A 57,671-nucleotide genomic window follows, 5' to 3' on the forward strand; every position below is an offset into this window, starting at 1 on the left:
GACTCGATAGCTCAGTTGGTAGAGCACATCACTTTTAATGATGGGGTCCTGGGTTCGAGCCCCAGTCGGGTCACAAATTTAGTGATCAACACTTACTTTCCTTGAAGCATTGACTCGATAGCTCAGTTGGTAGAGCACATCACTTTTAATGATGGGGTCCTGGGTTCGAGCCCCAGTCGGGTCACAAAAGGTCGAGTAATTTATTACTTGGCCTTTTTTAATTTAAGGCCACGTGGAGAAACGGTAGACTTGCCAGCTTGAGGGGCTGGTGCTCGCAAGGGCGTGCGGGTTCAAATCCCGCCGTGGTCACTTTATGGGACAAGGAAGAAAGATTCTTCCTTGTCCCATTTTTATTTAAGGCTACTCGATCGTTAATCATAGTAAAAAGGACTACCCTATTCCATAAATGTACTATTGCAAGAACACATTCAAGGCAGACTGAAGCTTTAATAATCAAATAGTACCTTTAGCGTAAATTATCTTGATAAATCGTGGTCTTCAATCCGATAAAAGTAGAATAGAAATTTAAATCTAGTCTTCGCTTCTTTTAAGCATAAAAAACCCGCCTTTTTTTTAGAAAAGACGAGTTTTTTATGCTTAAAAGAAACTATATCATAGTTCTGCTATGGTTCGATAATTACTTTCATTGCTTTTTCTTCAGAAGCATTTCCAAAGACTTCGTACGCTTTCTCAATTTCTTCCAATTTAAAATGATGCGTGATCAACTTTTTGGGATTTATTTTTTTTGAGGTAACCGTTTTTAATAACATCGGAGTGGTATTAGTATTAACCAAACCTGTTGTCAAGGTAATATTTTGAATCCACAGATCTTGTAATTGTAAATCCACACTTTTACCATGAACCCCAACGACAGCAATGTTACCTCCCGGTCTGATAATTTTCTGGCAGAGATCAAAAGTAGCTGGCATCCCAACGGCCTCAATAGCCACATCTACGCCATCTTTGGTTTCCGAAAGAATTTTTTTAAGCGCATCTTCTTTACCAGAATTAATGGTATCGGTGGCGCCAAATTCTTTAGCTAACTTAAGTCTATTTTCATCTAAATCAATCATATAAATCTTAGCTGGAGAATAAAACAACGAAGTTAATAATGCAGCCATACCAACAGGACCTGCACCCACAATGGCAATAGTGTCGCCTGGCTTTACCTGGCCGTTTATCACTCCTATTTCATGTCCAGTAGGTAAAATATCGCTCAACATCACTAAAGCCTCCTCATCTGATCCAGCAGGTATCAGATGCAAACTGTTATCAGCATGCGGAATACGAACATATTCGGCCTGCGTTCCATTAATAAGATGTCCTAAAATCCAGCCACCGTCTTCACAATGAGAATACATTTGCTTTTTGCAATATTCGCAAGTCCCATCTGAAGTAATGCAGGAAATAATCACATGATCCCCTTTTTTAAAATTTCGAACTCCATCCCCTACCGTTTCAATAACACCAACGCCTTCATGTCCGAGAGTGGTTCCAGGTTTGCAAGTGGGGGTTTTTCCATGCAAAATACCTAAGTCTGTTCCACAAATCGTCGTCTTTAATACACGAACTAAAGCATCTGTTGGTTTTTCAATGCTGGGTACAGCTATTTCTTTTAATTCAATTTTTCCGGGACCACCATAAACAAGGCCTTTCATAGTTTTTTTCATTTCTTTTTTTTTAAAAGATTAATACATTAGTACGTGTTTTTATTTCCAAATGCACTCAAACTATTTTTGCTAATTTGAGCTGTTTATACTGTTTTGCAAATACCATTTTGTTACTACCACTAACGATTGCTACTTAATAAAAAACAATCACTTTGTACGTAAACATCCTTATAAAGATAGTGAAATAAGACCAGAATATTGACAAATAGGAGGCTTTTAACACCCTAAATAAATTCTGAACCGCATCTTAATGGCAGGATTCAAGTTATAAAAACCTACTTCTTTATATTAAAGTACTTTTGATATTGCTTTAAAATCGAAATCAAATTCAACAATTCAAAAACCGGTACTATTCTTTCAGTTCTTTCAGTTCTTTCAGTAGAAGATTAGTTTCTGCAACATCAATTTCTAATTACAATAAGAGAGTAGCTGTAATTTCATTTGCTACATTTTTTAACCATTTAGATTCAAATGGTAAGTGTAACATTTAAAGGTTGCGGTCTGCTTCCATTTTTTTAGTAAGATCGTTTGACTTTTTCTAAACACAGCCAACGGATTACAGAGAGGCAAACGGTACAAATTTTCTTTTTTTTACTGTTAAAAAACCTTCCCTAACGCATTTAAAAAAAAACATAATAATGAAAATCCTTACTGACAAACTAGCGGTTGCTACTAGAAAGACACTTATGTAAAAAAAATATGTGGTTACTTGTTTCACTTGCTATTGTATCGAGTCTTTCTTGTGTTTTTTTTATCTAAATATTCTCACTACTTAAAATAAACCATGTTTGTTTTCGTTATCTAACTATCAAAAAATATTTTTTGCCAAACTACCAATCGTTTACGTCCCAACAAATCGAAGTTATTTATGAGAAAATTAATTCTACTCGCAGTATTACTAAGCTCCTTTGCAAGTTGGAGTCAGAATCCTATCGCTTATGATTTATTTGATCAAGCATTAAAAAAAGCAGAAGTAGGAAATCTAAAAGGAGCCATCGCTGACTACACCAAAGCCATCCGCGTTGATCCATTATTTGCCGAGGCATACTTAAACAGAGCGCTGTTGAAACAAAAATCAGGCGATATAAAAGGCGCTCTAGAGGATGTCAACAAAACCATAATTATAGAACCAAAAAAAGGGGATGCTTACACGACACGAGCTGATATAAATTATAAATCCAAAAATTACACGCAAGCTATTGAAGATTGTACCTCTTCTATCGCTTTGAATCCAAAAGATTATATTGCTTATAATTTGAGGGGATTGTCGAATGTTCACATTCAAAACAAAAAAAACGCATGTGCTGATTTCATCAAAGCAATTAAATTTGGAAGTCAAAGCGCTATTAAAAACAAAAAAATGTTTTGTAAATAAGAGCCCTGATTAGAAACAAAAAAGCGCCTTGACATTAATCAAGACGCTTTTTATTTTTGTAAAAACCGTTTATTTCAGTAATTGCTGTATCGGTTTGAATTGTTCTAAATCTATATCGGATTGTTGCAATACGCTGATCATATCCATTACACTAGTTGGGTTCATATCCTCCCCTAAAATTCGGACCACTGCAAAACCCTTTTCTTTTTTATTTGCATAAAAAATAAATTCTTTGATATGCTCATCCGTTCCAATAAAACTAACCGAAACACCTTCTTTGCCAGAACTAAATTTCATTAATTTCTGGTATTTCTTATCTTTCAAGATCAAGTCAACTTTTGCGCGTTCGATTTCAAACTCTGCCTTATTGGTCTCCGTTAATTTAAAAGCCAGAATATTCATTTTATCAAAAGATTTCAACGCATCATTTTGAGCCACCGATAATTTGGTTTGATCCACATTCAAAATACTAGAGGACACATCGAGCGCCACAAAATTTTTGTTTTCAGTATTTTCCACAAAATACTTCTGTAAGGTAGGCTCTGAATTGCAGCTGATCAGTGATAAACTAGCCCATAGCATGATTATATAAATTACTTTCATCTTATTTTCTTCCTTTAGTCGCTTTTTTTAAATCTTCTCCACCAGGAATACGCATCTTGTCCGTAAGAATCGAAATCTCATTTAAGTCGAAATTACCCGTTAATGACATAAGCACTGTGTCCTCATTTTTTGCTCCTTCAATAAACATTAGCAACTCTCTTATTTGAGTATCCGTCGTCCCTGATTTTACCAGAATTTTAATGTTTCTGCCGTTTTCATTAACGCGCATCAACTCTTCTAAACCAGCTGTTTTTATGTACTTTTCTGCACTAGCCTTCATTTCTCCTTCTACTCTGGTGCTTTTTGTTGTAAAAACTTTAAGATTGTCTAGTTTTTTTATCAAGTTGAGATACTGCTGTGTTTCTTTATCAGAAGCATCGACTTTTACTTTACTCATTAAATCAAACATTTTTCTGTTGACCACAATGGAGGTTACATCATCTTGTCCGTCAAATTTATCAAAGGCTGCTTGCGCAAAAAATGGACTTGAAATAAACACGAGCATTAAAGTGATTAGAATTTTTCCCCCAAAACTTCTGTTATTCCTTTTTTGAATAGTTGCTTTCATTTTTATTAATTATTTTAAATTAGTTTTGTTTTTAGTTTGATATTTTAAATTCTTTCTTTCTCTATTTGAAGTAACAAAAACCCTATTCTTTACGTTTTGGTATTCTTCGATGTAGTATACACTTTTTATGCCAATGTTTATATTATTGGACACCAATGATAATACTTTTTGTGTAGCTCTAAACGCATCTTCAGGATTTTCATAGGTTCCCAAATTTTTATTTTTGTTAGTGTTATCTACATTATAAAAAACATACGTACCTACACTGATCAAAACAACAACAGCTGCAGCAATTGAAAATCCTGCAAAATTTCGTTTTTTATACCCCTTTCTTAATCTTAGAGTGTCAAAAACTGGAATTTCCTGTTTGTTTTGCTGCTCTTTGGCAACAGCCAAGTACTTAAAAAAGGATATGTATTGTTTCAAATGTGGAGCAACATTCTGAGATAAAAAATAGTCCCTCAATTCTTTTTCTTGATCAATGCTGGTTTCTCCTTGCAAATATTTTTTTACTAAGCCCTCCGCTTTATCTAATTCCATAATTATGCGTTTTTGTCATAGATTCCTTGATCGTTCTTCGTGCTCGGGAAAGTGACACCCGGATTGCTGCCTCTTTCATATCAAGTATTACAGCGATTTCTTCAAACTCATACTGCTCAATGTCTCGCATTTGAATAATTAATCGTTGTTGAACAGGTAGTTGATTTATTATTTTTGCAACCCAATTCAAACTATCAAGGTCTTCCATTTTTTTTTCTAGTCCAGTAGTTTTGTCAATATACACTGTACTGCCAATTCTACTATTTTCAGTTCTTTTTGATTTTAACTGGTCTAAGCAATAATTTTTTGTTAGTGTCATGGCAAAAGCTTCTACACTTTTATAAGTAGACAAGCTACCGTTTTTGTTCCACAATTTAACCCAAACTTCTTGTGTCGCATCTTCGGCTTCTTCCGTACTGATAAGCAACCGCTTAGCCAATCGAAAGACTTTATTTTTGAATGGAGCCACCAGTAACACAAAATCATTTTGATTCATACCCATTAAAATCATACAAGTTATACAGTAAAGACGATTCTTGTTTATATTTGCAACAAAAAATTTAAAATAAAACTAAAGTTGGTATTTTTACGTTAATAAAGTATTAAAACATAATTATGAGAACAGCATTCAAATTTACGCTTTTATTTTTCATAGCCACATTGACATTACAAAGTTGTCAGGACAATGATGATATTGCACCGCCAGCCAGTTTAGAAATCCAAGATTTTATCTGGAAAGGAATGAACCAATACTATAGATGGCAAGCTGATGTTCCAAATTTAGCTGACGATCGTTTTGCAGATCAAACCGCATTAAATACTTTTCTGAGAGGTTATCCGGTTCCTGAGGAATTATTTGAAGCTTTAAGAGTGAGTCCTTCCATTGACCGATTCAGTTGGATTGTTAGTGATTATTTAGAACTTGAGGGAGCACTTCAGGGGACTACTAAAAACAATGGTATCGATTTTGGCCTAAGTTACAAACCAGGAAGTAGTACTGAATTATTTGGTTACGTGCGTTATATTATTGCAAACTCAGATGCATCTACTAAAAACATCAAGCGTGGTGATTTCTTCACTGCCGTAAATGGAACGCAACTGACCTTAAGTAACTATGCCTCATTGCTATATGGTGCTAACGAAAGTTACACTTTAGGTCTGGCAGAATTCAACGGAACTACGATTGTTAGCAATGGAAAATCAGTTGCTTTGACAAAAACAGTACTATCAGAAAACCCGATATTAATCAACACAGTCATTACATCTGGAACCCACAAAATAGGATATCTAATGTATAATGGTTTTTATGCTGATTATGACGACGAATTGAATGATGCGTTTGGTCAATTAAAAGCACAAGGAATCACGGACCTGGTTCTAGATTTACGATACAATGGCGGTGGGTCAGTTCAAACTGCTACACGGTTAGCGAGTATGATAACCGGACAATTTACAGGACAAGTTTTTGCTAAACAAGAATGGAATGCAAAAATCAACGCTTATTTCGAAGCTGAAAATCCCGAAGCTTTATTTAATTATTTTACGGATAAAATTGAAACTACAGCTATCAATAGTTTGAAATTGACTAAGGTATACGTCTTAACCAGTGCAAGCACCGCATCAGCGAGTGAATTAGTAATCAATGGATTAGAACCACACATCAACGTAGTGCAAATTGGTGATGTAACAGTTGGGAAAAATGTTGGATCAGTTACTCTTTATGACTCCCCTACTTTTGGATCTGAGAACAGAAATCCAAACCACAAATATGCCATGCAGCCTATTGTTTTAAATATTGTCAACTCAGTTGGGTTTGGGGATTATTACAACGGATTGCAACCTGATGTACTAGTAACAGAAACATTGAGTACGCTAGGTGTTCTTGGCGATCCGGCTGAACCTTTATTAAGTTCCGCTATTGGAAAAATAACAGGAACTTCCAGAATGTTGCGACAAAGTCCTGGACAAGAATTTAAATTTTTCAAGGATACCAAATCAATAAAAGGAATCCAAAATCAAATGTATCTCGAGAAAGCACCAGAAGGACTTTTGAAAGCATTAGAATAAAAACATAGCTATAAACAAAAAAGAGGCTTTCAGTGATGAAAGCCGCTTTCTGTTTATAGAAATTCCGAATTATAGTTTGATATTCAAACCTACTTTAAAATTTCTTCCTAATGTATTATACCCTACATTTTCAACAAAATCAGCATTCAAAATATTGCTAACCGCACCAAAAATCGACAATCTGTTTTTTACCAATTCATAGCGAACAGACGAGTTTACTAACTGATAAGAACCTAAAACAATCTTTGTTGTAGCAAAAGTATTTCCATCAAAAAAAGCATCATTTCTATTGTCTACATATTGATAATCTAAGTTCAAAAACAACCTACTGTTAATTTGAAAACCCAAAGCTGAATTGACTTTATGTTTTGGAATTAATCGGTCCAGAGCGCTATCCACTTGCGTAAAAGTATAATTAGAATTCCAGTTTATTTTTTCGCTCAAGGCAAAAGAGAATTCGGTTTCTACTCCCTTTGCTTTATTCATTCCCTCTATATTAATGTAGTTAGAATCAAAAGTTATCGGATTGAAATAAAATCCGATGAAATTAGTTTGCTCACGGTAAAAAGCAACAGCATTCAGTTTGATTTTTTCATCTAGCAAATATGTTTCAAAACCTGCTTCTACAGTCCGATTTTTCTCTGGTGTCAAATCAGCATTTCCATATTCAGAATACAATTGATACAAACTTGGCGTTACAAAAGCAGTGCTATAAGAGGCTAAAAGCTTCAATGGAATCGATTTAAAATCATACGAAGGATTTACATTGTAAACCAATTGATTTCCATATTGACTGTGAATATTTAATCGCGCACCAGCATTCAAATTCAATCCAAAATCCGTACTAAAAACTCCTGTAATATAGGGATCGATCATATTGAATTTAGTAACTTCTTTCAAATTTCCGCCAAATGGAGTACTGCTATTCATATCATGAAACTGATATTGCGCACCGGCAACAAGAAAGAAAGATTCTGAAAATTCATATTTATTAAAACCATCAACGTTGACGCTTCGGGATTCGTACTGCGAAAATCCGGGCGTATTAGAATAAAAATCAAAATCGTTATACGTACGTACAATTTTGTTAAAGCTTGAATTTAAGACAAATTCCCCTTTAGAATATTTGTATTTTGGTAAAAAACCAAAACGAAATTGTTCTGATTCGGTTGAAAACAAATCGCTATCATTTATCCCAGTATTATCAAAGGAGGCATCATAATCAGAGCTTATCTTATCATAATTACCAAAGAAATCCAATGTTAATTTTTCCGAAGCTTTATATCCTAGTTTTGCCAGATAATTGATTCTGGAAAAGCGATCTTCCTCATAATTATCAGATGGGTTTACGGGAGCAATCTGTGACATTCCGCTAATTTCAGTGCTATTTAAAGAAGCAAAATAATTCACCTTATCAACATTTCCGTTCACCGAGAAACCCTGGTTATAACTATGAGCACTAGTTTTATCCGTATTTGCAGTATTATTAGTTCCTACATTTGCGTACGCATTTCCTTCAATAGATTTCTTTCCTGATTTTTTTAAAGTAATACTAATGACGCCAGTTGCAGCACCAGAGCCGTAAAGCGTGCTCGCTGCTCCTTTCATAATTTCAACACTTTCTACCTGTTCCACTGGAAGCAAACGCAAATCATATTCAAAACTAATTCCTGAGGCATCATTAACCGGAATTCCATCAATGAGAATCAACACTTGATTGTTTTTTCCACCCCGAACGTAATACCCTAAATTTTTACCTGCAGCACTTTGATTTCCGTTAATTTCTAATCCTGCAACAGAACTTAGAATGTTTGCTAAGCTCTGTCCTGCTTTGTTTTTTAAATCCTCAGCAGTAATTTTAGTGATTACTTTTCCTGATTTTTCTTTTGCCAAAGCAAATTTAGAATCGGAAACCACGACTTCTTTCAATTCATCTTCAGAAGAGAAAGTTTGATTTTGTTGCGCAAAAGCACACGAAGTCATTAGTACGCACAACGCACTAATACGAACGATTTTTTTGTTCATTTTATTAAACATTTAGTAACAGCTATTTTCTGTTACATGACTAAAAGTGGGGAGAAAAGCATAGAATAACCCATACCCAAACCTTTTTTCCCGAAAGTTTGATACTCGATGTAAAAGGCAGGTCTCCTGGCTTGCGTCTTGTTGTTTACCTTCTCATTCTTGATTTAGAATTATAGGTTTTTGGTTGAGGTTTTTTTAATCCTAATTCCCAAATCACTACTTATTAAATTTTCGAACAATGGTTTTGTAGATAACAACAAGCTTGATAGCTTACAGTTGCGGGTACAGCGCGAGATTTTCGAATTTAGATTTGTGAAAATTGATTACAGATTTTAAATCTGAAATCAAAAATCGTTAATCAACAATCTTCAATCACTCTCTTCCCTTTTAATGCTGGTTTGAAAAACAAAACAACAACCTTAATACGGGTCAAAGATAAAATTAAGATTGGAATAAAAAATAAAATTTGATTTTTAAAACAGATTAAATATACCTTTGCAGTTCTTAAAAATCGTTTTATGAAATCATTTTTATTAAAATTTTCGCTCTTTTTATTAGCTATTACTTTTAGCGGATGTAAGCAAAATAACAAGAAATCCTCTATTGCAATTACAACCGCTACGAACAAAATTCAATATGCTGAAGGTTTAGAAATTTACAAATATCAGGGCTATTCAATTCTAAAAGTTACCCGTCCTTGGCCTAAAGCCAAAAAAAACTTTACTTATATTTTACAAGAAAAAAACGGTATTATACCGGACAGTTTGAAGCAGTTTTCTATAATTTCAGTTCCAATAGAATCGATTGTTGTTACCTCAACCACCCACATTCCAGCTCTCGAAATGTTAGGTGTTGAAAACACTTTAGTTGGTTTTCCAAACACTGATTATATTTCATCGGAAAAAACCAGAAAGCGCATTGATTCCGGGAATATTAGAGAAGTAGGAACTAACGAAACGCTAAATACCGAGATCTTAATTGATATGGCTCCAAATGTCATCATAAGTTTTGGTTTAAATGACAGTAACCCAACGCTCGATAACCTTCAAAAAAGTGGTTTAAAAGTACTTTTAAATGGCGATTGGGCAGAACAATCTCCACTTGGAAAAGCAGAATGGATTAAATTTTTCGGTGCCTTGTATGGATTGGATTCTAAAGCAAATACCCTCTTTTCCGAAATCGAAAAGGAATATACAAACACTTTGGCTTTAGCCAAAAAAGCAAGAGTAAAACCTACCGTGCTGAGTGGCGCAATGTTTCAAAATCAATGGTATGTGCCGCAAGGTGACAGTTGGGCCGCATTATTTCTAAGAGATGCTCAATCCAATTATTTGTGGGCTGACTCAAAAGGAACGGGTAGTTTATCACTGTCTTTTGAAAAAATTTTAGAAAAAGCTAAAAACGCCGACTACTGGATCGCTCCTGGAGATTTCTCGTCTTTAAAACAAATGAGTGACAGCAATCCGCATTACGGTGAATTTACTTCCTTTAAAAATAAAAAAGTATATTCGTACGGCATAAATAAGGGGGCTAAAGGCGGGATTTTATATTTTGAATGGTCTCCTACCCGACCGGATTGGGTCTTGAAAGACTTGATTAAAATATTTCATCCGGAGCTGTTACCAAACCATAAACTTTTTTTCTTTCAGCAATTACAATAGTTTGACTAAATTAAATCGAAATACAGTACTTTTTATCTTCCTGACTATCGGGATGATTTCTTTGTTTGTCATAAACATCAGTTTAGGCTCCGTTTCTATTCCTGTAAAAGAGGTTTTCAGAAGTCTGACCGGAGGAATCGCGAGCAAAGAAACTTGGGAATATATCCTTATCAATTACCGTTTACCCAAAGCTATTGCTGCTATTCTTGTTGGAATGGGATTGTCCATAAGCGGTTTATTAATGCAAACATTATTTAGAAATCCATTAGCCGGACCCTATGTGCTTGGATTGAGTTCTGGTGCCAGTTTAGGTGTTGCAACCGTGATTTTGGGCGCAACGCTGCTACCACCTTTTTTAAAATCATTTTTACTTTCGTCTTACGGAATTATATTGGCCTCTAGTTTGGGGAGTTTCACCGTTTTACTAGCAGTTTTAGTAATTTCTCATCGGTTACGAGATACGATGGCTATTTTAATAGTTGGGTTGATGTTTGGAAGTTTGACCAGTGCCATTGTTGGAACGCTGACCTATTTCAGCACTGCAGAACAATTACAGAAATTTACATTTTGGTCACTTGGAAATCTTGGTAATTTGTCTTGGACCTCCATTTCTCTTTTATCAGTCTGCGTAACGATTGGATTATTGCTCAGTTTACTTAGTATCAAGCCGCTGAATTCATTACTTCTAGGAGAAAATTATGCTAAAAGTCTGGGGCTTAATTATAAAAAATCACGCTTTATTATCATTTTTGCCACCAGTATTCTAGCGGGAAGTATCACTGCTTTTGCAGGCCCAATTGCTTTTATTGGATTAGCGGTTCCGCATATTGCAAAACTGGTTTTTCAAACGAGCAATCACACAATTTTATTTTGGAGTACTATACTTTTTGGAGCCATTATCATGCTCATTTGCGACAGTATTTCGCAACTTCCCGGCAGTGATTTAACGTTACCAATCAATGCAGTTACTTCTATTTTTGGCGCACCGATCGTCATTTGGTTATTAATTAGGAAAAAAACATTTATTTAAAACACTAACACCTTCTCTTTTTTAAACGCATAGATTCTGTGTTTACATTTCATGACGGAACTACCAACTATTATGAAAAATAAAATCATCTTACAGGCTTTACAAATCAGCATTGGTTATTCTCGTAAAAAAGAGAATGCCCTGGTTGCTTCAAACATTGATTTGTGTTTAGAAAAAGGGAAACTCATCGCTTTAATTGGCGCTAACGGTATTGGTAAATCCACACTTTTACGAACAATAACCGGTATTCAGAAATCGTTATCTGGAATGGTCTTGCTCAATGGGACAAATATTCATGAAATAGATGCTTTGACCTTGGCACAAAATTTAAGTGTAGTTCTCACTGAAAAATTACCCCCTAGCAATCTTACTGTTTTTGAACTCATTGCTTTAGGAAGGCAACCCTACACGAACTGGATTGGTAAATTGACCGCTGAAGATATCGCAAAAGTGAATGAAGCAATGGACTTGACACAAATCAGTCATTTAGCCGCTAAAAAACATTACGAAATTAGTGATGGACAGCTACAAATAGTATTGATTGCGCGGGCTTTGGCGCAAGATACTCCGTTAATTATTCTGGATGAACCCACAACCCATTTGGATTTATTGCATAAGGTGGTTTTGTTTAAACTCTTGAAAAAACTTACAGCGGAAACTCAAAAATGCATCCTTTTTTCGACTCATGACATTGATATGGCCATACAATTGAGTGATGAAATGATTATCATGACTCCAGAAAACACAATCCAAGATCAACCTTGTAATTTGATTCTGAAAGGTACTTTTAATACGCTTTTCAAAGATGAACATATCATCTTTGATGCTGAAAAAGGAAAATTCGTAATTTCCTAAATCTTCAAACTAATTTGTCTTTTTGCTTCGCCAATTATAAAAGCGACCGAATTAGCTATATTAAAACTTCGGATTAGTGGTGACATTGGAATCGTAAGATGATTTGGAAATTCATTTAAAACTGCTTCGCTCAAACCTTTACTTTCTTTTCCAAAAACCAACCAATCTCCATCCTGAAAATCAGTCTCCAAATACGATTTCTCAGCATGAGAACTCATTAAAAAAACTCGTGAAAAATCAGGGATATTTGCTTTCCATTCGGTTATATTCTGATATTCAGTTACATCCAGATGCACCCAATAATCGAGTCCGGAACGCTTTAGATTTTTATCATTAATAACAAAACCAAAAGGATGAATAAGATGCAAACGGCTTTCGGTTCCTACGCACAATCGGCCAATATTTCCGGTGTTATTTGGAATTTCAGGTTCTACTAAAACAATGTTTAACATAGTGTTCTTTATTAAAAGATTGAAAAATTAAAAGATTGAAAAATTCATACTAATCTTTTAATTTTCTATTTGAAAATTTTCTACTTCCTTAACTTCTCCCGCTTGCAAATCATTAAGATGTACATTTCCTATTCGTACCCGAACCAATCGCAAGGTAGGAAAACCAACGGCTGCAGTCATTTTTCGTACTTGGCGAAACTTTCCTTCATTGACTGTAATCGAGGCCCAAGAAGTTGGCCCATGGCGTTCATCCCGTATTTTTTTTCCTCTGACTCCAAAAGCAGGAATTTCAGATATCAAGGAAGCTTTGCACGGTTTAGTAATGTATTTAGTACCATTAAAACCAATTTCAACTCCTTTTTGAAGTCGTTCAATGGCGTCCTGATTGATAACACCATCTACTTGAACATAGTATTCCTTATCGACTTTTTTGCTTCTAATGATTTCGCTCATCATTCCGTCCGTGGTCAACAGCAATAATCCTTCTGAATCTTCATCAAGACGGCCTATTGCCATAGTTCCTTTTGGAAAATCATACAACGCGCCTAGTAGTTTCTTTTTTCTTTTGAGTTCATAAATAAATTGACTCAGATAGCCGTACGGTTTGTGTATGATGAAATGCGAATGAGACATGATATTCTTTTCTTTTTTGGCACAAAGATAGCTTTGTTTTTAATGGGTTAAAAAAAGTAAAACCGAAAACATTTATTGGTGTAAACCAAAACTTTTAGTAAAGGATGGAATTACTACAGATTAAAAATGAACTGCTATTGGAGTAAAGGGTGTTATCTTTAAAAATAAAACAGGGAATAGCAAGGAGTACTATTCAATAAAAATCCCTTATGAATAAAATACAAACGAAGCTTTTATCTAAAAAATCTACGCAAAAATACAAATCCTGAAGTACAGCTTTTGAAATCAAAGAAAATATAAAACTAGAAAAAATAAGAATTCATTTTATTGAAAAAAAAGCAAATAATTGGGTTTTATTGAAGCTCTTATCTTTTAGAATAAAGTTCTTTTAAATTATTTGGTGATTAAAATGGCGATAATTCAGAAAAAAAATGTTCCATATAATCCTATTTTGCCCCAAAACTATGCGTCGAAAAACTTAGAGAGTATTTTGATTTCTCAAAGGAAACCATCAAACTTTTGTCTATTTTTACCGATTAACAAAAAGAACTTCTATGTCAAATATACTTCCATTTTTATTGATTTTCATCGTAGCGCTCGTCGTTGGAATTTTTATTGGAAAACTTATATTTTCTGCCCGATTCCAATCGGAAAAAATCAGTTTAGAAGAAAAACTAATCGCTCACACATCCCAATTTAACCAACTAAAGGAACAGATAACCATTGAAAAAACTACTTTCGAAAAGCAATTAGAAAATACTAACACTGAAAAAGAAAGTATTCGGAATGAAAAAGACAGCTTAGCGATCCAACTTTCGAAAAAAGAAGTTGATTTTGAGAATCTTTGGGAACGCAACAAAGAACAAAAAGAGGAAGTCGAGAAATTACAGGAAAAATTTACTAAAGAATTTGAAAATCTTGCTAATAGAATCCTAGAAGAAAAGTCGAATAAATTTACCGAACAGAACAAAGAAAATATGAAAAATATCCTGACCCCATTACAGGATAAAATTCAATTGTTTGAAAAGAAAGTCGAAGACACTCATAAAGAAAGTATTGATTATCATGCGGCTTTGCGCCAACAAATTTTGGGATTACGAGAAATGAATATCCAAATGAGTAAGGAGACGATCAACCTCACCAAGGCTTTGAAAGGCGACAGTAAGATGCAGGGCAATTGGGGCGAATTAGTATTAGAGCGCGTTCTTGAGAAATCAGGACTAGAAAAAGGCCGCGAATATGAAGTGCAACAAGCCTTTACAACCGAAGACGGAAATCGTGTTTTTCCGGATGTTGTTATCAATTTACCAGACGGAAAGAAGATGATTGTCGATTCTAAAGTTTCTTTGACCGCTTATGAAAAATACATCAATGAAGAAGATGAGATTTTGAAGATCAGTTATCTAAAAGAACATGTCAGTTCCATCAAGCGTCACGTAGAACAATTAGGAAATAAAAATTACCACGATTTATATCAAATAGAAAGTCCAGATTTTGTGTTACTTTTTATTCCAATTGAACCTGCATTTGCGATGGCGCTAAATGAAGATACTAGTTTGTACAATAAAGCTTTTGAGAAAAACATTGTTATAGTGACTCCAGCAACTTTGTTAGCAACTTTACGAACGATCGACAGCATGTGGACCAATCAGAAACAACAGGAAAACGCACTAGAAATTGCACGACAAGCAGGCGCTTTATATGATAAATTTGAAGGTTTTGTCGCGGATTTAATCAAAATTGGAAAAAAAATAGACGAGAGCAAAGTTGAATATAGTGGTGCGATGAACAAACTCGTAGAAGGAAAAGGGAACTTGATTATAAGTGTCGAAAAATTAAAGAAAATGGGAGCCAAAGCAAAGAAAGCGCTTCCGGAGAGCATCATTAATCGAGCTGAAAAAGACGAAAATCAGCTTTTAAACTAAACTAAAAATGAAAAAATTTATACTAATTATTTCCGTAATTTTAGTGGTAGCAATGGTTGGTTATTTTGCTTTTTTATACAATGCTACATACAGCGAAGGAGTTCGTTCCGGCGAATTAATCAAAGTGAGTAGAAAGGGAGTTGTATATAAAACTTGGGAAGGCGAAATAAGTCAGGGCATTTCCGGTGCGCAAATATTTGCTTTTTCAGTAATGGACAGTGAGCAAAAAGTAATTACCGACTTGAAGAAATATGAAGGTCAATATGTACAAGTTACCTACAAAGAACGATACAGAACTTACCCATGGTGGGGTGATACGCATTATTTTGTAACAAATGTCAAGAAAGTCACCTCTCCTTTTAAAATCAAATAAATGAATACAATTTTTAAAACCGTCGCATCATCTGACATCAGCATAGCCGAATTGATGCTACCATCAAATACTAATTTTAGCGGTAAGATTCACGGAGGTTATATCTTATCACTAATGGACCAAATTGCTTTTGCCTGTGCATCAAAATTTTCAGGAAACTACTGTGTAACGGCGTCAGTTGATACCGTTAATTTTCTAAAGCCTATTGAAGTTGGCGAATTAGTGACTATGAAAGCTAATGTAAACTATGTAGGTAAAAGCTCGATGATAATTGGAATTCGCGTAGAAGCAGAAAACATTCAAACCGGAACAATCAAACATTGTAATTCCTCTTATTTCACGATGGTCGCTAAAGATAAAGAAGGAAATAGTGTTCTTGTACCCAGATTAATACTGACGAATCTCAATGAAGTTCGCCGTTTTTATAATTGTGTTAAACAGATAGCATTAAAAAAAGAAAAAAATCTACATAAAGAAGAGTTTGATTACGGTTCTGAAAAAGCTTTAAAAAGTTTAGAAAAGTACAATATTCGGGTAGAATTATAATATTATAGTCTGTTAGTAGTTCTGATTCAAAATGTTTGTTCTTGCGTTTTTAAAGTACAATTCTACAAAAATTATCGATAGGCTTTTTACTAAGCAATAAGAATAAAACAAGGTTGCATTTTTTTTACTGTATAAGTCATGTAAGTTTAAGTTTCAATTGTGTTAGCCTTGTGTAACTTAAACAATCATAAGGTCATTTAAGGTTTAATTCTTATATGACTTATATGTTAAATACTATTTCACTCCTTTTTTAGTATGACATTAAATAAGTCCAGCTACTTAGAAGCTATCTGTATGAATAATTTTTTTAGTTCAATATTGCTACTTTTCACACAGCTACCGAAACACAAACCCACTCAAACTGACAAAAATCATGACCACAGCTAATTACAGCAAAGCGATTGTTTTAAGCATCTGTTATTCAATAACATATGTTTAATTTCTTATTAAAAATGAACAAAAAAATTAACTTGTTCAGGCTTTATTACAAGGAATTAATACCTATATATTTGCTGCTTTTTTTGTAATTTTAAGTAATTTAATTCATAAATGATTATGAAAAAAATTACTCTAATAATACTACTGTTTGCTGTTATGGCGTGTATTGCTCAAGAAAAGATGATGTCCAATACCGGAATCATTAATTTTGAGGCTTCGATACCATTGTTTGAAGAAGTTACAGCAATAAATCAGAACACGACTTGTGTTTTACTTCCTAAAACCGGTCAGATTATTTGTTGGATTAATATCAAAGACTTTAAGTTTAAAAGAACTTTGATGGAGGAACATTTTAACAATAATTATATGGAAAGCAACCGTTTTCCAAAAGCAATTTTTAAAGGAAAGATTGAGAATTTCGATTTAAAAAAAATAAATACAGCTCTTGCAGAATACCAAATAAACGGAAAAATGACCATCCGTGGAAGAACAAAAAAAATTATTTTGAGCGCCACTCTTAAAAAACTGGATCAGGGAATAGAGTTAAACGCAAAATTTCCAATAAATACGGATGATTTTAACATTATAATCCCTTTAATGGTACGCAGCAAAATATCGAAAAATGTGAATACAAAAATTATTTGTGTACTGTATTAATGCTATTTTGCTAAACAATTTCTTAAGGCTCCTTCTAGATTTTTAAATTTAAACTTGAAACCCGTTTGTTCGATTTTATCGGCGGAAACTCTTCGTCCCGTTAAAACGATTACAGACATTTCACCCATGACTAACTTCAAGACAAAAGAAGGTACATTAGGCAACCAAATCGCATAACCATATACACAGGCCAATGTTTTAGAAAAAATAGTATTGGTTGTATTATCATTAATGGCCGCATTGTATGGACCATTCATTTCCGGATTGACAATTGCATGCAAATAAGCAGCACATAGGTCATCTATATGAATCCACGGCATATACTGCTTGCCTGAACCCAATGCAGAACCAAGCCTATACTTAAATAGAGGTATCAGTTTTTTTAAAACACCATCATCTTTCCCGAGCACAAGTCCAGTTCGAATTTTGACGGTTCGAATATTCAAATTCTCAATAAAACCTATTGCATCTTCCCATTTTTGACACGTATAACCCAAAAAATCATTAGCAGATGGCATATCCTCCGTACAAATTTCAGAACCATTTACCGCTCCATAGATTCCCACTGCAGACGCTGAAACGAAAACCTCAATTTTTTTATTGTGCTTTTTCAAAACAGAATATAATAATAAGGTCGACTGCTCCCGGCTATCAATAATTGCCGCTTTTCTCTTGGCTGTCCACTTTTCTTCTCCAATATTTTCTCCGGCCAGATGAACTATATAATCTGCGTTTAAAACGGCCTCTTCCTCCATCGTTTGATTTTCGACATCCCATTTGTAGTAAAAAACAGCTTCTTTATTTTGTTTTTCACTCCTGCTCAAGATAGAAACGGTATATCCCTTTTCTAATAATAATGCAGTTAAATTTCTTCCTACAAATCCCGACCCACCGCTGATTAATACATTCTTTTTCATAATAGTGTAAAGCTACTACTTTATATTGATATAAATTTATATTAAATTTTGTTTAACTTTATTAATATATGCTTAAACATTCACTACCTTTATACCCTAATTTGAAACAGACTTAAAATGGCAACTAAAAAAACCACAGTAACAAAAGAAAAAATAGTTTCAATGTACATGGACTACGTACTTGAACACAGCGAAAAACCAAAATCAGTGTATCATTTTACTAAAATTAATGATTTTACTGAAACTGAATTTTATGCGTTTTTTGGTACTATAGAAAGTATTGAGAAAGAAATTTTCAAGATGTTTGTAGAAAAAACAATTGACTTGTTGAATAAAAACAAGGAATACGAAATGTATGACATGAAAAGTAAAATGTTAAGCTTTTACTTTACATTTTTCGAAATTTTGACTGCAAACAGAAGTTATGTAGTTCTTGTATTAAAGGAACACAACAATCAACTAAAAAAACTAATGCAACTTTCTGGGCTACGAAATAGTTTCAGAAATTATTTGACGGAGATCATTGACGATGAATTTAGAACACAGCAAGAAAAGCTACAAAACTTTCAAGAAAAATCTTTTCAGGAAACCTCTTGGATTCAGCTTTTGTTGACACTCAAATTTTGGTTAGATGATTCCTCTCCCGCTTTTGAGAAAACAGATATTTATATCGAAAAATCAGTAAAGGTAACTTTTGAGTTAATGAATATAGCTCCAATAGATAGCTTAATAGACTTTGGAAAATTTATATTCAAAGAAAAAATATACAACAAGTAATGAAAACAATAGACTACATCCCTACTTCAAAAATTGAACGAGCTACCAAATTAATGCAAACTGGTGCTAAAGTTGGTGTGAACTACCTTAAATATTATGGCGAAAAGATTGTCAACTCTGATTTGACTCGTGATAAATTAAATGAAAATAATGCCGAAGATATTTACGATGGTTTAAAAAGTTTAAAAGGAAGTGCATTAAAAGTAGCGCAAATGCTTAGTATGGACAAAAGTTTTCTACCACAAGCTTATGTAGAAAAATTTTCACTTTCCCAATTTTCTGTTCCGCCATTATCGGCTCCGTTAGTATTGAAAACATTCAAAACAAATTTTGGAAAAACACCCTACGAAATTTTTGATGAATTTAATGCTACGTCCCGAAATGCTGCAAGTATTGGTCAAGTACATGTAGCTGTTAAAGATGGTAAAAAACTAGCCGTTAAAATTCAATATCCCGGCGTTGCTAATAGCATTTCATCGGATTTAGCAATGGTAAAACCTATTGCCGTGAGAATGTTCAATCTTCAAGGAAAAGATTCTGATAAATATTTTAAGGAAGTAGAAGATAAATTAATTGAAGAAACCAATTATTTATTAGAATTAAAGCAAAGTCAAGAGGTGGTCCTTGCTTGTAAAAAAATTGAAAACCTGATTTTTCCGGAATATTATCCTGATTTTTCATCTGACAAAATCATTACGATGGACTGGATGACGGGAAAACATCTTTCTGAGTTTACTAAAGAAAATACCAATCAGGAAACTGCAAATAAAATTGGTCAGGCCTTATGGAACTTTTACATGTATCAAATTCATGTTCTGAAAAAAGTACACGCTGATCCACATCCTGGAAATTTCCTTGTAAATGATGAAAATCAATTAATAGCATTGGACTTTGGATGTATGAAACAAATTCCAATGGAATTCTACACACCGTATTTTGAATTAATTGATAAAAAAGTAATCAATAGTAAGAAATTATTCAATGCTAAATTATTTGAATTAGAAATTTTACGTGTAGATGATTCCGAAGCTGAAATAGCTTATTTCACCGAGTTGTTTTATGATTTATTGTCCTTGTTTACAAAACCGTTTCAATCAAAAACATTTGATTTTTCAGATGAAAGCTTTTTTGAAAGCATTGCACAATTAGGCGAACGCTTTTCCAAAGATACTAATCTTCGAAAAATGAACGGGAATCGAGGATCTAAACATTTCATTTACATGAACAGAACCTTTTTTGGCTTGTACAATTTAATGTTTGATTTGAAATCATCAATCGTGGTAAATGAATACGAAAAATACAAGTAGTGAAAAAGGAAAATTTGCCTTCAAAAATATGCTTGGTGTGCAATAGGCCTTTCACTTGGCGTAAAAAATGGGAAAAAGTCTGGGACGAAGTTAAATATTGTAGCGAAAAATGCAAAAGAAACAAAAAGGGTTAGTTTGGTTTAGGAATGATTTAAGAATTCATGACAATGAGTCGCTATCTACTGCGATGAAGGAAAATGACAGCGTGATTGCAATTTATTGCTTTGATCCAAGACATTTTGAAGATACAGAATATGGGTTTAAAAAAACAGAAAAGTTCCGGGCCAAATTTCTATTAGAATCAGTTGCCGCTTTAAAACAAAATCTAAAGAGTTTAAATATTTCTTTATTGGTTTACAACCAAAAACCAGAAGACTGTATTCCAGCGATTATCATTCAAAATGAAATTAGTTCGATCTATTTTCAAGAAGAATGGACTTCCGAGGAGATGGTAGTTTCAGAAAAAATAAAAGCTCAAGTTCCAAATTCAGTAACGTTTAAAGGCAGTTACAATCAGTTCTTGTTTCACCCAGACGAAATGCCGTTTGATATTGAATCGGTTCCCAATGTTTTTACTCAATTCAGAAATAAATGCGAAAAGTTAGCTAAAGTCAGAACTGAATTTTCAGTTCAACCGCTTTCAACCGATAATTATGTGAAAAATGAGACTGTCATTCCTACTATAGAAAATTTAGGTTTTACTGATTTTAGTATAGATTCCAGAACGGCATTTCCTTTTAGTGGTGGTGAAGACGAAGCGATGAAACGGATGCACAATTATTTTTGGGAAACCAAAAAACTGAGCGTTTACAAAGTGACTCGTAACGGATTAATTGGAGCTGATTTTAGTTCGAAATTTTCTCCTTGGCTGGCCAATGGATCAATTTCTGCCAAAACTATTTATTGGGAAATTTTAAAATATGAGCAGCAAATCGAAAAGAACGACTCGACCTACTGGTTAATATTTGAACTAATTTGGAGAGATTACTTTAAATATATTTCATTAAAAAATGGAAATTCAATTTTTAAGATTGGCGGTATTTTAGGTAAAGATTACGATTGGAAAAACAACAAATATGCCATCAATAAATGGATTAATGGTACAACGGAAGAACCTTTTGTAAATGCAAATATGATTGAATTGGAACAAACAGGTTGGATGAGCAATCGCGGCCGTCAAAATGTAGGATCGTATTTTGCCAAAAACCTGCTACTGGATTGGCGCATAGGAGCTGCATACTTTGAAGCGATGCTTATTGATTACGATGTTCATAGCAATTATGGAAATTGGATGTATGTTTCAGGAGTAGGTAACGATCCCAGAGATCGAAAATTTAATATTAAATTACAGGCCACGAATTACGACGGACAATCAAAATTTCAAAAATTATGGCTTCAACAACAATTATTTTAAAAAATTAGATGAATACAAATAAAAGACATATAAATGTAGTTTGGTTCAAAAGAGACCTTCGTTTACAGGATAACGAGGCCGTTTTTAATGCAACAAAAACAGGCATACCTACTTTGTTGCTTTATGTATTTGAACAATCTTTAGTAAATGATTCGCATTACAGCCCAAGACACTGGAATTTCATCAAACAATCACTTGTAGACATTAACAAACAGTTGGAAACATCAAACACACAGGTATTATCTGTGTCTTCAGAAATGCTTCAGGTACTTAATGCCATTCAAGAAATATACAAAATAGATTCTGTTTTTTCACATCAAGAAACGGGCTTAAAAATCACCTACGAAAGAGATAAAACCTTCAAACGATATTGTAAAAACAATCAAATTAATTGGGTTGAAAATACCAATAACGGTATTTTTAGAGCATTGAGAAACAGAACGAACTGGGTTTCCAAGTGGGAGGAATATATGAATGAACCACAATTTATTTTTGATTCAAAATCAAATAATTTCCTCAACTTAGAAGCTATTGGTGAACTTGAAGAAGCATTGGAAAAAACAAATTTAGAAACCATTCCGGATACTATTTTCCAAAAAGGCGGTTCAAAAATGGGCGGTAAATATTTGCAAACATTTTTTGACGAGCGGTATCATAATTATAATGCTCATATTTCAAAACCGTTATTAGCCCGCAAAAGTTGCAGTAGATTGTCTCCCTATATCGCTTGGGGCAACTTGTCATCTAGACAGGTATTGCAAAAAGCAGCAACTTTTAAATTAAGCTGTAGTGACAAAAAACAAATTGATTCCTTTGTCTCAAGGCTTACTTGGCAAGCACATTTCATTCAAAAATTTGAAATGGAAGAAATTATGGAGTTTGAGAGTGTCAATAAAGGCTTCCATTCATTGAAAAAGAAAGTTAATGAAAATTATATTGAAGCTTGGAAAACAGGTCAAACGGGATTTCCATTAATTGATGCCTCTATGCGGTGCTTGAATGAAACGGGGTATTTAAATTTTAGAATGCGTGCAATGTTAGTATCCTTTTTTACGCATAACTTGTGGCAACCTTGGCAGGAGGCGTCAAAGCATTTATCACAGATGTTTTTAGATTTTGAGCCCGGAATACATTTCCCTCAATTGCAAATGCAAGCAGGTGAAACTGGAATTAATATGTTGCGAATATACAATCCGATAAAAAACAGTTACGAACATGATCCAGAGGGTGAATTTATAAAAAAATGGGTTCCTGAGTTGCGCAATTTACCTAGGGCATTTGTGCATGAACCCAATAAAATGACTTATTTAGATCAGAAATTTAATGAGTTTGAAGTGGGCGTTCATTATCCTAAACAAATTGTAAACATGGAACGAACAAGAAAGTATGCTAGTGATTTATTATGGAAAATGAAGAAAAATCCTTTAGTCAAAGAGGAAAGTTCTCGGATACTAAGACTTCATACCATGGCTGATATTGGCGATAGCGAATAATTTTGCAATAACAGATATAAAAAAAACACCAATTTTAAATAAACAATATATTTTGAATATAAAAAAAGAACTAACTGATTTAGACAAAGACCGAATCATAGAGATGGCTTGGGAAGACCGCACGACTTTTGATGCAATTTTACTTCAATTTGGACTAAAAGAGCAAGAAGTAATTGACCTGATGCGCACTGAGATGAAACCGTCGAGTTTTAGAATGTGGCGTGAAAGAGTACAAGGGCGCAAAACAAAGCATGAAAAATTAAGAGATTTTCGTGAAGGGCGCTTCAAATGCACCATGCAAAGACAAATTAACAACAATAAGATTTCCAAGAGATAAATTTAAGAAACTAACAAACCTAAAATAAAATTTAGATAACTGATTGAATAAGATATGAAAAACATAGTAATCATTGGCGGTAGTAAAGGAATTGGTAATGCCATTTTGCTACAGCAATTAGAGACAAATCTGGTTTACAACATTAGCAGAAATGCCCCAGAGATAACACATCCTAATCTAAAACACTTTTCTGTGGATGTTCTACAAGATGCACTTCCAGAAATTGAAGCAATAGATACACTAATTTATTGTCCGGGTTCCATCAACTTGAAACCTATTGGAAGTCTGAGTATTGATGACTTTAGAACTGATTTTGAAATTAATGTGATAGGTGCTGTAAAAGTAATTCAGAAATATTTGCCGGTACTAAAAAAGGGAACAAATCCATCGATTGTTTTGTTTAGCACCGTAGCTGCAAAACTAGGAATGCCGTTTCATGCTAGTATAGCGACCGCAAAAGCAGGTGTAGAAGGATTAGTTAAATCATTAGGAGCCGAATTGGCTTCGGTAGTACGTATCAATGCAATTGCTCCAACGATTACGGAAACATCTCTTGCTGCCGGAATATTGAGAAACGATAGGATGAAAGAAAATATGGTAGAACGCCATCCAATGAAAGGATATCTGAAACCTGAAGAAGTAGCCAATATGGCAAATTTTCTAATTTCAGAAAATGCCAAATCTATTTCAGGACAAGTATTTGAGATGGATTACGGTATAGTAACTTTTAAAATCTAAAAAAATTATTTTCCTATAAGATAACAACATTTAGTCAAACAATAATAAATTAAATTAATTCCCAACAGTTGCCTGTTTGCCAAAAGTACCCAGCAGCAATTCACAAAAAAACCAAACCAAATAGTCCGCATTTAAAATTGAAAGAAAGCATACAATGATAAAAGAAATGAGAAGTTACGAAAAAACAGAGCAATACGATGCGGAAATAACCGAAGCATTGGCTGAGAATTACAAAGCGATAATTGGTGATTTAGGAGAAGATGTAACGCGAGAAGGTCTTGAAAAAACTCCAGAGCGTGTGGCAAAGGCGATGCAATTTTTAACACATGGATACGGACTAGACCCTTTAGAAATATTAAAATCTGCTTTATTTACTGAGGATCACCAGCAAATGATCGTAGTAAAAGACATTGAAGTATACTCAATGTGTGAACACCACATGCTGCCATTTTTTGGAAAAGCACACGTTGCTTACATTCCAAATGGTAAAATTGTTGGTTTGAGTAAAATTCCAAGAATCGTAGATGCTTTTGCACGAAGAATGCAAGTTCAAGAAAGGCTGACCGATCAAATAAAAGACTGCATTCAGGAAGCTCTAAATCCACTTGGTGTAGCAGTTGTGATTGAAGCGCAACACATGTGCATGCAAATGCGAGGAATTCAAAAACAAAACTCGGTTACCACTACCTCTTCTTTCACTGGTGCGTTCGAAAAAAACAAAACCAGAAGAGAATTTATTAGCTTGGTTTCTACTAAATTGAGTTAAATCACTTTTAGTACGAATACGAACCAGATTAAAAATGTCTAGGAAGGCACAAAGACTCTAATAAAACCCGCGTAAAGCAGTAGAAATTAAAGACTTTGTGCCATACTGGCGAAAAAAAACATGAAATGAAAATTCTCTTAACAGGTGCAACTGGTTATATTGGCAAACGCCTTTTGCCACTATTGGCAACACAAGGACATGACATAATTTGTTGTGTAAGAGACAAAAACAGATTTAATTGTCCAGTAGAATTTCAAAAAAATGTAACCGTAATTGAAGTTGATTTTCTCAAGAAAGAAACGTTGTCCGCCATCCCAGAGGACATCGACGCGGCCTATTTTCTGATTCATTCTATGTCAGGATCTGCAGCAAATTTTGATGAACTAGAAAGTTTATCAGCTCTTAACTTTGTGGAACGATTGAATGACACTACTGCTAAACAAGTAGTATACTTGAGCGGAATTGTTAATGATCAATCTCTTTCTAAGCATTTAGCCTCAAGAAAAAAAGTGGAAGAAATTTTGAATACAGGTACTTTTGCCACGACCACTTTACGGGCGGGAATTATCGTAGGTTCTGGTAGTGCCTCTTTTGAGATTATTCGGGATTTAGTGAATAAACTTCCTATAATGATCACGCCAAAATGGCTAAATACAAAATGCCAGCCTATTGCAATTCCTGATGTGCTTGAATTTTTATCAAAATCTTTATTAAATCCACTAACATATAATCAAAATTTTGACATTGGTGGACCAGATGTATTAACGTACAAGGAAATGCTTTTAGGTTTTGCCGAAGCTAAAAAACTAAAACGATGGATCTTTACTGTCCCAATAATGACCCCAAAATTATCTTCCTATTGGTTGTATTTTGTAACCTCAACATCCTATAGACTTGCTTCAGCACTAGTCAGCAGTATGAAAGTAGAGGTAGTTTGCAGTGACAATCGAATCAATGATGTGTTACATGTTACACCAATGACCTACAAACAAGCATTATCCCGAGCTTTGATAAAAGTAGACGAAGATGATGTGGCATCAAGCTGGAAAGATTCATTGATTAGTGGCCGTTTTAATAACAACATGTCAGAATACCTAAAAGTTCCAAAAAAAGATTGTTTCATCGACAGACGAAAAATGGAAATCATAGATCGAGAATTTACCATTAATAGGATTTGGTCTATAGGTGGCGATACGGGTTGGTATTATGGAGATTGGTTGTGGGATTTACGTGGTTTCATTGACAAGCTGTATGGCGGCGTGGGCTCCAGAAGAGGTCGAACGAACCGACATACTATTAATTCTGGTGATGCTTTGGATTTTTGGCGCGTTTTATATGCCAATAAAGACGAGGGAAAATTAATTCTTTTTGCCGAAATGAAACTGCCCGGAGAGGCCTGGTTGGAGTTCAAAATTATTGGAAATACCTTGTATCAATCCGCAACTTTCAAACCTGAAGGAATATGGGGGAAATTATATTGGTATTCTGTATTGCCTTTTCACGGGTTCATCTTCAATGGAATGCTTCAAAAATTGATTAAATAATTTTATTTTTTAAACTTATAAGTCATTTAAGTCTGTTTTCACTTTCTCAAAACTTAGATGACTTATATGTTTAAATAATTTACTTCAATATTCCGGCTTTGTAAGTCGCAATTGCTCTATCTCTCGCCATCGCGTGCTCCACCATTGGCTTTCCATATCCTAAATCAAATTCTTTGATCCATTTACGGACGTAGACACCTTTTTCATCAAACTTCTTGAGTTGTATTTCTGGGTTAAAAACACGAAAATAAGGTGCGGCATCACAACCAGTTCCTGCTGCCCATTGCCAGTTACCAACATTAGCAGACATGTCATAATCTAGCAATTTTTCGGCAAAATAGGCTTCACCCCATTGCCACTGAATCATTAAATGTTTAATAAGAAAACTCGCGACCACCATACGGACTCTATTGTGCATGTAACCAGTTTCATTAAGCTGACGCATTCCTGCATCGACCATAGGATATCCAGTTGTTCCGGAACACCAGCGCTTAAAGTCAGCTTCATCATTGCGCCATTGAATTCCGTCATAGGCCGATTTAAAATTTTGCGTAACTACTTTTGGAAAACTGAATAGAATTTGCATAAAAAATTCTCTCCAAATCAATTCACTCAAAAAAACATCGTTTTTATGGAATGCCCAATTGACTAATTTACGGATGCTTACAGTTCCAAAACGCAAATGTGGCGACAGATAAGAAGTTTTATCTAAGGCTGGAAAATCTCTTATATCTTGATAATTTGCAATAAATTTAAGATTGTGCGGCCTTACTTTTATCGGACTTTCCTCAAAACCTATTTGTTCCAATGACGGAAAAGCGAAACCAGTTTTAGAGAAATTAGAATAATGTGGTTCGATATCGTATTCTTGTACAGGAGCTATTGACTTGTATTTTTCTAACCATTTATTCTTAAAAGGAGTATATACAGTATACGATAATCCGTCGGCTTTTGTGATTTCTTTTTCTTCAAAAATGACTTGGTCTTTAAAAGAATAACAACTGGTTTTATTTGTTTCTAAAAAACCACAAACAGCTTTGTCACGCTGTATTGCGTATGGCTCGTAATCTTTGTTGAAAAAGACTTCTTTGACATCAAACTCTTGCAGAAGCGATTGCCAAACAGCAGTGGTTTTTCCTTTTTTGACTAAAATAGAACTTCCTACTTCCTGCAATTGGACATTTATTTTTGATAGTGATTGATGAATGAAACCTACTCTAGCATCATTTTTTGGTAAACTATCTAAAATAGAATCATCAAAAATGAATATTGGAACTACTGGGTATGTAGAATGTAAGGCTTGAAATAAACCAATATTATCTTCTAGACGCAAATCGCGTCTGAACCAAAAAACAGAAACTTGTTGTTTACTCATTACTTTGAATTAAACATTTCGTCCACTTTAGTAACACGGTATTCAAAAATGGATTTCAATTTATTTTTAACAATTAAGGTATTCATGATTTGGCCTATAAAACCGAGAGGTAATCCATAATGCACTACATCTGTCATTTTAGTTCCCTCTGGTGTTGCTTCAAAGAAATGTTTGTGGTGCCAGAAACTGTATGGACCAAAACGTTGTTCGTCTATAAAATAACTATTTTCTTTTACTTGCGTGATTACAGTCATCCATGATAAAGTGATACCAAAAAGAGGTGTTACTTTATATTGAATGATTTGACCCGGATACATGGATTTGTTATCAAAATCGGTGATTTGAAAACCCATTCCCTCTGGCGTGATTTTCTGAAGATTTTTTGGATTTGAAAAGAAATTCCAACATTCTTCAACGGTTGCGCTTACGTGCTGAACGGTTTCTTGTTTGTATATTTTCATGGTTATAATTTTAAAGATAAATACCGTCATGGAACATTGAGTTCGCGTGAGGGATAGTAGTGAAGCTCTTTTTATACCCAACTGGTTGGGGTTTCGAACCCTAACCAGTTGGGTATAAAAAAGCGGGAACGGATAGCCCGACCCCGCTGTAACGCTAGTGAATGCGGGGTCACGCCCCAAAAATAAGTTATAGTTTATATTTTGTAATATTTAAAGGGTACAAATAACATTCCGAAACATTCTCCGTGTTGCTTGCCTAGATGTTTGTGATGCACTTTGTGGGCTTTTCGCAATCCTATTAAATATTTATTGTTGGTGTGCTTGAACCATTTGAAACGTTGATGAATCAAAACATCGTGAATCATGAAATAACAAAAACCGTAAAACATAATTCCGAGCCCGAGGAAAAATTTATAATTCAGTCCACCTTCAACACCAAAATAGAACAATAAAATGCTGGGAACGGCAAATATGACGAAGAAAATATCATTTCGTTCAAAAACATTTGCGTATTTTGGTTGGTGATGATCCGCATGAAAATACCACATTGACCCATGCATAACGAATTTGTGGGTACACCAGGTAACACATTCCATTATTAAAAAAGTACCTATAAATATCAAAAAAAATATCATTTAATTCTATGTTTAAGTATAACAATTCTTTAAAAATAAGCTGTAATTTAAACTAATTTTAGTTTATAAGACACAAAAGATTTAGCCAATAATCCGGCTTTGGTATAATTAGAAACTCTTATTCTAGCATTTCCTATTTCGTGGCAAGGCGTATTTTCTAACTTTTTTAATAGTTTTTTGTAATATACGAAGGCCGTGTATACGCCAAACTTGGCTTCTATAGGAAGCTTTATAATTCCCTGATATGCTATTTGGAAATCTTCCTCAATTTCATTAATTATTGCAGTTTTAGCATTTTCATCAAAGGAATTTAAGTCGACGCCCGGGAAGTAATTGCGATTTAGCACCAGATTATCATCCTTGAGATCGCGAAGAAAATTTACTTTTTGAAAAGCAGAACCCAATCGCATAGCTTCATCTTTGAGTTGCTCATATTGCTGATTGTCTCCGGCTACAAAGACCTTAAGACACATTAGACCAACCACATCAGCGGACCCATAAATATAGGCATCATACTCAGCTTTACTGTCGTAATCAGACTTGATTAGGTCTAATTTCATACTTTTTAGAAAGGCCTGAATGAGATCATCAGATATATTATTTTGCTTTACTGTTTGCTGAAAAGAATTCAATATAGGATTTAGACTTATTCCTCTCTCAAAGGCTTTATAATATTCATCCTCAAACTCTGTTATTAAACTTTCTTTATCGAAGCCATGAAAGGTGTCTACGATTTCATCCGCAAACCGAACAAATCCATAAATACTATAAATAGCATCCCTGATACTTGGCGACAACATATAAACCGCCAAAGAAAATGAGGTACTATAGTTTTTTGTAACTAGCTTGCTACATTTAAAGGATACATCATCAAATAATTGCTTCATATTATTGCTCTGAAAATTGCTTATTAATTAATTCTGACACTAACTTACCGGAGATTAATGCTGGTGGAACACCTGGTCCGGGAACAGTCAATTGACCAGTAAAATATAAATTTTTTACTTTTTTACTCTTTAACTTGGGTCTCAAAAAGGCAGTTTGCAACAAGGTATTTGCCATTCCGTAAGCATTTCCCTTATATGAATTGTAGTCTGAGACAAAATCATTTTTACAAAACGATTGTTTAAATATTATATTGTTTCTTACACTTTGTTGTGTTAAAGTTTCAAAACGATCGATTACTTTATCAAAATATTCAACTCTTAATTCTTCGGTATCATTGATTCCAGGAGCTAAAGGTACAAGAAAAAATCCAGTTTCCATTCCTTCAGGAGCGGCGGTTTTATCAGTTATTGATGGGAAATTTGCATAAAACAATGGCTCTTTTGGCCATTGTGGTTCATCGTAAATATCCTTGGCATGCTGATAAAAATCTACGTCAAAAAATAAAGCATGATGAGAAATATTTTCTATTTTTTTATTAAAACCAACATAAAATAATAATGATGACGGTGCAAAAACTTTGCTATCCCAATATTTCTCAGAATACGCTCTGTGCTCCTGATCTAATAAAGTTTCGGTGTGGTGGTAATCCGCGCCGCTCAAAATTAAATCTGCAGCAATGATTTCGCCATTGACCTTCATTGCTACGGCTGTTTTATTTTCGACAATAATTTTTTCTATATTCGCATTGGTTTGAAACTTTACCCCTAATTCTAAAGCTAAGTTTTTCATGCCGCGAACTACATCAAACATTCCTGTTTTTGGATGCCATGTTCCAAGACCAAAATCGGCATAATTCATAAAACTATAAAATGAAGGTGTTGCGGACGGTTTGGCTCCTAGAAACAAAACTGGGAATTCCAGAATTTGAATTAACCGTTCATTTTTGAATTTTTTTCGTACATCTCTACTAATATTGCTAAAAAATTGTCCTACTTTTTTTGCTGTTTCAACCGTTATTAATTCTAGTGGAGAAACACCAGGACGATATACTAAGTCTTTTATTGCGATGTCATAATTACTTTTGGCTTCGGCCATAAAATCTTGTAGCAAGATACCGCTTCCTTTTTCGATAGCCTCAAAAGCACTGACGATATCCGACAAATTATCGGCAATTGTGATATAATCATCTATTCCATAATATACACGATAGGCTGGAGATAATTTTATCAGTTCATAATAATCCGTAGTTTTCTTTCCAAAATCAGCAAAAAATCGTTCGAATACATCTGGCATCCAGTACCAACTTGGTCCCATATCAAAGGTGAAACCCTCTTTTTTTAGTTGTCGTGCTCGACCTCCTATGGTTGCATTCTTTTCATAAAGCGTAACATCATGACCACTTTGAGCTAAATAACAACCGGCTGCTAATGCGGAAAAACCCGACCCGATAACTGCAATTTTTTTTATTTCCTTCATTTGTTTAGCAAATATACGTAATGTTTAAACAAAAACAATTAGATCCAATCTACTAATTCCGTTATTGAACTGAAAAGAGTGATTCTGTCTGAAAGTTCTTCTTTTTTTATGAACTCAACCATCCGACCAATATACCACAATTCAGTAGTTTCATCCAACAACTCATCAGACATTTTTTGAATGTATCCGTCAAGTTGATCTCTTTCGGGCTGCACCGTCAGGTAAGAAACAAAAATAATTGAATCAAAATGTTTTTTCAAATCTTTTAGATTCTCAATGGGCATACTTTCTCCTAAATATATTGTTTTATATCCCTGCAATAGTACTTCATAATTCAAATACATCAATCCTAATTCATGAATTTCATTCATGGGGAGTGACAGGACGAAAACTTTATCTGCTTTAGTTTGTTTTAAAACCTGTAATTTCTCTGTATTTATAAGCAATTTCTGTTTTATCAAGTAACTTATAAAATGTTCGTGAGCTGGAGTTATAGTATCCGATTGCCATAATAACCCAAGTTCATTCATAAGTGGTATGAAAACTTGATGAAATATTTCCTTGAATGATTTTTCAGCTATTAACCAGTTATATGTATTAAAAAAAAGTTCTTGGTCAAAATTCATCATTGCCATTTTAAGCTCACTAATGGCGTGGCTCTTGGCAGTTTTACTCGAAATTATTTCACGTACTAATGAAGGTATTTTATCTTGCGGATAAGTCGCAATTTTTGATATTTTATATCCGTAATCATGTAATAAAGTAATATTTAAAAGTTTTTGCAAACTGGCCAAATCATACAAACGAATATTTGTATCCGTACGCATGGGCTGCAAAATGTCATACCGCTTTTCCCAGATTCGTATGGTGTGCGCTTTTATTCCTGAAAGGTTTTCAAGATCTTTAATACTGAACACATTTTTTACATTGTTTATCATTTATCGAAATTTAATAAACAAATGTAAAATAAAATAATGTATAAACTCTTATCATACCCTTCAAAATTTTATTAAAAATACAAATTCGGTGAAAACATAATAAAAACAATCCAAAGTGAACATTGATTGCAGCCATATTTAACGGTCTTTCATAGAAGACTACTTATTTAAAAATACCTTATCATTACTATAAATGACAAAGAACAGCATAGTAAAGTTTAAACTTTTTACCACGCTGTTCTTTGTTATTAATAATAAGCCGTTAACCTTGATTATTCAAAACGGTAATTCGATTGTCTTTCGCGAAATGAAAAAGAACAAAACTTCTCGCTCCGCTTCGCAATCCAAGCGACGTGTATCGAGGATCCTTTTTAATTCAAAATTTTTCTTGTTCTCGATATGATTTTGTACTATAAATTCATTTCCTTCAATGCATTAAAATGTAAAAAGCTACGTTGAGCAGAATAATTAATTGAAGAATTTTTATTTATTTTTTTATAATTTTTCGACTGGTGTAGCCTTCTTCATTGTAAATTTTTACAAAATAAATCCCGCTGGAATACGTACTCAAATCCATATCTACCAAGTTATTTGCCACTTTAATTTCCTGTACTAAAGCACCTAAAATATTGAATATTTTAATTTCACTCATGGGCGTACTTGCATGAATCGTCACGATATCGCTAACTGGATTAGGATAAATTAGCAGCGATGACGCTTCTGCAAATGAATCTCTGGATAATGCGTCACTAGTTGTTGCTTCCCAACTTGAGGCTACATTATTATCTAATGCAGTACTGATTAATTTGAGGTAGGCACCACCACCATCCGGGGTTGTTGGCCAGGGAGCTGCATCAAAATATTCTACTGAGTCAATAGTATTTCCATCAGCATCTGCGAGCACGATTTTTTGAGATTTATTGGATAAATTTCTTGTAAACTGTCCAAAAGGAACAACACCGTATTTACTTTGAAAGGCACTACTATTACTGGACAAATAAATAGTTTCATTAGCTGCCATGGTCGAATTATAAGGAAATTGATACGTCAATCCTAATTGTCTGAAATACACTCCTGAAAGATTTACGGAACGACTACTACTATTTTGAATGGCTATAAATTCTAAATCATTACTTACTGGAAAGCTACTTGACGTTTTTGGATTATAATTTATTTTAGTAATTACCAACGGAGGCAATGAAATAGCAGCACAGTTTGAAAGAGATCCTATATTATTTGCTATCCAAGTCGTTCTGTCAACAATAAAGGTTCTAATTCTATTTACATCGGCAGTATGATCATCTAGCGTACCCCATCTTTGGCTCTCACGCGGTATCGCTTCACTGATATAATTTAGCGCATTATTCAAATACGTAAGCAGAATATCTTTGTCCAATGGCTGACCGGGAGCAATTACCTCATTCCAGCGTTTGGAAAGCGAACATCTGAAATCTCCGTTATCAAATAAGTAAGTCCAGAAAGGTGGTCCTATTCTATTACCATTATTGAACTGCCATTTGTCAACGTGACTGCTGTTAGTAAAAGTACTTCCAAAACCCTGATTAAAATCCCAAACGGGTCCTGCTCGTAATTTTCCACCGCGATCTTTATGAAAAAAGGTACTACTTTGGTACACATCAGCATTTGAACATAACTCATTGACCAGCATAAAATCAACAAAGGAAGGAACGTCAATGATTGTTCTGAAGCCATCTTCCAAATCATTGTCATAAGCGTGATCTTGTAATTTTTCGAACTCTGCTTTTATATATGCTGTTTGTTCCACAGTTGCATTTTCAGGTTTAGGCAAATCGTGTACAAATTTAGTTTCGTCCATCCAGAAAGCAACTGGATCGCCACCAGTGGTTTTATCTGCTTTAGTGATATACCCGCCCGTAATATTGGGTAGCGCGTTATCTGTTGCTTCAATTTTCACAACATTAACCCGATTATCATTGGATTTAATTTTTTCCTGAAAGACATATAAACCTTTATAATCACCGTTGATCACCACCTCACAGTATTCTGTTTTAGTAGCATAATTCCCCATTTGTCTCGCCATATAATAGGCTAAATAATCCCTAACTAACGAAGGATCAAAACCCAATCCATTCAAAATCCAGTCATTCTCACTTGGCATTCCAAAAATACTTACGTTATTATTTGATGTATTATCCGCTTTTAAAGTAGTGAGACTATATTGTTTTTTTGGAAGTGTTTGCGTGGAAGAACCTCTTATTTCGATACCAATTCTCCCACTGTAATTTAAAAACCCAGCGGTATTTTGATCGGTAAGATAATTTCTGGTTCCGTCTGGTCGCTTGATAATTTTCATTGTTGCCAAAATTTTTGGATCATCTAAAATTTCAAGTGGCAAATTTGTGTTCGGGTCATTATCGGTGGTGATAATAACAATAGGGAGATTACTATCCGTAAAAGTTTGTGCCGATACAGTAGTAGAAGTAATCGATACAATCAACAAAATGATTATTGAAATTGTATTCAGCCGGGTAATGTACAATTTTTCCATGATTTTATTTTTGTTAAATTAAAACATAAATTTAATAAAAATAATAACACAAATTACTGATAATCAATTATTTACGAAAACATTTGATTACAAATGTTAAAATAAAATTTGTGATTTACAGGTTTGATTCGCAAGGCCTTAAAAAGTGCTGTTTTAATCAATAAATGAATAATTCAACCACCGGGCAATCTTTGGTTTTGAGGATAGCAAACGCAAGAAAAGAGTAATGTAACATATGTACTTCATTAATTTATCTGAACAAGGGAGTAAGTTATTTGATAATAACCACAATCCAACAGACTAGACATTTCCAATTTTAAAGATAAAAAAATTAATTATAAAACAATATAAATTTAATCTATATTACTGAAAATCAGTACATTTGTATGTTGTTTTTATTTAAATCATATAAATTCAAGCGCTATGCATAACGAGATTTTAAAAGATCGAATTGAAGCCGGCTTATTGCTTGCAGAGAAATTAAAAAAATATCAGAATAGCAATACCATAATTCTCGCCGTTCCACGAGGCGGAGTTCCTGTGGGATATATAATTGCAAAAAGCTTACATCTTTCAATGGATATTGTACTGTCAAAAAAAATCGGACATCCTAATAATAAAGAATTTGCGATTGGTGCTGTCTCCATGGATTCTATGACTATTGATGAACATCCGGAAGTGCCAAAGAAATACATTGAAGATGAAATTATCCGATTACGAAAATTGATGCAGAATAAATACGAAGTATACAGGGGAAATAGGGAACCGCTGGATATAAGGGGAAAAAACATAATATTAGTAGATGATGGAATAGCTACAGGAAATACATTACTCGCTAGTATTACTATGTTGCGCAAAAGAAACCCTGCAAAAATTATTGTTGCAGTTCCTGTATTGCCTTATGATACAGTTCCCGTTTTCGAGAAAAATGCTGATGAGTTTGTTTATCTGATTGCTTCAAAATATTTCAGAGGCGTTGGTGGATTTTACGAAGATTTCAATCAAATAGAAGATGATGAAGTTATTCAGTTATTAAATAGTACAAGCCCCATTGAATAAGATTTTAATCTACAAGTATTCATTTCTAAATGCATTGATTATGAAAAAATTCGATTTGGATATTCCATTATCCTCAGTAACCTTAAAAGGAGATCTAGTGATTCCTGAAAATGCAACCGGAATAGTTGTCTTTTCACACGGAAGCGGCAGCAGTAGATTTAGTTCCAGGAATAGAATGGTGGCAGAGTTGGTACAGAAACAAAACATCGCCACATTTTTGTTCGACTTGCTTACGGAAGAAGAAGATCGTGTTTATGAAAGCCGGTTCAATATTGATTTACTAACCAATCGGTTGATAGAAACGACACAGTGGCTTTTGGAGAATGGAGATACAAAAAGCTTAGCTATAGGTTACTTTGGAGCCAGTACCGGAGCAGCATCAGCATTACGCGCAGCAGCCTATTTTAAAGAAACCATAAAAGCGGTAGTATCTCGTGGTGGCCGTCCTGACCTAGCCATTACAGAATTGCCGCTGGTAACCGCTCCCACTTTACTCATCGTGGGCGGTCTCGATGTTCCCGTCATTACCATGAACAAAATGGCCTATGATCAATTAGAATCCACAAAAGACATGAAAATAGTGGAAGGGGCAACACACCTCTTCGAAGAACCAGGAAAACTGATGGAAGTGGCTGATTTAGCCATTGACTGGTACAAAAAGTATTTAACGCAATAGCAATCTGACTGCAGCATAGTAAGATAGAACCTAAATTTTAGGGATGACTTATTCTCTTTGAATCATACAATTTAAAAAACAACTATCATGGTAACAGTAAACACCTATATAACCTTTAACGGGTATTGCGAAGAAGCATTTGTATTTTACAAATCCATTTTTGGTGGTGAATTCTCTTATTTTGGAAGATTTAAGGACATGCCAATGACGGATGGCAAAACCTATCCGCCTGCAGAGGCAGAAAAAATAATGCATGTTTCCCTGCCAATAAGTAAAGAAACGGCTATCATGGGAAGCGACAGTTTTGAATCCTTTGGAACTGAAACCATTTATGGCAATAACTTTTCGCTTTCCCTCAATACTCAAAGTAAAGAAGAAGCAGACAAGCTTTTCAATGCCCTTTCTGACGGCGGAAAAATCACAATGCCTATGGAAAACACCTTTTGGAATGCCTATTTTGGAACATTTACCGATAAATTTGGAGTCAATTGGATGGTCAATTTTGACTTGGTTTAGGGAAAATAAAATAGGTACCACACAAATATTAAATAGTATATTCAGCCACGGATTTCCCGAATTTACATTAATTAATTCGTGCCATTCGGGGCTGTCTTTTTGCAAATTGATCTTGAAAAAAAGGAAAGAACAACTATTACTAAAAACAATCGCTTTTTTCCCTAAATTAGTTCAATCAAAATAAATGCTATGAAAAAAATAACCAAAGAAGATATCAGTCAGGAAGTATTTGACTTATATGATGATTACGCCCACAATAAAATTGAAAGAAGACAATTTGTCGAGAAACTATCCTTGTTTGCGGTAGGGACACTCACGCTACCCTCACTCCTGAGCTTTATGACACCCAATTACGTGGATTCCACATTAATAAAACCTGGTGATCCGCGGTTGAAATCAGAATTCATCACCTATGATTCTCCAAAAGGCGGAGGAAAAATTAAAGGTCTGTTATCGCAACCCACAGAAACCACAAAAAAACTACCCGGAATCATCGTGGTACACGAAAACCGTGGACTCAATCCCTATATTGAAGATGTAGGCCGAAGAGCCGCCGTGGAAGGATTTATCACATTGGCACCTGATGCTTTATCTCCATTGGGCGGATATCCCGGTAATGATGATGCGGGAAGAGAATTACAAACAAAACGCACCCGTGAAGAAATGCTCGAAGATTTCATTGCAGCTTACAAATACTTAAAATCACACAAAGACTGTAACGGTCACATTGGTGTAGTAGGATTTTGTTTTGGCGGTTGGATCGCTAACATGATGGCAGTCAGGATACCAAAATTATGTGCCGCGGTTCCGTATTACGGCGGACAACCCACAGCCGCGGAAGCCGAAAAAATAAAAACGCCTATTATGGCGCAATATGCCAGTTTAGATACCCGCGTAAATGAAGGCTGGCCTGCTTATGAAGCCATTCTTAAAAAGAACAAAGTAGAAAATATTGCTTATTTTTATGAAGGCGTGAATCATGGTTTTCATAACAATACTACGCCCAGATACGATGAAAAAGCGGCCACTTTATCGTGGACAAGAACCATTGATTTTTTCAATGAGAAATTGAAGAAATGATTTTTAATAATGCAAAAGTCCAGTAGATAGATCTATTTTTTGTTTGTTTAAAAAAAACACTTTCAAAACAGAAATGAAATACTACTTAAAGAGCAATAACTATGATCTTAAATTGATCTCGTCCTTAGTGACGAATTAATCTGTGCACATCTGTGAAATCTAAACAAAAATTCAGAACTATATAAAAACACGATAGTAGCGGGTAGCCGCTGCTCATACTTGCCTTATTTTATAAAGCAACACTATCTAACAAAACATCCTATTTAAGGAATTTATACGCACGTACCCGTTCATAACTCCTGTAGATTTTTTTTTAATACTAATTTCTAAAGTCCTAATTTGCACCCTTAAATCAGTAGTAAAAAATGAAGGTCTGTATCGCCGAAAAACCAAGTGTAGCACGTGAAATAGCAGCTGTTTTAGGTGCCAATACCAAACACGATGGTTATTATGAAGGCAATGGTTATGCCGTGACTTATACTTTTGGTCATTTATGTACGTTGAAAGAACCGAACGATTACAAACCGCACTGGAAAAGTTGGGATTTAAACAACTTACCCATGCTTCCAGACAAATTTGAGACCAAAGTGGTTGAGAATTCGGGAATCCAAAAGCAATTCAGAATTATAAAAAGCTTGTTCGATAAAGCTGCGTTGGTCATCAACTGCGGAGATGCCGGACAAGAGGGAGAACTCATTCAGCGCTGGGTAATGAACGAAGCTAATTACAAAGGCGAAGTACAGCGCTTATGGATTTCGTCACTTACTACCGAAGCCATAAAGGAGGGCTTTCAAAACTTGAAGCCATCTGCTAATTACGATAATTTATATTACGCAGGATTTTCCAGAGCCATTGGTGACTGGTTATTGGGTATGAATGCCACGCGTTTGTACACCGTGAAACATGGCGGTTACAAACAAGTTTTGTCTATCGGAAGGGTTCAAACTCCAACTTTAGCGATGGTCGTAGACCGATTCAAAGAAATTGAGAATTTCAAACCACAACCGTATTGGGAACTGCAAACCTTATATCGAGAAACGCTTTTTAGTTATGAAGAAGGACGTTTTTTGAAAAAAGAAGATGGGGAACTTCTTGCGCATAAAGTGAAAGAAAGTGAATTTGAAATTTGCTCTGTCGAAAAAAAGAATGGTAATGAGTTTGCTCCAAAACTATTTGATTTAACTGGATTACAGGTGTATTGTAATACCAAATTTGGATTTACAGCTGACGAAACCCTCAAAATTGTCCAGACTTTGTACGAACAAAAAGTAGTCACGTATCCCAGAGTTGACACGACGTTTTTGCCCAATGATGTCTATCCAAAAGTGGCTGGAATATTGAAAAACTTGACGAATTATGCTGCGTTGACGCAACCTCTTTTGGAAAAAAAAATAAAAAAATCGCCTAAAGTTTTCAACGATAAAAAAGTAACCGATCACCACGCCATTATTCCAACTGGCATTCAATCCAACTTGCAATACAATCAACAGCAAGTATATGACATAATTACAAAGCGATTTATAGCTGTTTTTTATGACGATTGTTTGGTTGCCAATACGACCGTTATTGGAAGAGCAGCCGATGTACTGTTCAAAACCACTGGAAAAGAAATCTTAAAAAAAGGTTTTCGCGTAGTTTTTGAAGACCCAAATGCCAAAGAAAAAGAAGCCGACATTTTACCGAGTTTTGTTGTAGGTGAGAAAGGGCCGCACGAACCTACGTTTTTAGAAAAGGAAACCAAACCACCCAACCAGTTTACAGAAGCCACTTTATTACGTGCCATGGAAACCGCCGGTAAACAAGTTGACGATGAAGATTTACGCGAATTGATGAAAGAAAACGGTATTGGGCGTCCTTCCACAAGAGCTAATATTATTGAAACGCTTTTTAGACGGCAGTACATCATTCGGAACAAAAAACAGGTCTTGCCAACACCAACGGGTATTCAACTGATTGATACGATTCAAAATGATTTAGTGAAATCTGCTGAATTGACGGGTTCTTGGGAAAAGCAGTTGAAAGATATTGAAAAAGGAACCTTTACGGCGGGTGCATTTATCAAGAACATGAAACAGATGGTTGAAACATTAGTGTATGAAGTGCGCAGTGAAACCAATCGTGCTAATATTTCGCATGTGGGAAACAATCAAAAAGAAGTCATACCCATAGAAAAAAAGACAGCGGCAGGAATTTTGGCAGAAGTCTGTCCGAAATGTAAAAAAGGGACACTCATCAAAGGAAAATCTTCTTTTGGATGTTCCAATTATAAAACGGGTTGTACATTTTTGTTACCTTTTACTTTTGCTGAGAAGAAGATATCTGAAAACCAATATCTTAGATTGCTCCAAAAAGGATCTACGGTAAACTTAAAAGATTTTAAAACAGATGCTGGCGTTGTAGAAGGTTTACTTCGTTTTGATGACAATTTTAAACTCAAATTAGAACCCAAAAAAACTTTGGCGAAATCCATACCAGATGAATTAAGTTGTCCAAAATGTAAAAAAGGAATCGTTCTTAAGGGAAAAACGGCTTATGGTTGCAGTCATTATAAATTAGGCTGCGATTTTAAAGTACTTTTTGATGTAGTTAGAACAAAACTAAAAGATCAAAAACCAACGAAAGAATTGGTTTATACTATATTGAATGAAAGTGTTTAAATTTTGTTTTAACCATATAGGACATAGAAGAAAGTCAGTTTATTTGTCACATTGGCAAAACAGAAGGTAAGCTAAACATTCTTTATGAACTATGCAACTTTCCTTAAATGAACTGTTTTTTTCCTTTATTCTATTTAAATTATAAACTTATATGACTTATATGGTAAACCTTTGATTCCAAAACTAAAAAGCGATGTTATTCTAATTTTTCTTAATTTAGCATTTCAAAATAACACCAAATATTTACACCAATGTATCAAAAAACAACTCTTCTTATGTTTTTACTAGCCCTTTTTTCCTGTAAAGAATCGGATGCAAATGAAAAAGAAAAAATAAAAGCTGCGAATTGGATTTTAGGGAATTGGGAGAACAAATCAGTTGATGGAAATCTAACTGAAAATTGGAAAAAAGTAAATGACAGCACCTATGAAGCAAAATCATATTTGATTAAAGAAAAAGATACACTGCACGTTGAATCTATAATTTTGCAACAAAGAGGCGAAGAACTATCGTATTTAGCTGCTGTACAAGGACAAAACGAAAATAAACCAGTCGCTTTCAAATTAACCACTGAAACGGAGAAACAATTGGTTTTTGAAAATCTAAAACATAATTATCCTCAAAAAATAAGTTATACCCAAATTACTCCGGGTAGTTTAACGGCTAAAATTTCTGGAATTCAACATGGAAAACCAAGTTCCGAACAATTTTCAATGAAAAAAATAAAGTAAAAATTTAACATTTACGCCCTAATTCTAACCTTGCTCGAAATAAGCAAGGTTTTTTTATGCCGTTAAAAAACTGCCTTACAAGGATCTACAAGTTAATTTTAAATATTATATATAATTAGTCTAAATAAATTTTGTTAAAACAAAAAGCACTACTATATTTGCGATGTTATTTTTAATTAATCTAAATAAATGAAAAAGATACATTCCATTTACCTGTCTGTTTTACTTTTTGGCGTAACTGTCACTGCTCAAGAAAAAAAAGAGCAAAAAAAAGATTCTATAAAAACGTTGAAAGAAGTGATTATAAATACCAACAAATACAAGTATAAAAGAGAAAAAAGTACCACAGTTTCTAAGATGCCTTTGAACAATATTGAAAATCCACAGGTTTACAATACCGTCACCAGCGAATTAATGAAAGAACAAGTGGTCACTAATTTCAATGATGCCTTAAAAAATGCAACTGGAATCACACGCCTTTGGGAATCAACCGGTCGTGGCGGTGATGGTGCCGAATTTTATACAATGAGAGGTTTTTCGGTTCAGCCAACTATGATGAATGGACTTCCCGGAATCAATAACGGTAGTATTGATCCTGCCAATGTGGACAACATTGAGGTGATCAAAGGACCTTCAGGAACTTTATTTGGAAGTAGTTTAATTTCATACGGAGGCTTAATAAACATTGTGACTAAAAAACCATATTCAAGATTTGGCGGTGAAATCAGTTATAATGCCGGATCATATGGTATGGATCGTCTTACTGCTGATGTGAATATCCCACTAAACACCGATGTTTCCGTACGAATCAATACAGCCTACCAAAAAGAAAATTCGTTTCAGGATGCTGGTTTTAGCAAATCCTTTTTCTTTGCACCTTCCTTGAGTTATAAAGTTAGTGATAAACTTTCCTTCTTGATCAATACCGAATTCACCAACAGAAATTCATCAAATGCCCCAATGCTTTTCTTGAACAGAAATTCGGCTCTATCATTTGATTCGATGGAATTATTTGAAAATAACTATACGAAATCGTTCACTTCAAACGAGCTGTCCATAAGCAATCCTAGTTATAATTTACAAGCTCAAATGTTTTATAAACTATCGGATCAATGGACTTCACAAACGGTATTATCCAGAAGCAACAGTAAAACAAATGGCTATTATTCCTATTTATTTGATGCATCAAACGGAAATGATTTTACGCGATCAATTTCTAAAAGAAACGGAGAAACTTTAGCAACGGATCTTCAGCAAAATTTCATTGGAGATTTTAAAATTGGAAAATTAAGAAACCGATTGGTCGCAGGGGTTGATTATTATAAATCCGACATTCAAAACGGTAGCACCGGCTGGGTTGGAAACGGGATTGTTTCCTTAAAAGATGGATCAGATACCGGAGATTTGACCCAAGCGGGGGTTGACAATTTATTAGTGGGTTCGTTTGAAGGAAATACAACTGCTGAAGTTGAAGTAGTCAGTGCGTACGCTTCGGATGTGTTGAATGTCACCGATAAATTATCTGCCATGGTCAGTTTGCGCGTCGATCATTTCAAATCGACAACAGCGACTGAAGAAAGAAGCCAAGCAGCAGTTTCACCAAAATTTGGTCTAGTTTATATGTTGATCAAAGATAAGGTTTCTGTTTTTTCCAATTACATGAATGGTTTTGTGAATGTGACACCAAGAGAAGTTTCAGAAGTGGATGGCTCCAATCCCAGAATAAAATCTTTTGACCCGGAGCAGGCCAATCAGTATGAGTTTGGATTAAAAACAAACTTATACAAAGACATCATTTCGGCATCAATCAGCTACTACAACATTGATGTAAAAAACCGATTAATGACCGATCCAAGCAATATCAACAACACAATTCAGGGTGGTGAAGTAAACAGTAAAGGAGTGGAAGTTAGTTTTACAGCAAACCCAATGAAAGGATTTAATGTAATCGCTGGATTTAGCAATAATAAAAGTGAAGTTACAAAAGACAACCCGGGAGATGGATATTTAGGCTTAAGACCTGAAGAAGCCGGACCGGAAACGCTAGTGAATTTTTGGGCAAATTACACCTTAACTTCAGGAAAATTAAAAGGCTTCGGTCTTGGATTTGGCGGAAACTATGCTAGTGAATACAAAACGTTGAACAGAGCAAATATCGGAACATTTGCCTTACCAAGTTATACCATATTAAATTCGGCTTTGTCGTATTCAAATGATAAATTCAATTTAGCTTTAAAATTGAATAACCTATTAAATGAAAAATATTATTCTGGCTGGTCCACTGTAACACCGCAACGATTGAGAAGCGTTACGGCAGGTTTGACGTATAAATTTTAAAATTCCCAAATCGTTTTGTTTAACTAAACTACTCCTTTCCTGGTGGAGTTTAATCCATTTTTAATGAAAAATAATACCTTAAAAAAAGCAATCCTAAAAATCCATCTTTGGCTTGGCTTGGCCTCTGGAATCCTTGTTTTTATAATTGCTATCACGGGATGTTTGTATGCATTTCAGGAAGAAATACAAGATTATACGCAGGAGTATCGGTTTGTTGCAAAACAGGAAAAACCATTTCTATTCCCTTCGCAATTAGAAGAAATTGCCCGAAAAGAAATTCCAAACAAAGTGTTACATGCCATAAAATACAATGGTTCTGTCAAATCAGCGGAGGCCATATTTTTTCATTTCGAACCTTCCTATCATTATATTGTATACCTTAATCCATATACAGGTGAAGTCCTTGAAAAAACCAATATGGAAGAGGGGTTTTTCAACTTTATTCTTGACGGTCATTTTTATCTTTGGCTGCCTCATGAAATTGGACAAACTGTTACAGCATCGGCAACGTTAGTTTTTTTGCTCCTGTTGATTACAGGCTTCATACTTTGGTATCCAAAAAATAAAAGCGCTGCCAAACAACGGTTTTGGTTTAAATGGAAAAAAGGATTAAAATGGAAACGCAAAAACTATGACTTGCATAATATAACTGGCTTGTATGTGCTTATAATTGCCATTATTTTCGCAATTACAGGATTGGTATGGGGTTTCCAATGGTTTGCCAATTCTTATTATACGATTCTTGGTGGAGAAAAATCATTGGTTTATGAAGATCCAATTTCGACAATGAAAACGAAAATAGTCGAAAAACCGTTGGATCAAATTTGGACTTTGATGCAAAAAGAATATCCAGAAGCAAAATCTATAGAAGTGCATCCACCGGAAAGTGCCAGTTCCTCAATTGCGGCGAATGCAAATCCTGACGACGGCACCTATTGGAAAATAGATTATCGTTATTTTGACCAATATAGCCTAGAAGAACAAAAAGTGGAGCACATCTACGGAAGGTATAAAGAAGCTAAAATTGCCGACAAACTCATGCTTTTAAATTACGACATTCATACCGGTGCCGTTTTTGGCTTAGCCGGAAAAATATTCGCCTTTCTAATCAGTTTATTAATTGCGAGTCTTCCGATAACCGGATTTTATATCTGGTGGGGAAGAAACCGAAAATCAAAAGTTAAAATTTAACATTCACTACTAAAATCAAAATCTTTGCCTAAAAAGCAAAGATTTTTTTTGGCTTAAAATTCTGTTTTTCAATACACTATAGAATATCTTAAATCACTATTCATATTTAATCTAAATAAATTTTGTTAAATCAATTTCAGATTATATATTTGCGTCGTTATTTTTAATTATTCCAAATAAACAGTTATGAGAAACATTTTAATACCCGCTTTAGTCCTGTTATTCAGTTTCAGCGGCCTTGCACAAGAAACAGCACAAGCAATTGAAAATACAGCGACCACGGATACATTTGATACCGTCTTAGATACCATCAAAAACAAAAAAGGAGGAATTCTTAAAGAAGTAATTGTAACCCCAAATCAGCATAAAAAACCACTATCAGCGGTACGATCTGGATTAAAACCCATGGATATTCCACAAAGTATTCAGGTGATTGGGAGCGAGATTATTGAACAACAACAGGCCATCAGACTAAGTGACGTCATCAAAAATGTAAATGGTGTATACGTGGGTTCCGCCCGAGGTGGCGCACAGGAATCCTTTTTCTCAAGAGGATATGACATGTCTGCCAATAATATGTTTAAAAATGGATTTCGTTTTAACAGTGGTTCAATCCCCGAAGTTTCTTCATTAGAGAAAGTAGAAGTCCTTAAAGGAAGTGCCGCATTATTATTTGGGAATGTTGCTCCGGGAGGAATCTTGAATATGGTGACCAAAACACCTTCGTTTAAACAAGGAGGAGAAATCGCATTGCAAATGGGAAGCTACTCTTTTTACAAACCCTCTATTGATATTTACGGTCCCTTAAATGATAATATTGCCTATCGATTCACCGGATCTTATGAAAATTCAGAAAGCTTCAGAGATAATGTGACTAAAGAGCGGTATTATATCAATCCCTCTTTTCTTTTTAAAGTGAGTGCCAAGACTGAAATAATTGTACAAGGAGATTATTTGCACGATGACTGGACTCCGGATTTTGGTACTGGAATCATCGAAAAAGATATTGTTGAACTTCCCCGAAACACTTATTTAGGAGCGACTTGGTCTAATGGACAAACAAAACAAGCCACCGTATCTACCTTGGTAAAACATGACTTTAACAACAATTGGAAGTTAAACTTCAATGCCTCATTTCAAAATTTCGACAGAACTTCAAAAGGAACGGAACGCATTCAGCCAGCAGCAAACGGAGACTGGAAAAGACCCTTAGGGCAAAACAAAAATTTGGAACAAATAATTGGAGAACAATTCAGCCTCCAAGGTAACTTTAAAACCGGAAAAATAAAACACCAATTGTTTACCGGTGTTGATATGGAAAATGCCTATACACAAGCCTATACTTTTGCTTTTAGCCCAACAACCTATGGCAGCGGGAACATATTTGATTTCGAAAATTTTGATCAAGGCGGTGCAATACCGGATGCAACTGCAACCAGAATCGTAAAAACAGACACGAATCGTTTTGGGATCTACGCCCAAGATTTAATTTCAGTGACAGATAAAATAAAAGTTTTAGCAGGAATTCGTTGGTCCTGGCAGGAAGCAGAAGTAGCAACAACTGATATCCTTAAAAATACGGTTACAGAGACTCCAAAACGAAAAGACCAAGCCTTCACTCCAAAACTAGGACTTGTATTTCAACCTGCAAAGAACATGTCTCTTTTTGCAAGTTACTCCAATTCGTTTACGCCAAATACTGGAACGACAGTAGATTTAAAAGCCATTAAACCATCCATAATAGATCAATATGAAGTTGGAATTAAAAAAGATTTCTGGAGAGGAATAGTAAGCACAAATGTAACGGTTTACCAAATAACCAATAGCAATTTAGCACAAACTGCTGAATTTAAAGCCGATGGTTCCAGCAATATCGATACATCGATAAAAATTTTAAGCGGCGAAACTACCAGTAAAGGGATAGAATTTGACATTATTGCAAAACCATTAGAAGGATTGAACATCATAGCCGGTTACAGTTATAATGACATGCGCTACACTAAAACATCCGGTTTAAAAGGAAGTTTTATAGAAGGAGATCGTTTAGCCAGAACTCCCGCTAATACCGCTAATCTAAGCTTTTTCTATACGTTGCCTTCCGGAATATTAAAAGGAGTATCGGTTGGAGCTTTAGGAAATTATATTGGAAAAAGAGTAGGCGGCTGGAACAATCAAATAGACAGCGCCTTACCTAACGGGATTTATGACCGCGAAATTCCAATAAATGGATACACCACAATTGATTTATCAGCAGGCTACAGCTGGGAAAAATTCTCTCTTTTATGCAGATTGTCAAATATTACAAATGTCCTGAACTACACCGTTCACGAAAATTATAGTGTAAATCCAACAGCGCCTCGTCAAGTGATGACTAGCTTAAAATATAAATTCTAATTAAACCTTTTTCTGAATAAAAAGTCTGATTCATAAATCATTTCATAAAATTTAAACCATGAAAAAAATAAAAGCAAGAAATTTACACCGTGATTTAGGATATTTCTATATCGGATTAATTGTTTCATTCGCCTTCTCAGGACTTATGATGAACCACAGAGAATACTGGCATCCTGAAAAATACACTACCGAAACCAAGGCTATCCAAGTTAAAATTTTTGCTGAAAATGAAATTACTGAAAAATTTGCAGAAGATTTAGGCAAACAATTAGGCATCGATGATAAAATGAGACGCCAGATGGTAAAAAAAGGAATCTTTAAAATATCTTTTGAAAAGCATGATGTCGAAATTGACCTGAAAACTGGAAAAGGAGAAATTGTTTCCTTCATTAAAACTCCAATCATCAGCCAAACGATGAAATTGCATAAAAATACGTCGAATTTTTGGATTTATTATTCTGATATTTTTGCGATCAGCTTAATCATAATCGCCTTAACAGGAACGGTAATGATCAAAGCCGGAAAATTTAGTTGGAAAAACAGAGGCTGGAAACTGGCCGTTGCCGGAATTATATTTCCGCTGATTTTCCTGTTTTTACTGGGATAATATCTAATCTTCAAAAGAAAAAAGTAACCTCGTTTAGAAATAAACGAGGTTTTTTATTTTGACAAATAAAATCACGTTTTTTACATATATTTGACTTAACAATTGATTTATAAATACTTACTAAATTTTTTACAATGAAAAAACCACTATTATTATTTGGGACATTTTTATTACTGATAATTACTTCTTCTTGTAAAGATGAAAAAAAGGATGAAAAGGCACGAATTCCAGAACAATATGCTTTAGAGGATTTGTACAACACGAAAGACGTAAGTGCATCAGGATTTAATGTTGATGAGACAAAAATACTGATAACGAATAACGCAACGGGAATCTATAACGCCTATGAGTTAAACATTTCAGATACTACAGCAATAGCGTTGACAAAATCGACAAATGAAAGCATTTTTACAATAGATTATTTACCTGGAAGTTCTAAATTTATTTATTCTGCTGATGAAGGTGGAAATGAGAATTCCCATTTGTTCTTAATGGATCGCAATAACTCTACTCCAAAAGATATTACTCCGTGGAAAAATAGTGCCAATAGTTTTTTTGGCTGGAGCCAAGATAAAAAAAACATGTATATCTCTAGCAACAAAAGAGATGTGAAATATTTTGATTTATTAAAACTAGACACTATTTCTTGGAAACCAACTGTTTTATACCAAACAAATTCTGACTTATCGCCTTCCTTAATAAGCAAATCCGAAAGATACATTGCATTAAACAAGTCAATTACGACTGATAAAAACGAAATGTATTTGTATGATCGAAAAAACAAAACAACAAAACGCATCAGTACTGATAAAGAAGCCAACTGGAACCCAATGGCTTTTGAGAAAAACGATAGTATTATGTATTATTCAAGTAATGAGGATACAGAATTCAGCTATTTAGTTAAGTACAATATCAATACTGGAAAATCAGAAAAAATATTCGAAGACAAATGGGATATCAATTATATGTATTTAAGTAAAAATGAAAAATACCGTGCCATATTCATTAACAATGATGGAAAAAACAAAGTCTTACTTTTTGACCATGCAACTGGAAAACAAATTAATCTCCCTGCATTTAATGATGGGGATGTTACCAATATAATAATTTCTAATAGCGAAAACAAACTATTGCTCACCGTAGGCAGTAGCACAAGTCCTGCAAACCTTTATTTTTATGATATTCCTTCTAAAAAACTAAAACAACTCACCTCTGTTTTAAACAAAAAAATAAACCAAAACGATTTAGTAACAGCAGAAGTAGTTCGTTTTAAATCATTTGATGGGAAAGAAATCCCAGCAATTTATTACAAACCAATACAAGCATCCAAAGACAATAAAGTACCAGCATTAATATGGGTACACGGTGGTCCTGGAGGGCAAAGTCGCATTGGGTATTCAAACAGTATTCAATATTTAGTAAATCGCGGCTATGCCGTTTTAGCTGTAAATAATCGCGGAAGTAGTGGCTATGGCAGAACTTTTTACAAAATGGACAATAAAGACCATAGCAATGGAGATTTAAAAGACTGTATTTGGGGTAAAAAATGGCTTGTAGAACAAGATTATATTGACTCAAATGCCATTGGTATATATGGAGGAAGTTATGGAGGATCTATGGTTCTTGGCGCATTAGCATTTCATCCAGAAGAATTTAAAGTAGGTGTTGATTTATTTGGTGTTGCTAATTGGCCGCGAACACTAAAAAGCATCCCTCCATTTTGGGAATCTTTTAGAAAAGCGTTGTATGATGAAATGGGAGATCCTTATACTTCAGATAGTATTAGACTAAAAAAGATTTCACCCCTTTATAATTATGACAAAATAAACAAACCTCTACTGGTTTTTCAAGGCTCAAATGATGTCAGAGTACTTCCTATTGAAAGTAATGAAATCGTAGCCGGTGTTAAGAAAAACGGAGTTCCCGTGGAATATATCGTGTTTCCAGATGAAGGGCACGGTTTCCAGAAAAAGGAAAATCAAATTACTACCACAAAAACAACTTTAGCTTTTTTAGAAAAACATTTAAAAACGCATAAAAAATAATCGTTATCTAAAAGAAAAATCCCATCTCAATTTTTACATCGAGATGGGATTATTTATTTTAAAAAGCAATTGAAACTTTATTTTAAACCCGCCAAACTGTGCTCGATGGTTTCAATTTTTGCCAAAGCATCGGCTTCTTTTTGTCTTTCATTGGCTAAAACTTTCTCTGGCGCACCAGCTACAAATTTCTCGTTTGCCAATTTGTTTTGAACGGATTTCAAGAAACCTTGTGTGTACACTAATTCAGTCGTAAGTTTAGCAATTTCAGCTTCTACGTCGATATTTCCGGTTATTGGAATGAAATATTCATTCGATTTTACACGGAAAGACAAAGCACCATCTACTTTATCTAAAACATATTCTAGTAAAGTCAGATTTCCTAATTTAGTAACCACCGAATCGAAATAAGCCGAAGCATTGTCATTGTTAACAATTTTTAACTCAATTGCGTCTTTAAATGGGATGTTTTTATCTTTACGAATCGTTCTAATTCCGGAAATTACTTCCATTGTGTTTTCGAAATCAGTAATTAATCCCGCATTAAAAGGTTTCATTTCTGGCCAAGTCGAAACGATTAAGGCTTCTTCCGGAGTTCTTTCGGCAAGAATTTGCCAAATTTCCTCAGTAAGGAATGGCATAAACGGATGCAATAATTTCAAGTTGTTTTCCAGCATTGTTATGGCTTTCGCCAAAGTAACGCTGTCAATTGGCTGCTGGTATGCCGGTTTAATCATTTCAAGGAACCAAGAACAGAAATCATCCCAAACCAATTTATAAATTGCCATTAAAGCATCAGAGATTCTATATTTCTCAAAATTATCTTCAATTTCCAGAAGTGTTTGTTGCAATTTGGCTTCATACCATTCAATCGCAACTTTGGAGGATTCCGGTTGTGGAATAGCGTCTGAAACTTCCCAACCTTTTATCAGTTTGAAGGCATTCCAGATTTTATTGGTAAACGCTTTTCCCTGATTACACAATTCCTCATCAAACATAATATCATTTCCTGCTGAAGCGCTCAAAAGCAATCCAACACGAACTCCATCAGCACCAAATTTTTCAATTAAATCTAGAGGATCTGGTGAATTTCCGAGTGACTTAGACATTTTCCGACGTTGTTTGTCCCGAACCAAGCCCGTCAAATATACGTTGGTAAATGGTTTTTTATCAGTGTATTCATAACCCGCAATGATCATTCTCGCTACCCAAAAAAACAAAATATCTGGACCTGTAACTAAATCATTGGTAGGATAATAATATTTAAAATCTTCATTTTCCGGATCCATAATTCCGTTAAAAACAGACATTGGCCACAGCCAGGAAGAAAACCAAGTATCTAAGGCATCAACATCTTGAGTTAGGTTTTGGATGGTCAGGTTTTGGTTATTAGTCTTTTTCTTTGCTAGTTCTAATGCTTCTTCGATAGATTCAGCAACAACAAAATCTTCTTTTCCATCACCATAGAAATAGGCTGGAATTTGTTGTCCCCACCATAATTGACGAGAAATATTCCAATCCCGAATGTTGTTTAACCAATGTGCGTAAGTGTTATTAAAACGAGCAGGATGCAATTTAATTTCTCCATCGACTAAAACTGCTTTTATGGCAGGTTTTACTAAATCTTCCATTTTTAGAAACCATTGGTCTGACAATCGAGGCTCGATTACAGCCTTAGTTCTTTCGGAAGTTCCTACTTTGTTCAGATGAATTTCTGTTTTTGTTAAAGCTCCAATCGTTTCTAATTCTTTGGCAATAGCCTCACGAACTACAAAACGATCTTGTCCTTGGTAATGTAATCCAAAACTATTTAAAGTGGCATCTTCGTTGAAAATATCAATAATTTCAAGATTATGTTTCTCACCTAATGCTTTGTCATTCATATCGTGCGCCGGAGTCACTTTCAAACATCCCGTTCCAAATTCGATATCAACATATTCATCTTCAATAATTGGAATTACTCTTCCACAAATAGGTACAATCGCTTTTTTGCCTTTTAAATGAGCAAAACGTTCGTCATTTGGATTAATACAAATGGCACTATCGCCAAAAATAGTTTCCGGACGCGTTGTTGCTATTGTCAGGAAGTCTTCACTTCCTTCTATTTTATATTGTATGTAATATAACTTTCCTTGTTGTTCTTCATAAATAACTTCTTCGTCAGACAAAGTCGTTTTGGCTTCCGGATCCCAATTAATCATGCGATACCCTCTATAAATTAACCCTTTGTTGTATAAATCAACAAAAGAACGAATTACAGCGGCTGACATGTCAGGATCCATTGTAAATTTAGTTCGTTCCCAATCACAAGAACAGCCTAATTGTTTGAGTTGTTCCAGAATGACTCCGCCGTACTTATCCGTCCATTCCCAGGCATGTGCTAAAAATTCTTCCCTGGTTAAATCATTTTTATTAATTCCTTCGGCTTTCAATTTGGCAACAACTTTAGCTTCGGTTGCAATAGATGCGTGATCCGTTCCCGGAACCCAACACGCGTTGAAGCCTTTGAGTCGTGCTCTCCTGATTAACACATCCTGTATCGTATTGTTTAACATGTGTCCCATGTGCAAAACACCGGTAACATTAGGCGGAGGAATTACAATGGTATATGGTGTTCTATGATCTGGCTCTGAGTGAAAATAATTGTTTTTCATCCAGTAGTCATACCACTTGTTTTCAATAGTTTTGGCGTCGAATTGTGCAGGAATAGTCATGTTATTGTGGATCGTTTAATCATTAAATTCAATTATTTATTGATTAGGTTAAAAGAATAACCGACTCAATAAATAACCTTTTAGACTTTGGTCTGATATTTGTAATTATTGCAAAGCACAAAAGTAAATAATTAACTAGACTATAAAAAGGGAATTAAAAATTTGTGCATCAATTAAAACAAAGTATATTTACTTTAATGAATTTAAAAAAATGAAAATGAAAAAAACACTAGTTTTATTAGTATTCACATTAATTAGTTCGGTTGGATTTGCTCAAAATGGTGCTAAAATTGAATTTGCTGCAAAGGACAACACAATTGATTACGGAAAAGTTTCCAAAAACGATAATGGAACCCGCGATTTTATTTTTACTAATACTGGAAATGCACCATTGATTATTACAAACGTACTTTCTACTTGTGGTTGCACTGTGCCAACGAAACCAACTGAACCAATTATGCCAGGAAAAACCGGCAAGATAACGGTGAAATACAATATGGCTCCCGGACCAATTAGAAAAACAATTACGGTTGAATCAAATGCAGTGAATTATGATTCAGGTCGTGTTGCTCTTAAAATAAAAGGAGAAGTAGTATCTAATTAAACTTACAAAATAAAACACACAAAACGCTTCATGATATCCTTTGGAAGCGTTTTTTTTTAAAGAATATCCTGCAGCTGGAATCTGAATTTAAGTATTTGACTGTTTCTTTCTACTTCTAACGTTATCCATTTTTCCTCTTCTGATTTAAATAAAGAATTGATTTTTTGCAATGAATACTTGTAGGCTGATGCATTGTTGATCAAAATGATAATATCCCCTTTTTGTAACCCTGCGATCGCTGCTGGTGAATTTTTTCTAACATTTGCGATCTGATAAATTGGCTTTAAAAGGAATTTATACTTAAAGTCATTCATTACTTTAACCCTATCAGAAGCTGTATATTCCTCTGACAATGGAACGGTTGACATGCGAACAGTTTCTTGAATCCACTGCAATCCATTGTGTTGCACTTCAACTCCACTTTTATTGTATGTAAATGGATCTGAATAAAAATTATTTTTTTTTAGGTAAATTTCTTTTTTGGGATAATTAAAAATAACAGTAAATCTTTTCATGATTTCTCCTCCTACTGATCCCATCCTTCCCGGAACTAAAGTTGCATTTCTCATGGAACTAGAATCTGGAAAAGCTACAATTGGATTCTCAAAAACAAACTGATTAATTGCAAATTTTTGAATTTTAGCTCTTTTTCCTTCAACATCACCGCTAAAGCCTCTACCCAAAAAATCAGCAAAGTTTTTCGGAGGAACTTTTATAAATTTTGATTGATCTTGAAACAACCATACCGCATCACTATTGCCAATATCCAGCAATAATTTAACCTCCAGCTCTTTATTATTTAAAAATACGGTACTCTTTAAGTAGGGTTTTGATTTTTCGATTGAGACTGGAAAAGTTTTAAACTTTTTTTGGATTCTTTTTCTATTTTTATCCGCTTCTCGGTAAACAAAAACTCTTTTTTTGGTATAGTTGATTTCAACTAGATTATTTCTAAAAAACTGAAACCCTATAATTCCGTTTACAGGAATCCCGATGTGAGAAGACAAGTTAAAATCTGGATCTAGAACAATATAAAGAACATGATCTGTATCTGACATATTCTCGACTTGTAGCAAATTTCCAGTAGATTTTAAACCCTCTACTGCTTCCTGACTGCCTAATCCGCGGAGTAATATTTTTTCGGCATTAAAAAACCGAACTTCTTTTTTTTCTTCTAAACTAAATAAAATGGTTTCTTCAACACCAGAATCCAGTAGAAAATTCAACTCAACACCATTCACTTTTATAGGAAGAATTACTAAGTTGTTAATGAACTTAAAAGGCACACTAATTTTATCACTGTTTTTATCAAACTGGAATCCTTCTTGCGCTAAAACACAAGTTCTTAAAAGGACTAAAAAAATAAAAATAGCTGCTCGCATCATTATTCTAGCTTTCCATAAAATTACTAAAAATATTAAACAAAACCATATTTTAGTTATTATATAGGAGTGTTTTTTAGGATAAATTCGAAAAAAAAATCGCAAATTTGCAATTCAACAATTTACAACTATGCCAACAATATCAAATAAAGGCAAACAAATGCCTGAATCACCAATACGAAAATTGGTTCCCTACTCAGAAATCGCAAAGAAAAAAGGACACAAAGTATACCATTTAAACATTGGTCAACCCGACATCAGAACACCTGAAGTCGCTATGAATGCTGTTAAAAACATAGATCTTACTATTTTAGAATACAGCCACTCGGCAGGAAATGAAAGCTACAGAAAAAAACTAGCCGCTTATTATACAAATCAAGGAATTCCAGTAAATATTGAAGATATTATTATCTCAACGGGAGGATCTGAAGCACTAATGTTTGCCATGGGTAGCACGATGGATCATGGTGATGAAATTATCATTCCAGAACCGTTTTATGCAAACTATAATGGCTTTTCAACAGCATCAGGCGTTACGGTAGTCCCAGTAATCTCTAAAATAGAAACTAGTTTTGCCTTACCTGCAGTTGCTGATTTTGAAAAACTGATTACTCCAAAGACAAAAGCAATCTTAATTTGTAACCCAGGAAATCCTACTGGTTATTTGTATTCGAAAGAAGAAATCATGCAATTGGCTGCATTAGTCAAAAAACATGATTTGTTTTTGATCTCTGACGAAGTATACCGTGAATTCACTTATGATGGTGATGTTCATTATTCGGTAATGAACGTTCCTGGGCTTGAAGAACATGCCATTATGATTGATTCTGTTTCAAAAAGATACAGCATGTGCGGTGCCAGAATAGGCTGTATTGTTTCAAAAAACAAAGAAGTTATGACCACTGCAATGAAATTTGCGCAAGCAAGACTAAGCCCACCAACGATTGAACAAATTGCAAGTGAAGCAGCTCTTGATACTCCGCAAAGTTACTTTGATGAAGTGATTTCAGAATACAGAGAACGCAGAGACACTTTGATTGAAGAATTAAATAATATTGAAGGCGTAATTGTAAGCAAACCAAAAGGAGCTTTTTATTGTATTGCTCAGCTTCCAGTAGACAATGCAGATGCTTTTGCAAAATGGCTCCTAGAAAGCTATGACTTTGAAGGCGAAACCGTAATGGTAGCTCCTGCTGCAGGTTTTTACTCTACTCCGGGAATGGGTTTGAATCAAGTTCGTATCGCTTATGTTTTAAAGAAACAAGACTTGATTACTGCGGTAAGAATACTAAAAGCAGCAATTCCTGTTTACAACGCAAGCCAAAAATAAGCATAAAGAAATACGATACTTTAATTTTACCACTATTATGAAGTGCGTTATATTAGAAAAGGCAATAGCGAACGCGTTATTGCCTTTTCTTTTTTTATTCGAAAAAAAAAAATGACGACATAATAGGAATCGATAAAGTAGTCTTAAATAGTGGAAGCGATAGAAATTCTTTAATTTTTATTATTTATCTTTACCACCTAAATATTTATACCAACAATAATAGTTGCTTTTAATGATAAAAAACGAAGAATTCCAAGACGAAATAGGGGACAACCATATTAGTTTATCCGCAAAAAATCCAGTAAGAGATGATGCTTTTGACATTTCTGATGATGATAAAATTGAAAAAATAAAAAAAGACGTTGAGCGTATTCTAAGCACACTTGGGATGGACTTGACTGATGATAGTTTAAAAGGCACACCCAATCGTGTAGCCAAAATGTTTGTGAAGGAAATTTTTGGAGGATTAAATCCTGATAAAAAACCAAAAGTTTCAACTTTTGAAAACAATTACAAGTATGGCGAAATGTTAGTTGAAAAAAACATAATCGTTTACTCTACCTGCGAACATCACTTACTGCCAATAATAGGAAGAGCGCATGTTGCTTATATATCAAACGGAAGAGTTGTGGGCCTATCGAAAATGAATCGCATCGTGGAATATTATGCTAAGAGACCTCAGGTTCAAGAACGTTTGACGATGCAAATTGTTCAGGAATTACAAAAAGCATTGGGAACAGATGATGTTGCTTGTGTTATTGATGCCAAACATCTTTGCGTTAATTCAAGAGGAATCAGTGATATTGAAAGTAGCACTGTAACATCGGAATTTGGTGGAAAATTTAAAGATGCACTAACTCGCAGAGAGTTTTTGGATTATATTAAATTAGAAACAAAATTTTAAAATAAAAATAAATTTCATTATTAGCGATAAAGCTATAGCCCTGATTGTAGTGAAAATCCTTTATTCGTTTTTTAACGAATAAAGATTGCAACGTAAAGCAGGAAAAAGCTCCAAAAAAAAATAAAATGTCATTATACAGTAGTCAAAATCTGAAAATATACAATTCACTTTCAGGAGAAAAAGAGATATTTACGCCTATTCATGAAGGAAATGTGGGGATGTATGTTTGTGGGCCTACGGTTTACAGCAATGTACATCTTGGAAACGTGCGTACTTTTATGTCTTTTGACGTGATATTTAGGTATTTTCTTCATTTAGAATACAAAGTGCGTTATGTTCGAAATATTACTGATGTGGGGCATATTGTGGATGATGTGGATGAAGGCGAAGATAAAATTGCCAAAAAAGCACGTTTAGAACAACTAGAACCGAT

The 57,671-nt window shown here is 34.5% G+C and carries 51 protein-coding genes, 3 tRNA genes and 1 riboswitch (1 of these 55 running past the window's edge); of the genes, 36 read left to right on the plus strand and 18 right to left on the minus strand.

Annotation, left to right across the window (positions count from 1 at the left end; translation table 11 throughout):
• The 3 genes from ACEN2F_RS10415 (at nucleotide 1) to ACEN2F_RS10425 (ending at nucleotide 309) form a co-directional block, all read left to right on the plus strand.
• A tRNA-Lys gene (locus ACEN2F_RS10415) sits at nucleotides 1-73 on the plus strand.
• 38 nt (nucleotides 74-111) lie between these two features.
• Nucleotides 112-184 (plus strand) — tRNA-Lys (locus tag ACEN2F_RS10420).
• A 42-nt stretch (nucleotides 185-226) separates the two neighbouring features.
• A tRNA-Leu gene (locus tag ACEN2F_RS10425) sits at nucleotides 227-309 on the plus strand.
• A 314-nt stretch (nucleotides 310-623) separates the two neighbouring features.
• Here ACEN2F_RS10425 and ACEN2F_RS10430 read toward each other — a convergent pair.
• A complete protein-coding gene (locus ACEN2F_RS10430) occupies nucleotides 624-1,670 on the minus strand; it encodes a zinc-dependent alcohol dehydrogenase family protein (RefSeq protein WP_441738768.1) in 1,047 nt (348 codons plus the stop codon).
• A gap of 868 nt (nucleotides 1,671-2,538) precedes the next feature.
• Between ACEN2F_RS10430 and ACEN2F_RS10435 the strand changes: the two genes are divergently transcribed.
• Nucleotides 2,539-3,045: a tetratricopeptide repeat protein gene (locus ACEN2F_RS10435; protein WP_441738771.1), complete on the plus strand. Its 507-nt coding sequence runs from the start codon at nucleotides 2,539-2,541 to the stop codon at nucleotides 3,043-3,045.
• A gap of 69 nt (nucleotides 3,046-3,114) precedes the next feature.
• On the opposite strand, the gene ACEN2F_RS10440 is transcribed toward ACEN2F_RS10435, so the two are convergent.
• From ACEN2F_RS10440 to ACEN2F_RS10455, 4 genes are read right to left on the minus strand one after another with little or no spacing between them, the layout of a single operon-like run.
• Complete coding sequence (locus ACEN2F_RS10440; RefSeq protein WP_441738774.1) at nucleotides 3,115-3,648, minus strand: DUF4252 domain-containing protein; 534 nt, start codon at nucleotides 3,646-3,648, stop codon at nucleotides 3,115-3,117.
• A gap of 1 nt (nucleotide 3,649) precedes the next feature.
• Nucleotides 3,650-4,216 (minus strand): DUF4252 domain-containing protein, encoded by a 567-nt coding sequence (locus ACEN2F_RS10445; RefSeq protein ID WP_441738777.1) that lies wholly within the window; start codon nucleotides 4,214-4,216, stop codon nucleotides 3,650-3,652.
• Between the two features lie 9 nt (nucleotides 4,217-4,225).
• The gene (locus tag ACEN2F_RS10450) at nucleotides 4,226-4,756 is read right to left on the minus strand and encodes a hypothetical protein (protein ID WP_441738780.1); all 531 of its coding nucleotides are present in this window, start codon (nucleotides 4,754-4,756) and stop codon (nucleotides 4,226-4,228) included.
• Complete coding sequence (locus tag ACEN2F_RS10455) at nucleotides 4,743-5,252, minus strand: RNA polymerase sigma factor (protein ID WP_441739070.1); 510 nt, start codon at nucleotides 5,250-5,252, stop codon at nucleotides 4,743-4,745. The genes ACEN2F_RS10450 and ACEN2F_RS10455 overlap by 14 nt, the downstream gene beginning before the upstream one ends.
• A 119-nt stretch (nucleotides 5,253-5,371) precedes the next feature.
• Between ACEN2F_RS10455 and ACEN2F_RS10460 the strand changes: the two genes are divergently transcribed.
• Nucleotides 5,372-6,823 (plus strand): S41 family peptidase, encoded by a 1,452-nt coding sequence (locus ACEN2F_RS10460; protein WP_441738783.1) that lies wholly within the window; start codon nucleotides 5,372-5,374, stop codon nucleotides 6,821-6,823.
• A gap of 69 nt (nucleotides 6,824-6,892) precedes the next feature.
• Here the strand turns inward: ACEN2F_RS10460 and ACEN2F_RS10465 are convergent, their stop codons facing one another.
• Nucleotides 6,893-8,848 (minus strand): TonB-dependent receptor plug domain-containing protein, encoded by a 1,956-nt coding sequence (locus tag ACEN2F_RS10465; protein WP_441738786.1) that lies wholly within the window; start codon nucleotides 8,846-8,848, stop codon nucleotides 6,893-6,895.
• A 99-nt stretch (nucleotides 8,849-8,947) separates the two neighbouring features.
• Nucleotides 8,948-9,285, minus strand: a riboswitch (cobalamin riboswitch).
• An 81-nt stretch (nucleotides 9,286-9,366) separates the two neighbouring features.
• On the opposite strand from ACEN2F_RS10465, the gene ACEN2F_RS10470 reads away from it, so the two are divergent.
• From ACEN2F_RS10470 to ACEN2F_RS10480, 3 genes are all read left to right on the plus strand, one after another.
• Nucleotides 9,367-10,509, plus strand: coding sequence for an ABC transporter substrate-binding protein (locus ACEN2F_RS10470; protein WP_441738789.1), 1,143 nt, complete (start codon nucleotides 9,367-9,369; stop codon nucleotides 10,507-10,509).
• Between the two features lies 1 nt (nucleotide 10,510).
• Complete coding sequence (locus ACEN2F_RS10475; RefSeq protein WP_441738792.1) at nucleotides 10,511-11,539, plus strand: iron chelate uptake ABC transporter family permease subunit; 1,029 nt, start codon at nucleotides 10,511-10,513, stop codon at nucleotides 11,537-11,539.
• Between the two features lie 72 nt (nucleotides 11,540-11,611).
• Nucleotides 11,612-12,394: an ABC transporter ATP-binding protein gene (locus ACEN2F_RS10480; protein ID WP_441738795.1), complete on the plus strand. Its 783-nt coding sequence runs from the start codon at nucleotides 11,612-11,614 to the stop codon at nucleotides 12,392-12,394.
• Here the strand turns inward: ACEN2F_RS10480 and ACEN2F_RS10485 are convergent.
• Nucleotides 12,391-12,846, minus strand: a complete 456-nt coding sequence (locus tag ACEN2F_RS10485; protein WP_441738797.1) for a tRNA (cytidine(34)-2'-O)-methyltransferase — start codon at nucleotides 12,844-12,846, stop codon at nucleotides 12,391-12,393. The two genes, ACEN2F_RS10480 and ACEN2F_RS10485, sit on opposite strands and share 4 nt — an antisense overlap.
• Before the next feature lie 57 nt (nucleotides 12,847-12,903).
• Nucleotides 12,904-13,479 carry a pseudouridine synthase gene (locus ACEN2F_RS10490; protein WP_441738799.1) on the minus strand — a complete coding sequence of 192 codons (576 nt, stop codon included), beginning with the start codon at nucleotides 13,477-13,479 and terminating at the stop codon, nucleotides 12,904-12,906.
• A 554-nt stretch (nucleotides 13,480-14,033) separates the two neighbouring features.
• Between ACEN2F_RS10490 and rmuC the strand changes: the two genes are divergently transcribed.
• The 4 genes from rmuC to ACEN2F_RS10510 all read left to right on the plus strand — a co-directional run bounded on the left by rmuC (nucleotide 14,034) and on the right by ACEN2F_RS10510 (nucleotide 17,418).
• The gene (gene rmuC / locus ACEN2F_RS10495) at nucleotides 14,034-15,404 is read left to right on the plus strand and encodes a DNA recombination protein RmuC (protein ID WP_441738802.1); all 1,371 of its coding nucleotides are present in this window, start codon (nucleotides 14,034-14,036) and stop codon (nucleotides 15,402-15,404) included.
• A 7-nt stretch (nucleotides 15,405-15,411) separates the two neighbouring features.
• Nucleotides 15,412-15,777: a 6-phosphogluconate dehydrogenase gene (locus ACEN2F_RS10500; RefSeq protein ID WP_441738804.1), complete on the plus strand. Its 366-nt coding sequence runs from the start codon at nucleotides 15,412-15,414 to the stop codon at nucleotides 15,775-15,777.
• Nucleotides 15,778-16,323: an acyl-CoA thioesterase gene (locus tag ACEN2F_RS10505; RefSeq protein ID WP_441738807.1), complete on the plus strand. Its 546-nt coding sequence runs from the start codon at nucleotides 15,778-15,780 to the stop codon at nucleotides 16,321-16,323. It abuts the gene before it with no gap.
• A 555-nt stretch (nucleotides 16,324-16,878) separates the two neighbouring features.
• Nucleotides 16,879-17,418: a YceI family protein gene (locus ACEN2F_RS10510; protein WP_441738810.1), complete on the plus strand. Its 540-nt coding sequence runs from the start codon at nucleotides 16,879-16,881 to the stop codon at nucleotides 17,416-17,418.
• Between the two features lie 2 nt (nucleotides 17,419-17,420).
• Here ACEN2F_RS10510 and ACEN2F_RS10515 read toward each other — a convergent pair whose 3' ends face one another.
• On the minus strand, nucleotides 17,421-18,335 hold the full coding sequence (locus ACEN2F_RS10515) for a TIGR01777 family oxidoreductase (RefSeq protein WP_441738812.1): 915 nt from the start codon (nucleotides 18,333-18,335) through the stop codon (nucleotides 17,421-17,423).
• Nucleotides 18,336-18,452: 117 nt separating this feature from the next.
• On the opposite strand from ACEN2F_RS10515, the gene ACEN2F_RS10520 reads away from it, so the two are divergent.
• From ACEN2F_RS10520 to ACEN2F_RS10560, 9 genes are all read left to right on the plus strand, one after another.
• Entirely contained in the window at nucleotides 18,453-19,112 is a 660-nt protein-coding gene (locus tag ACEN2F_RS10520) for a TetR family transcriptional regulator C-terminal domain-containing protein (protein WP_441738814.1), read from the plus strand.
• On the plus strand, nucleotides 19,112-20,419 hold the full coding sequence (locus ACEN2F_RS10525) for an ABC1 kinase family protein (RefSeq protein WP_441738816.1): 1,308 nt from the start codon (nucleotides 19,112-19,114) through the stop codon (nucleotides 20,417-20,419). The genes ACEN2F_RS10520 and ACEN2F_RS10525 overlap by 1 nt, the downstream gene beginning before the upstream one ends.
• Nucleotides 20,419-20,553 carry a DUF2256 domain-containing protein gene (locus tag ACEN2F_RS10530; RefSeq protein ID WP_441738819.1) on the plus strand — a complete coding sequence of 45 codons (135 nt, stop codon included), beginning with the start codon at nucleotides 20,419-20,421 and terminating at the stop codon, nucleotides 20,551-20,553. Before ACEN2F_RS10525 ends, ACEN2F_RS10530 begins: the two co-directional genes overlap by 1 nt.
• A complete protein-coding gene (locus ACEN2F_RS10535; protein WP_441738821.1) occupies nucleotides 20,529-21,833 on the plus strand; it encodes a DASH family cryptochrome in 1,305 nt (434 codons plus the stop codon). Before ACEN2F_RS10530 ends, ACEN2F_RS10535 begins: the two co-directional genes overlap by 25 nt.
• A gap of 8 nt (nucleotides 21,834-21,841) precedes the next feature.
• Entirely contained in the window at nucleotides 21,842-23,326 is a 1,485-nt protein-coding gene (locus ACEN2F_RS10540; RefSeq protein WP_441738824.1) for a deoxyribodipyrimidine photo-lyase/cryptochrome family protein, read from the plus strand.
• Nucleotides 23,327-23,378: 52 nt separating this feature from the next.
• Nucleotides 23,379-23,663, plus strand: coding sequence for a TIGR03643 family protein (locus tag ACEN2F_RS10545; RefSeq protein ID WP_441738827.1), 285 nt, complete (start codon nucleotides 23,379-23,381; stop codon nucleotides 23,661-23,663).
• A gap of 54 nt (nucleotides 23,664-23,717) precedes the next feature.
• Entirely contained in the window at nucleotides 23,718-24,401 is a 684-nt protein-coding gene (locus ACEN2F_RS10550) for an SDR family NAD(P)-dependent oxidoreductase (protein ID WP_441738830.1), read from the plus strand.
• Between the two features lie 154 nt (nucleotides 24,402-24,555).
• Nucleotides 24,556-25,167, plus strand: a complete 612-nt coding sequence (gene folE / locus ACEN2F_RS10555) for a GTP cyclohydrolase I FolE (protein ID WP_441738833.1) — start codon at nucleotides 24,556-24,558, stop codon at nucleotides 25,165-25,167.
• 125 nt (nucleotides 25,168-25,292) lie between these two features.
• The gene (locus ACEN2F_RS10560) at nucleotides 25,293-26,711 is read left to right on the plus strand and encodes an SDR family oxidoreductase (RefSeq protein ID WP_441738836.1); all 1,419 of its coding nucleotides are present in this window, start codon (nucleotides 25,293-25,295) and stop codon (nucleotides 26,709-26,711) included.
• Between the two features lie 79 nt (nucleotides 26,712-26,790).
• Here ACEN2F_RS10560 and ACEN2F_RS10565 read toward each other — a convergent pair whose 3' ends face one another.
• The 7 genes from ACEN2F_RS10565 to ACEN2F_RS10595 form a co-directional block, all read right to left on the minus strand.
• Complete coding sequence (locus ACEN2F_RS10565; protein WP_441738838.1) at nucleotides 26,791-28,086, minus strand: cryptochrome/photolyase family protein; 1,296 nt, start codon at nucleotides 28,084-28,086, stop codon at nucleotides 26,791-26,793.
• Nucleotides 28,086-28,547: an SRPBCC family protein gene (locus tag ACEN2F_RS10570; RefSeq protein WP_441738841.1), complete on the minus strand. Its 462-nt coding sequence runs from the start codon at nucleotides 28,545-28,547 to the stop codon at nucleotides 28,086-28,088. The genes ACEN2F_RS10565 and ACEN2F_RS10570 overlap by 1 nt, the downstream gene beginning before the upstream one ends.
• A gap of 194 nt (nucleotides 28,548-28,741) precedes the next feature.
• Nucleotides 28,742-29,182 carry a sterol desaturase family protein gene (locus ACEN2F_RS10575; protein ID WP_441738844.1) on the minus strand — a complete coding sequence of 147 codons (441 nt, stop codon included), beginning with the start codon at nucleotides 29,180-29,182 and terminating at the stop codon, nucleotides 28,742-28,744.
• Between the two features lie 47 nt (nucleotides 29,183-29,229).
• On the minus strand, nucleotides 29,230-30,069 hold the full coding sequence (locus tag ACEN2F_RS10580) for a phytoene/squalene synthase family protein (RefSeq protein ID WP_441738846.1): 840 nt from the start codon (nucleotides 30,067-30,069) through the stop codon (nucleotides 29,230-29,232).
• 1 nt (nucleotide 30,070) lies between these two features.
• Nucleotides 30,071-31,546: a phytoene desaturase family protein gene (locus ACEN2F_RS10585; protein WP_441738849.1), complete on the minus strand. Its 1,476-nt coding sequence runs from the start codon at nucleotides 31,544-31,546 to the stop codon at nucleotides 30,071-30,073.
• A gap of 38 nt (nucleotides 31,547-31,584) precedes the next feature.
• Complete coding sequence (locus ACEN2F_RS10590; RefSeq protein WP_441738851.1) at nucleotides 31,585-32,484, minus strand: MerR family transcriptional regulator; 900 nt, start codon at nucleotides 32,482-32,484, stop codon at nucleotides 31,585-31,587.
• A 487-nt stretch (nucleotides 32,485-32,971) separates the two neighbouring features.
• Nucleotides 32,972-35,014 carry a CotH kinase family protein gene (locus tag ACEN2F_RS10595; protein ID WP_441738854.1) on the minus strand — a complete coding sequence of 681 codons (2,043 nt, stop codon included), beginning with the start codon at nucleotides 35,012-35,014 and terminating at the stop codon, nucleotides 32,972-32,974.
• Between the two features lie 423 nt (nucleotides 35,015-35,437).
• On the opposite strand from ACEN2F_RS10595, the gene ACEN2F_RS10600 reads away from it, so the two are divergent.
• The 11 genes from ACEN2F_RS10600 to ACEN2F_RS10650 all read left to right on the plus strand — a co-directional run bounded on the left by ACEN2F_RS10600 (nucleotide 35,438) and on the right by ACEN2F_RS10650 (nucleotide 50,307).
• A complete protein-coding gene (locus ACEN2F_RS10600) occupies nucleotides 35,438-36,073 on the plus strand; it encodes a phosphoribosyltransferase (protein ID WP_441738856.1) in 636 nt (211 codons plus the stop codon).
• Between the two features lie 40 nt (nucleotides 36,074-36,113).
• Nucleotides 36,114-36,749, plus strand: a complete 636-nt coding sequence (locus tag ACEN2F_RS10605; RefSeq protein ID WP_441738857.1) for a dienelactone hydrolase family protein — start codon at nucleotides 36,114-36,116, stop codon at nucleotides 36,747-36,749.
• Nucleotides 36,750-36,836: 87 nt separating this feature from the next.
• The gene (locus tag ACEN2F_RS10610) at nucleotides 36,837-37,265 is read left to right on the plus strand and encodes a VOC family protein (protein WP_441738859.1); all 429 of its coding nucleotides are present in this window, start codon (nucleotides 36,837-36,839) and stop codon (nucleotides 37,263-37,265) included.
• Nucleotides 37,266-37,454: 189 nt separating this feature from the next.
• The gene (locus ACEN2F_RS10615) at nucleotides 37,455-38,345 is read left to right on the plus strand and encodes a dienelactone hydrolase family protein (protein WP_441738861.1); all 891 of its coding nucleotides are present in this window, start codon (nucleotides 37,455-37,457) and stop codon (nucleotides 38,343-38,345) included.
• A 365-nt stretch (nucleotides 38,346-38,710) separates the two neighbouring features.
• Nucleotides 38,711-41,002 (plus strand): DNA topoisomerase 3, encoded by a 2,292-nt coding sequence (locus tag ACEN2F_RS10620; protein ID WP_441738864.1) that lies wholly within the window; start codon nucleotides 38,711-38,713, stop codon nucleotides 41,000-41,002.
• Nucleotides 41,003-41,277: 275 nt separating this feature from the next.
• Nucleotides 41,278-41,733: a DUF6265 family protein gene (locus tag ACEN2F_RS10625; protein ID WP_441738866.1), complete on the plus strand. Its 456-nt coding sequence runs from the start codon at nucleotides 41,278-41,280 to the stop codon at nucleotides 41,731-41,733.
• A gap of 189 nt (nucleotides 41,734-41,922) precedes the next feature.
• Nucleotides 41,923-44,070: a TonB-dependent siderophore receptor gene (locus ACEN2F_RS10630; protein ID WP_441738869.1), complete on the plus strand. Its 2,148-nt coding sequence runs from the start codon at nucleotides 41,923-41,925 to the stop codon at nucleotides 44,068-44,070.
• Between the two features lie 63 nt (nucleotides 44,071-44,133).
• Entirely contained in the window at nucleotides 44,134-45,261 is a 1,128-nt protein-coding gene (locus ACEN2F_RS10635; protein WP_441738871.1) for a PepSY-associated TM helix domain-containing protein, read from the plus strand.
• A gap of 186 nt (nucleotides 45,262-45,447) precedes the next feature.
• On the plus strand, nucleotides 45,448-47,655 hold the full coding sequence (locus ACEN2F_RS10640; protein ID WP_441738874.1) for a TonB-dependent siderophore receptor: 2,208 nt from the start codon (nucleotides 45,448-45,450) through the stop codon (nucleotides 47,653-47,655).
• A 58-nt stretch (nucleotides 47,656-47,713) separates the two neighbouring features.
• Nucleotides 47,714-48,262 (plus strand): PepSY-associated TM helix domain-containing protein, encoded by a 549-nt coding sequence (locus ACEN2F_RS10645; protein WP_441738876.1) that lies wholly within the window; start codon nucleotides 47,714-47,716, stop codon nucleotides 48,260-48,262.
• A gap of 134 nt (nucleotides 48,263-48,396) precedes the next feature.
• Nucleotides 48,397-50,307, plus strand: coding sequence for a prolyl oligopeptidase family serine peptidase (locus ACEN2F_RS10650; protein WP_441738879.1), 1,911 nt, complete (start codon nucleotides 48,397-48,399; stop codon nucleotides 50,305-50,307).
• 77 nt (nucleotides 50,308-50,384) lie between these two features.
• On the opposite strand, the gene ACEN2F_RS10655 is transcribed toward ACEN2F_RS10650, so the two are convergent.
• On the minus strand, nucleotides 50,385-53,018 hold the full coding sequence (locus ACEN2F_RS10655) for a valine--tRNA ligase (protein WP_441738882.1): 2,634 nt from the start codon (nucleotides 53,016-53,018) through the stop codon (nucleotides 50,385-50,387).
• A gap of 217 nt (nucleotides 53,019-53,235) precedes the next feature.
• Between ACEN2F_RS10655 and ACEN2F_RS10660 the strand changes: the two genes are divergently transcribed.
• Nucleotides 53,236-53,622, plus strand: coding sequence for a DUF1573 domain-containing protein (locus tag ACEN2F_RS10660; RefSeq protein ID WP_441738885.1), 387 nt, complete (start codon nucleotides 53,236-53,238; stop codon nucleotides 53,620-53,622).
• Nucleotides 53,623-53,678: 56 nt separating this feature from the next.
• Here ACEN2F_RS10660 and ACEN2F_RS10665 read toward each other — a convergent pair whose 3' ends face one another.
• Nucleotides 53,679-55,007 carry a PDZ domain-containing protein gene (locus tag ACEN2F_RS10665; protein ID WP_441738887.1) on the minus strand — a complete coding sequence of 443 codons (1,329 nt, stop codon included), beginning with the start codon at nucleotides 55,005-55,007 and terminating at the stop codon, nucleotides 53,679-53,681.
• 127 nt (nucleotides 55,008-55,134) lie between these two features.
• On the opposite strand from ACEN2F_RS10665, the gene ACEN2F_RS10670 reads away from it, so the two are divergent.
• From ACEN2F_RS10670 to cysS, 3 genes are all read left to right on the plus strand, one after another.
• Nucleotides 55,135-56,334 carry a pyridoxal phosphate-dependent aminotransferase gene (locus tag ACEN2F_RS10670; RefSeq protein WP_441738890.1) on the plus strand — a complete coding sequence of 400 codons (1,200 nt, stop codon included), beginning with the start codon at nucleotides 55,135-55,137 and terminating at the stop codon, nucleotides 56,332-56,334.
• A gap of 232 nt (nucleotides 56,335-56,566) precedes the next feature.
• Nucleotides 56,567-57,238: a GTP cyclohydrolase I FolE gene (gene folE / locus ACEN2F_RS10675; protein WP_441738892.1), complete on the plus strand. Its 672-nt coding sequence runs from the start codon at nucleotides 56,567-56,569 to the stop codon at nucleotides 57,236-57,238.
• Nucleotides 57,239-57,363: 125 nt separating this feature from the next.
• Nucleotides 57,364-57,671: the start of a cysteine--tRNA ligase gene (gene cysS, locus ACEN2F_RS10680; protein ID WP_441738894.1), read on the plus strand. It continues 1,171 nt past the right edge of the window; the window shows 308 of its 1,479 coding nt (coding positions 1-308); the start codon lies at nucleotides 57,364-57,366; its stop codon lies beyond the right edge, outside the window.

The sequence above is a fragment of the Flavobacterium sp. W20_MBD1_R3 genome, assembly GCF_052119725.1.
Lineage (GTDB): Bacteria > Bacteroidota > Bacteroidia > Flavobacteriales > Flavobacteriaceae > Flavobacterium.

Excerpts from the sequence above, each read along its gene's own strand:
- ACEN2F_RS10430 (WP_441738768.1), bottom strand. The coding sequence starts at position 1,670 with ATGAAAAAAACTATGAAAGGCCTTGTTTATGGTGGTCCCGGAAAAATT.
- ACEN2F_RS10435 (WP_441738771.1), top strand. The coding sequence starts at position 2,539 with ATGAGAAAATTAATTCTACTCGCAGTATTACTAAGCTCCTTTGCAAGT.
- ACEN2F_RS10440 (WP_441738774.1), bottom strand. The coding sequence starts at position 3,648 with ATGAAAGTAATTTATATAATCATGCTATGGGCTAGTTTATCACTGATC.
- ACEN2F_RS10445 (WP_441738777.1), bottom strand. The coding sequence starts at position 4,216 with ATGAAAGCAACTATTCAAAAAAGGAATAACAGAAGTTTTGGGGGAAAA.
- ACEN2F_RS10450 (WP_441738780.1), bottom strand. The coding sequence starts at position 4,756 with ATGGAATTAGATAAAGCGGAGGGCTTAGTAAAAAAATATTTGCAAGGA.
- ACEN2F_RS10455 (WP_441739070.1), bottom strand. The coding sequence starts at position 5,252 with ATGAATCAAAATGATTTTGTGTTACTGGTGGCTCCATTCAAAAATAAA.
- ACEN2F_RS10460 (WP_441738783.1), top strand. The coding sequence starts at position 5,372 with ATGAGAACAGCATTCAAATTTACGCTTTTATTTTTCATAGCCACATTG.
- ACEN2F_RS10465 (WP_441738786.1), bottom strand. The coding sequence starts at position 8,848 with ATGAACAAAAAAATCGTTCGTATTAGTGCGTTGTGCGTACTAATGACT.
- ACEN2F_RS10470 (WP_441738789.1), top strand. The coding sequence starts at position 9,367 with ATGAAATCATTTTTATTAAAATTTTCGCTCTTTTTATTAGCTATTACT.
- ACEN2F_RS10480 (WP_441738795.1), top strand. The coding sequence starts at position 11,612 with ATGAAAAATAAAATCATCTTACAGGCTTTACAAATCAGCATTGGTTAT.
- ACEN2F_RS10485 (WP_441738797.1), bottom strand. The coding sequence starts at position 12,846 with ATGTTAAACATTGTTTTAGTAGAACCTGAAATTCCAAATAACACCGGA.
- ACEN2F_RS10490 (WP_441738799.1), bottom strand. The coding sequence starts at position 13,479 with ATGTCTCATTCGCATTTCATCATACACAAACCGTACGGCTATCTGAGT.
- rmuC (WP_441738802.1), top strand. The coding sequence starts at position 14,034 with ATGTCAAATATACTTCCATTTTTATTGATTTTCATCGTAGCGCTCGTC.
- ACEN2F_RS10500 (WP_441738804.1), top strand. The coding sequence starts at position 15,412 with ATGAAAAAATTTATACTAATTATTTCCGTAATTTTAGTGGTAGCAATG.
- ACEN2F_RS10505 (WP_441738807.1), top strand. The coding sequence starts at position 15,778 with ATGAATACAATTTTTAAAACCGTCGCATCATCTGACATCAGCATAGCC.
- ACEN2F_RS10510 (WP_441738810.1), top strand. The coding sequence starts at position 16,879 with ATGAAAAAAATTACTCTAATAATACTACTGTTTGCTGTTATGGCGTGT.
- ACEN2F_RS10515 (WP_441738812.1), bottom strand. The coding sequence starts at position 18,335 with ATGAAAAAGAATGTATTAATCAGCGGTGGGTCGGGATTTGTAGGAAGA.
- ACEN2F_RS10520 (WP_441738814.1), top strand. The coding sequence starts at position 18,453 with ATGGCAACTAAAAAAACCACAGTAACAAAAGAAAAAATAGTTTCAATG.
- ACEN2F_RS10525 (WP_441738816.1), top strand. The coding sequence starts at position 19,112 with ATGAAAACAATAGACTACATCCCTACTTCAAAAATTGAACGAGCTACC.
- ACEN2F_RS10535 (WP_441738821.1), top strand. The coding sequence starts at position 20,529 with ATGCAAAAGAAACAAAAAGGGTTAGTTTGGTTTAGGAATGATTTAAGA.
- ACEN2F_RS10540 (WP_441738824.1), top strand. The coding sequence starts at position 21,842 with ATGAATACAAATAAAAGACATATAAATGTAGTTTGGTTCAAAAGAGAC.
- ACEN2F_RS10550 (WP_441738830.1), top strand. The coding sequence starts at position 23,718 with ATGAAAAACATAGTAATCATTGGCGGTAGTAAAGGAATTGGTAATGCC.
- folE (WP_441738833.1), top strand. The coding sequence starts at position 24,556 with ATGATAAAAGAAATGAGAAGTTACGAAAAAACAGAGCAATACGATGCG.
- ACEN2F_RS10560 (WP_441738836.1), top strand. The coding sequence starts at position 25,293 with ATGAAAATTCTCTTAACAGGTGCAACTGGTTATATTGGCAAACGCCTT.
- ACEN2F_RS10565 (WP_441738838.1), bottom strand. The coding sequence starts at position 28,086 with ATGAGTAAACAACAAGTTTCTGTTTTTTGGTTCAGACGCGATTTGCGT.
- ACEN2F_RS10570 (WP_441738841.1), bottom strand. The coding sequence starts at position 28,547 with ATGAAAATATACAAACAAGAAACCGTTCAGCACGTAAGCGCAACCGTT.
- ACEN2F_RS10575 (WP_441738844.1), bottom strand. The coding sequence starts at position 29,182 with ATGATATTTTTTTTGATATTTATAGGTACTTTTTTAATAATGGAATGT.
- ACEN2F_RS10580 (WP_441738846.1), bottom strand. The coding sequence starts at position 30,069 with ATGAAGCAATTATTTGATGATGTATCCTTTAAATGTAGCAAGCTAGTT.
- ACEN2F_RS10585 (WP_441738849.1), bottom strand. The coding sequence starts at position 31,546 with ATGAAGGAAATAAAAAAAATTGCAGTTATCGGGTCGGGTTTTTCCGCA.
- ACEN2F_RS10590 (WP_441738851.1), bottom strand. The coding sequence starts at position 32,484 with ATGATAAACAATGTAAAAAATGTGTTCAGTATTAAAGATCTTGAAAAC.
- ACEN2F_RS10595 (WP_441738854.1), bottom strand. The coding sequence starts at position 35,014 with ATGGAAAAATTGTACATTACCCGGCTGAATACAATTTCAATAATCATT.
- ACEN2F_RS10600 (WP_441738856.1), top strand. The coding sequence starts at position 35,438 with ATGCATAACGAGATTTTAAAAGATCGAATTGAAGCCGGCTTATTGCTT.
- ACEN2F_RS10605 (WP_441738857.1), top strand. The coding sequence starts at position 36,114 with ATGAAAAAATTCGATTTGGATATTCCATTATCCTCAGTAACCTTAAAA.
- ACEN2F_RS10610 (WP_441738859.1), top strand. The coding sequence starts at position 36,837 with ATGGTAACAGTAAACACCTATATAACCTTTAACGGGTATTGCGAAGAA.
- ACEN2F_RS10615 (WP_441738861.1), top strand. The coding sequence starts at position 37,455 with ATGAAAAAAATAACCAAAGAAGATATCAGTCAGGAAGTATTTGACTTA.
- ACEN2F_RS10620 (WP_441738864.1), top strand. The coding sequence starts at position 38,711 with ATGAAGGTCTGTATCGCCGAAAAACCAAGTGTAGCACGTGAAATAGCA.
- ACEN2F_RS10625 (WP_441738866.1), top strand. The coding sequence starts at position 41,278 with ATGTTTTTACTAGCCCTTTTTTCCTGTAAAGAATCGGATGCAAATGAA.
- ACEN2F_RS10630 (WP_441738869.1), top strand. The coding sequence starts at position 41,923 with ATGAAAAAGATACATTCCATTTACCTGTCTGTTTTACTTTTTGGCGTA.
- ACEN2F_RS10635 (WP_441738871.1), top strand. The coding sequence starts at position 44,134 with ATGAAAAATAATACCTTAAAAAAAGCAATCCTAAAAATCCATCTTTGG.
- ACEN2F_RS10640 (WP_441738874.1), top strand. The coding sequence starts at position 45,448 with ATGAGAAACATTTTAATACCCGCTTTAGTCCTGTTATTCAGTTTCAGC.
- ACEN2F_RS10645 (WP_441738876.1), top strand. The coding sequence starts at position 47,714 with ATGAAAAAAATAAAAGCAAGAAATTTACACCGTGATTTAGGATATTTC.
- ACEN2F_RS10650 (WP_441738879.1), top strand. The coding sequence starts at position 48,397 with ATGAAAAAACCACTATTATTATTTGGGACATTTTTATTACTGATAATT.
- ACEN2F_RS10655 (WP_441738882.1), bottom strand. The coding sequence starts at position 53,018 with ATGACTATTCCTGCACAATTCGACGCCAAAACTATTGAAAACAAGTGG.
- ACEN2F_RS10660 (WP_441738885.1), top strand. The coding sequence starts at position 53,236 with ATGAAAAAAACACTAGTTTTATTAGTATTCACATTAATTAGTTCGGTT.
- ACEN2F_RS10665 (WP_441738887.1), bottom strand. The coding sequence starts at position 55,007 with ATGATGCGAGCAGCTATTTTTATTTTTTTAGTCCTTTTAAGAACTTGT.
- ACEN2F_RS10670 (WP_441738890.1), top strand. The coding sequence starts at position 55,135 with ATGCCAACAATATCAAATAAAGGCAAACAAATGCCTGAATCACCAATA.
- folE (WP_441738892.1), top strand. The coding sequence starts at position 56,567 with ATGATAAAAAACGAAGAATTCCAAGACGAAATAGGGGACAACCATATT.